The sequence below is a fragment of the Ruegeria sp. CDSC079 genome (genome assembly GCF_059610505.1).
In genome coordinates, this window is the sequence record NZ_JBXWNT010000004.1 from 1 (window position 1) to 56,651 (window position 56,651).

At 57.4% G+C, this 56,651-nt stretch carries 55 protein-coding genes and 1 riboswitch (1 of these 56 running past the window's edge); of the genes, 20 read left to right on the forward strand and 35 right to left on the reverse strand.

Going from position 1 to position 56,651, the window contains the following annotated elements:
* Nucleotides 1-266: 266 nt before the first annotated feature.
* Nucleotides 267-1,028 carry an NAD kinase gene (locus AC2FIC_RS08070; RefSeq protein ID WP_142632779.1) on the forward strand — a complete coding sequence of 254 codons (762 nt, stop codon included), beginning with the start codon at nt 267-269 and terminating at the stop codon, nt 1,026-1,028.
* Nucleotides 1,029-1,290: 262 nt separating this feature from the next.
* On the opposite strand, the gene AC2FIC_RS08075 is transcribed toward AC2FIC_RS08070, so the two are convergent.
* The 3 genes from AC2FIC_RS08075 to AC2FIC_RS08085 all read right to left on the reverse strand — a co-directional run bounded on the left by AC2FIC_RS08075 (nt 1,291) and on the right by AC2FIC_RS08085 (nt 7,232).
* Entirely contained in the window at nt 1,291-2,730 is a 1,440-nt protein-coding gene (locus tag AC2FIC_RS08075) for an amidase family protein (protein WP_496692458.1), read from the reverse strand.
* A gap of 73 nt (nt 2,731-2,803) precedes the next feature.
* Nucleotides 2,804-4,693, reverse strand: a complete 1,890-nt coding sequence (gene prpE / locus AC2FIC_RS08080) for a propionate-CoA ligase PrpE (protein ID WP_496692457.1) — start codon at nt 4,691-4,693, stop codon at nt 2,804-2,806.
* A 265-nt stretch (nt 4,694-4,958) separates the two neighbouring features.
* Nucleotides 4,959-7,232: an NADP-dependent malic enzyme gene (locus AC2FIC_RS08085; protein WP_496692456.1), complete on the reverse strand. Its 2,274-nt coding sequence runs from the start codon at nt 7,230-7,232 to the stop codon at nt 4,959-4,961.
* A gap of 186 nt (nt 7,233-7,418) precedes the next feature.
* Here AC2FIC_RS08085 and AC2FIC_RS08090 point away from each other — a divergent pair, with 186 nt between their 5' ends.
* The 7 genes from AC2FIC_RS08090 to upp all read left to right on the forward strand — a co-directional run bounded on the left by AC2FIC_RS08090 (nt 7,419) and on the right by upp (nt 13,804).
* Nucleotides 7,419-8,111 carry a hypothetical protein gene (locus AC2FIC_RS08090; protein WP_496692455.1) on the forward strand — a complete coding sequence of 231 codons (693 nt, stop codon included), beginning with the start codon at nt 7,419-7,421 and terminating at the stop codon, nt 8,109-8,111.
* Entirely contained in the window at nt 8,086-9,177 is a 1,092-nt protein-coding gene (locus tag AC2FIC_RS08095) for a cupin domain-containing protein (RefSeq protein WP_496692454.1), read from the forward strand. Before AC2FIC_RS08090 ends, AC2FIC_RS08095 begins: the two co-directional genes overlap by 26 nt.
* Before the next feature lie 102 nt (nt 9,178-9,279).
* A complete protein-coding gene (locus AC2FIC_RS08100; protein ID WP_142632791.1) occupies nt 9,280-9,672 on the forward strand; it encodes a cytidine deaminase in 393 nt (130 codons plus the stop codon).
* A gap of 4 nt (nt 9,673-9,676) precedes the next feature.
* The gene (locus AC2FIC_RS08105) at nt 9,677-10,984 is read left to right on the forward strand and encodes a thymidine phosphorylase (protein WP_496692453.1); all 1,308 of its coding nucleotides are present in this window, start codon (nt 9,677-9,679) and stop codon (nt 10,982-10,984) included.
* Nucleotides 10,981-12,192 carry a phosphopentomutase gene (locus AC2FIC_RS08110; protein ID WP_496692452.1) on the forward strand — a complete coding sequence of 404 codons (1,212 nt, stop codon included), beginning with the start codon at nt 10,981-10,983 and terminating at the stop codon, nt 12,190-12,192. The genes AC2FIC_RS08105 and AC2FIC_RS08110 overlap by 4 nt, the downstream gene beginning before the upstream one ends.
* Entirely contained in the window at nt 12,189-13,175 is a 987-nt protein-coding gene (locus AC2FIC_RS08115; protein ID WP_496692451.1) for an adenosine deaminase, read from the forward strand. The genes AC2FIC_RS08110 and AC2FIC_RS08115 overlap by 4 nt, the downstream gene beginning before the upstream one ends.
* Entirely contained in the window at nt 13,172-13,804 is a 633-nt protein-coding gene (gene upp / locus AC2FIC_RS08120; protein WP_496692450.1) for a uracil phosphoribosyltransferase, read from the forward strand. Before AC2FIC_RS08115 ends, upp begins: the two co-directional genes overlap by 4 nt.
* Nucleotides 13,805-13,810: 6 nt before the next feature.
* Here upp and AC2FIC_RS08125 read toward each other — a convergent pair whose 3' ends face one another.
* Nucleotides 13,811-14,824, reverse strand: coding sequence for a hypothetical protein (locus tag AC2FIC_RS08125; RefSeq protein ID WP_496692449.1), 1,014 nt, complete (start codon nt 14,822-14,824; stop codon nt 13,811-13,813).
* Between the two features lie 152 nt (nt 14,825-14,976).
* On the opposite strand from AC2FIC_RS08125, the gene AC2FIC_RS08130 reads away from it, so the two are divergent.
* The 3 genes from AC2FIC_RS08130 to AC2FIC_RS08140 all read left to right on the forward strand — a co-directional run bounded on the left by AC2FIC_RS08130 (nt 14,977) and on the right by AC2FIC_RS08140 (nt 17,471).
* Nucleotides 14,977-15,912, forward strand: a complete 936-nt coding sequence (locus AC2FIC_RS08130) for a DMT family transporter (protein ID WP_496692448.1) — start codon at nt 14,977-14,979, stop codon at nt 15,910-15,912.
* The gene (locus AC2FIC_RS08135) at nt 15,909-16,556 is read left to right on the forward strand and encodes a sulfotransferase family 2 domain-containing protein (protein ID WP_496692447.1); all 648 of its coding nucleotides are present in this window, start codon (nt 15,909-15,911) and stop codon (nt 16,554-16,556) included. Before AC2FIC_RS08130 ends, AC2FIC_RS08135 begins: the two co-directional genes overlap by 4 nt.
* Nucleotides 16,557-16,742: 186 nt before the next feature.
* Complete coding sequence (locus AC2FIC_RS08140; RefSeq protein ID WP_496692446.1) at nt 16,743-17,471, forward strand: Hint domain-containing protein; 729 nt, start codon at nt 16,743-16,745, stop codon at nt 17,469-17,471.
* A gap of 67 nt (nt 17,472-17,538) precedes the next feature.
* Here AC2FIC_RS08140 and AC2FIC_RS08145 read toward each other — a convergent pair whose 3' ends face one another.
* From AC2FIC_RS08145 to AC2FIC_RS08180, 8 genes are all read right to left on the reverse strand, one after another.
* Nucleotides 17,539-19,740, reverse strand: a complete 2,202-nt coding sequence (locus AC2FIC_RS08145) for a 3-hydroxyacyl-CoA dehydrogenase NAD-binding domain-containing protein (RefSeq protein WP_496692445.1) — start codon at nt 19,738-19,740, stop codon at nt 17,539-17,541.
* Nucleotides 19,733-20,221: a cupin domain-containing protein gene (locus AC2FIC_RS08150; protein WP_142632807.1), complete on the reverse strand. Its 489-nt coding sequence runs from the start codon at nt 20,219-20,221 to the stop codon at nt 19,733-19,735. The genes AC2FIC_RS08145 and AC2FIC_RS08150 overlap by 8 nt, the downstream gene beginning before the upstream one ends.
* Nucleotides 20,221-21,432: an acetyl-CoA C-acetyltransferase gene (locus tag AC2FIC_RS08155; protein ID WP_142632809.1), complete on the reverse strand. Its 1,212-nt coding sequence runs from the start codon at nt 21,430-21,432 to the stop codon at nt 20,221-20,223. Before AC2FIC_RS08155 ends, AC2FIC_RS08150 begins: the two co-directional genes overlap by 1 nt.
* A gap of 10 nt (nt 21,433-21,442) precedes the next feature.
* A complete protein-coding gene (locus AC2FIC_RS08160) occupies nt 21,443-22,081 on the reverse strand; it encodes a glutathione S-transferase family protein (RefSeq protein ID WP_142632811.1) in 639 nt (212 codons plus the stop codon).
* 79 nt (nt 22,082-22,160) lie between these two features.
* Nucleotides 22,161-22,373 (reverse strand): hypothetical protein, encoded by a 213-nt coding sequence (locus AC2FIC_RS08165; protein WP_142632813.1) that lies wholly within the window; start codon nt 22,371-22,373, stop codon nt 22,161-22,163.
* Nucleotides 22,374-22,424: 51 nt separating this feature from the next.
* Entirely contained in the window at nt 22,425-24,206 is a 1,782-nt protein-coding gene (locus tag AC2FIC_RS08170; RefSeq protein ID WP_496692444.1) for an acyl-CoA dehydrogenase C-terminal domain-containing protein, read from the reverse strand.
* 48 nt (nt 24,207-24,254) lie between these two features.
* A complete protein-coding gene (locus tag AC2FIC_RS08175) occupies nt 24,255-24,656 on the reverse strand; it encodes a MerR family transcriptional regulator (protein WP_142632817.1) in 402 nt (133 codons plus the stop codon).
* Between the two features lie 298 nt (nt 24,657-24,954).
* A complete protein-coding gene (locus AC2FIC_RS08180; protein ID WP_142632819.1) occupies nt 24,955-25,323 on the reverse strand; it encodes a MerR family transcriptional regulator in 369 nt (122 codons plus the stop codon).
* A 113-nt stretch (nt 25,324-25,436) separates the two neighbouring features.
* On the opposite strand from AC2FIC_RS08180, the gene AC2FIC_RS08185 reads away from it, so the two are divergent.
* The 3 genes from AC2FIC_RS08185 to AC2FIC_RS08195 are packed head-to-tail and all read left to right on the forward strand — an operon-like array spanning nt 25,437 to nt 27,697.
* Nucleotides 25,437-25,856, forward strand: coding sequence for a PaaI family thioesterase (locus tag AC2FIC_RS08185; protein ID WP_142632821.1), 420 nt, complete (start codon nt 25,437-25,439; stop codon nt 25,854-25,856).
* Complete coding sequence (locus AC2FIC_RS08190; RefSeq protein WP_271948008.1) at nt 25,856-26,374, forward strand: PaaI family thioesterase; 519 nt, start codon at nt 25,856-25,858, stop codon at nt 26,372-26,374. The genes AC2FIC_RS08185 and AC2FIC_RS08190 overlap by 1 nt, the downstream gene beginning before the upstream one ends.
* A 6-nt stretch (nt 26,375-26,380) precedes the next feature.
* Complete coding sequence (locus AC2FIC_RS08195) at nt 26,381-27,697, forward strand: MATE family efflux transporter (protein WP_142632825.1); 1,317 nt, start codon at nt 26,381-26,383, stop codon at nt 27,695-27,697.
* Here the strand turns inward: AC2FIC_RS08195 and arsC are convergent.
* Genes arsC through AC2FIC_RS08215 form a run of 4 tightly spaced genes read right to left on the reverse strand, consistent with a single transcriptional unit; the run spans nt 27,694 to nt 29,853 of the window.
* Nucleotides 27,694-28,035, reverse strand: coding sequence for an arsenate reductase (glutaredoxin) (arsC, locus tag AC2FIC_RS08200; protein WP_142632827.1), 342 nt, complete (start codon nt 28,033-28,035; stop codon nt 27,694-27,696). The genes AC2FIC_RS08195 and arsC overlap by 4 nt on opposite strands.
* Nucleotides 28,032-29,090 carry a quinone-dependent dihydroorotate dehydrogenase gene (locus tag AC2FIC_RS08205; RefSeq protein WP_496692443.1) on the reverse strand — a complete coding sequence of 353 codons (1,059 nt, stop codon included), beginning with the start codon at nt 29,088-29,090 and terminating at the stop codon, nt 28,032-28,034. Before AC2FIC_RS08205 ends, arsC begins: the two co-directional genes overlap by 4 nt.
* Nucleotides 29,087-29,518: a DUF1330 domain-containing protein gene (locus tag AC2FIC_RS08210; RefSeq protein WP_496692442.1), complete on the reverse strand. Its 432-nt coding sequence runs from the start codon at nt 29,516-29,518 to the stop codon at nt 29,087-29,089. The genes AC2FIC_RS08205 and AC2FIC_RS08210 overlap by 4 nt, the downstream gene beginning before the upstream one ends.
* Nucleotides 29,515-29,853 (reverse strand): DUF952 domain-containing protein, encoded by a 339-nt coding sequence (locus AC2FIC_RS08215; protein ID WP_496692441.1) that lies wholly within the window; start codon nt 29,851-29,853, stop codon nt 29,515-29,517. The genes AC2FIC_RS08210 and AC2FIC_RS08215 overlap by 4 nt, the downstream gene beginning before the upstream one ends.
* A gap of 107 nt (nt 29,854-29,960) precedes the next feature.
* Between AC2FIC_RS08215 and AC2FIC_RS08220 the strand changes: the two genes are divergently transcribed.
* Nucleotides 29,961-31,538, forward strand: coding sequence for a bifunctional metallophosphatase/5'-nucleotidase (locus tag AC2FIC_RS08220; protein WP_496692440.1), 1,578 nt, complete (start codon nt 29,961-29,963; stop codon nt 31,536-31,538).
* A gap of 65 nt (nt 31,539-31,603) precedes the next feature.
* Here the strand turns inward: AC2FIC_RS08220 and AC2FIC_RS08225 are convergent, their stop codons facing one another.
* Nucleotides 31,604-33,262: a tetratricopeptide repeat-containing sulfotransferase family protein gene (locus AC2FIC_RS08225; RefSeq protein ID WP_496692439.1), complete on the reverse strand. Its 1,659-nt coding sequence runs from the start codon at nt 33,260-33,262 to the stop codon at nt 31,604-31,606.
* Between the two features lie 55 nt (nt 33,263-33,317).
* Here AC2FIC_RS08225 and AC2FIC_RS08230 point away from each other — a divergent pair, with 55 nt between their 5' ends.
* Both AC2FIC_RS08230 and mnmH read left to right on the forward strand, forming a co-directional pair.
* Nucleotides 33,318-33,983 (forward strand): SOS response-associated peptidase, encoded by a 666-nt coding sequence (locus AC2FIC_RS08230; protein WP_496692438.1) that lies wholly within the window; start codon nt 33,318-33,320, stop codon nt 33,981-33,983.
* Between the two features lie 44 nt (nt 33,984-34,027).
* Complete coding sequence (mnmH, locus tag AC2FIC_RS08235; RefSeq protein WP_496692437.1) at nt 34,028-35,080, forward strand: tRNA 2-selenouridine(34) synthase MnmH; 1,053 nt, start codon at nt 34,028-34,030, stop codon at nt 35,078-35,080.
* Here the strand turns inward: mnmH and selD are convergent.
* Genes selD through AC2FIC_RS08270 form a run of 7 tightly spaced genes read right to left on the reverse strand, consistent with a single transcriptional unit; the run spans nt 35,071 to nt 43,166 of the window.
* Nucleotides 35,071-37,230 (reverse strand): selenide, water dikinase SelD, encoded by a 2,160-nt coding sequence (selD, locus tag AC2FIC_RS08240; protein WP_496692436.1) that lies wholly within the window; start codon nt 37,228-37,230, stop codon nt 35,071-35,073. The two genes, mnmH and selD, sit on opposite strands and share 10 nt — an antisense overlap.
* A gap of 5 nt (nt 37,231-37,235) precedes the next feature.
* Nucleotides 37,236-37,622 (reverse strand): Na+/H+ antiporter subunit G, encoded by a 387-nt coding sequence (locus AC2FIC_RS08245; protein ID WP_496692435.1) that lies wholly within the window; start codon nt 37,620-37,622, stop codon nt 37,236-37,238.
* A gap of 7 nt (nt 37,623-37,629) precedes the next feature.
* Nucleotides 37,630-37,899, reverse strand: a complete 270-nt coding sequence (locus AC2FIC_RS08250; protein ID WP_142632846.1) for a K+/H+ antiporter subunit F — start codon at nt 37,897-37,899, stop codon at nt 37,630-37,632.
* Nucleotides 37,896-38,396 carry a Na+/H+ antiporter subunit E gene (locus AC2FIC_RS08255; protein ID WP_496692434.1) on the reverse strand — a complete coding sequence of 167 codons (501 nt, stop codon included), beginning with the start codon at nt 38,394-38,396 and terminating at the stop codon, nt 37,896-37,898. Before AC2FIC_RS08255 ends, AC2FIC_RS08250 begins: the two co-directional genes overlap by 4 nt.
* On the reverse strand, nt 38,393-39,937 hold the full coding sequence (locus AC2FIC_RS08260; protein WP_496692433.1) for a monovalent cation/H+ antiporter subunit D: 1,545 nt from the start codon (nt 39,935-39,937) through the stop codon (nt 38,393-38,395). Before AC2FIC_RS08260 ends, AC2FIC_RS08255 begins: the two co-directional genes overlap by 4 nt.
* A complete protein-coding gene (locus tag AC2FIC_RS08265; RefSeq protein WP_142632852.1) occupies nt 39,934-40,293 on the reverse strand; it encodes a Na+/H+ antiporter subunit C in 360 nt (119 codons plus the stop codon). The genes AC2FIC_RS08260 and AC2FIC_RS08265 overlap by 4 nt, the downstream gene beginning before the upstream one ends.
* A complete protein-coding gene (locus AC2FIC_RS08270) occupies nt 40,293-43,166 on the reverse strand; it encodes a monovalent cation/H+ antiporter subunit A (RefSeq protein ID WP_496692463.1) in 2,874 nt (957 codons plus the stop codon). The genes AC2FIC_RS08265 and AC2FIC_RS08270 overlap by 1 nt, the downstream gene beginning before the upstream one ends.
* Nucleotides 43,167-43,392: 226 nt before the next feature.
* Here AC2FIC_RS08270 and AC2FIC_RS08275 point away from each other — a divergent pair, with 226 nt between their 5' ends.
* Together AC2FIC_RS08275 and AC2FIC_RS08280 are read left to right on the forward strand one after the other, a co-directional pair.
* A complete protein-coding gene (locus tag AC2FIC_RS08275) occupies nt 43,393-43,866 on the forward strand; it encodes a rhodanese-like domain-containing protein (RefSeq protein WP_496692432.1) in 474 nt (157 codons plus the stop codon).
* Complete coding sequence (locus AC2FIC_RS08280) at nt 43,863-44,678, forward strand: CE1 family esterase (protein ID WP_496692431.1); 816 nt, start codon at nt 43,863-43,865, stop codon at nt 44,676-44,678. The genes AC2FIC_RS08275 and AC2FIC_RS08280 overlap by 4 nt, the downstream gene beginning before the upstream one ends.
* A gap of 9 nt (nt 44,679-44,687) precedes the next feature.
* Here AC2FIC_RS08280 and mdoH read toward each other — a convergent pair whose 3' ends face one another.
* From mdoH to AC2FIC_RS08315, 7 genes are all read right to left on the reverse strand, one after another.
* Entirely contained in the window at nt 44,688-46,556 is a 1,869-nt protein-coding gene (gene mdoH, locus AC2FIC_RS08285) for a glucans biosynthesis glucosyltransferase MdoH (protein WP_496692430.1), read from the reverse strand.
* Complete coding sequence (locus AC2FIC_RS08290) at nt 46,553-48,052, reverse strand: OpgD/OpgG family glucan biosynthesis protein (protein WP_496692429.1); 1,500 nt, start codon at nt 48,050-48,052, stop codon at nt 46,553-46,555. The genes mdoH and AC2FIC_RS08290 overlap by 4 nt, the downstream gene beginning before the upstream one ends.
* A complete protein-coding gene (locus AC2FIC_RS08295; protein ID WP_496692428.1) occupies nt 48,049-49,266 on the reverse strand; it encodes an OpgC family protein in 1,218 nt (405 codons plus the stop codon). Before AC2FIC_RS08295 ends, AC2FIC_RS08290 begins: the two co-directional genes overlap by 4 nt.
* Before the next feature lie 34 nt (nt 49,267-49,300).
* Nucleotides 49,301-50,671, reverse strand: a complete 1,371-nt coding sequence (locus AC2FIC_RS08300) for a tetratricopeptide repeat protein (protein WP_496692427.1) — start codon at nt 50,669-50,671, stop codon at nt 49,301-49,303.
* 181 nt (nt 50,672-50,852) lie between these two features.
* Complete coding sequence (locus AC2FIC_RS08305; RefSeq protein ID WP_142632866.1) at nt 50,853-52,037, reverse strand: CaiB/BaiF CoA transferase family protein; 1,185 nt, start codon at nt 52,035-52,037, stop codon at nt 50,853-50,855.
* Entirely contained in the window at nt 52,024-53,643 is a 1,620-nt protein-coding gene (locus AC2FIC_RS08310; RefSeq protein WP_496692426.1) for a thiamine pyrophosphate-binding protein, read from the reverse strand. The genes AC2FIC_RS08305 and AC2FIC_RS08310 overlap by 14 nt, the downstream gene beginning before the upstream one ends.
* Before the next feature lie 77 nt (nt 53,644-53,720).
* Nucleotides 53,721-54,179, reverse strand: coding sequence for a DUF302 domain-containing protein (locus AC2FIC_RS08315; protein WP_271947979.1), 459 nt, complete (start codon nt 54,177-54,179; stop codon nt 53,721-53,723).
* Between the two features lie 68 nt (nt 54,180-54,247).
* Here AC2FIC_RS08315 and AC2FIC_RS08320 point away from each other — a divergent pair, with 68 nt between their 5' ends.
* Nucleotides 54,248-54,661, forward strand: coding sequence for a DUF1636 family protein (locus AC2FIC_RS08320; protein ID WP_496692425.1), 414 nt, complete (start codon nt 54,248-54,250; stop codon nt 54,659-54,661).
* Here AC2FIC_RS08320 and AC2FIC_RS08325 read toward each other — a convergent pair.
* The 4 genes from AC2FIC_RS08325 to cobF form a co-directional block, all read right to left on the reverse strand.
* On the reverse strand, nt 54,658-55,152 hold the full coding sequence (locus AC2FIC_RS08325; protein WP_496692424.1) for a hypothetical protein: 495 nt from the start codon (nt 55,150-55,152) through the stop codon (nt 54,658-54,660). The genes AC2FIC_RS08320 and AC2FIC_RS08325 overlap by 4 nt on opposite strands.
* 66 nt (nt 55,153-55,218) lie before the next feature.
* Complete coding sequence (locus AC2FIC_RS08330; protein WP_496692423.1) at nt 55,219-55,917, reverse strand: CbtA family protein; 699 nt, start codon at nt 55,915-55,917, stop codon at nt 55,219-55,221.
* A gap of 4 nt (nt 55,918-55,921) precedes the next feature.
* Nucleotides 55,922-56,092 (reverse strand): CbtB domain-containing protein, encoded by a 171-nt coding sequence (locus AC2FIC_RS08335; RefSeq protein ID WP_142632876.1) that lies wholly within the window; start codon nt 56,090-56,092, stop codon nt 55,922-55,924.
* Nucleotides 56,093-56,129: 37 nt separating this feature from the next.
* Nucleotides 56,130-56,338: riboswitch (cobalamin riboswitch) on the reverse strand.
* Between the two features lie 43 nt (nt 56,339-56,381).
* Nucleotides 56,382-56,651: the end of a precorrin-6A synthase (deacetylating) gene (gene cobF / locus AC2FIC_RS08340; RefSeq protein WP_281971820.1), read on the reverse strand. The gene runs 474 nt beyond the window's last position; the window shows 270 of its 744 coding nt (coding positions 475-744); its start codon lies beyond the right edge, outside the window; its stop codon occupies nt 56,382-56,384.

Here is a 56,651-nt window from a genome sequence, read left to right on the forward strand (position 1 = left end):
CGCTGACGGCCCAGCTCGGACGTGATCGAGCCGAACAGCTCTGGGTCGCGCGCTGAGAGAGACTGGGTGAAAAAACCGGTATCACGTAGATTGGCGTTCATGGGGGCTCCACAATGCTGGGATTTCTTGCGGATTTCCTATCGGAAACGGGACATCGGCAAAAGGCTTAAAGCGACGATTTGGCCAACGGTGGCGTCAAGTCTGGTCTATAGGGGAAAGGTATGATTGTTTCGGAACCAAATGTGCAGCTCTGGAAACCACAATAGATGATTCAAAGAATCGCTTTTCTTGCCAGCGACGCCAAGGTGGCTCAAACCGCACGCGACAAACTGGTCAGGCGCTATGGCAATGCGGCGCCGCGTGATGCCGGTGTAATTGTCGCGCTGGGTGGGGACGGCTTTATGCTGCACACTTTGCACAACATGCAGCACCTCGATACGCCCGTATATGGCATGAATCGTGGAACAATCGGGTTCCTGATGAACGAGTTCCACGAAGAAGACCTGATGGACCGTCTTTCCGCCGCTGAAGAAGAGGTCATCAACCCGCTGGCAATGCGCGCGATGGATCAGTCCGGCAAGATTCATGAGGCGCTAGCCATCAATGAGGTCTCTTTGCTAAGGGCAGGCCCTCAGGCGGCGCGGCTGAGGATCAGTGTGGACGGTCGCGTGCGCATGGATGAATTGGTTTGCGATGGCGCTTTGCTGTCAACGCCAGCAGGATCGACGGCTTATAACTATTCCGCGCATGGGCCAATCCTGCCGATTGGATCGGATGTTCTAGCTCTGACAGCGATTGCAGCCTTTCGTCCGCGACGCTGGCGGGGGGCGCTGCTGCCCAAAATCGCCCAAGTGCGGTTCGATGTGTTGGATGCGGACAAGCGGCCGGTCATGGCGGATGCGGATTCAAATTCATTTCCGGATATTGATTGGGTCGAAATTCGATCTGAACCGGCGATCCGGCACCGTATCCTGTTCGACCCGGGCCACGGCCTGGAAGAGCGTCTGATTTCGGAGCAGTTCACCTAATTGAAAGGCCAGGTATGAATTAATCGCGCTTGTGTGAACCAGTTCACACGAATCCGATTAACATTAAGGTACTGTGAACTTGCCTGGAGAACACGCCATGGTGGAAGTGAGTGGCCATCAACGGCGGTTTCGAAATGAACGTGCAGTTTATGTGCGGGCGAGGGTAGGTGGTGCTACGCTCGTTATCGGATTTCTAGGCATATTTTAGAAAGCGGACCCCGGGTACAAAACCCCGGGGTCAATTTTTTTGGACAACGTCTATTTAGAAGGACGTCCCCATTTTCTTCCACAATGGCAGGCACATTTGCCCTACCCGGTCTTCTACCGCCGCGGCGGCGTCTACGGCCATATCCTCGCGCCATCTGCGGGCTGCGATCTGGATGTTGATCGGCTGCGGCCCATGCGGCAGCTCGGCCAGCCGCGCCGGAACACATGCCGCGGGCAGGCCGATGAAGTTCATCGCATAGGAATAGACCGCACAGCCCAGAACTTCATGCACGCCCTCGGCGCCCTCGGTATCTCGGTCCGGTTTGAAGAACGGCTGTGGCAGGAATGGTGACAGGACCAGAGGATAGTTTTGCATGAACAGAGACCACTCGCGCGCATAGTGGCTGCGCTTGGCCAGCATTTCGATAAGGTCTGTGCCAACTATGGGTGGGAATTCCTGAAAGTAGACCTCGAATATGTCGCGGATTGTTTTTGATCCCGCAGCCTCGATATCGGCTTTCAACAAGGTCAAAACTTCGCCCATCAGGGCGCGGTACCCGCCACGACCAGCTTCAAAGATATCGGGTGGTGCGACCTCTTCCACTACATAGCCTGCTTCGATCAATGCATCGCATGCAGTATCCAGAGCCTTGTCGACTTCGGGATGCAAATCGTATCCAAAGGTCTGCTTGGTGAAGGCGACCTTGATCGGGCCGGTTTGGTCCTCACCCCGCCACGGCATCGGCACGTGAAACGGATCGCGCGGATCGGGCGCGATCAAGCTGGGCATGGACAGGTGCAGGTCCGCTGCGGAGCGCGTGATCAGACCCTGCACCGACATCGATTGTGCCAATATGCCCCGTTCTGCCGATTGGCTGGGATTCCACGCCGGAACACGACCCAGACCCGGTTTGACGGTGACCGCCCCATTGGCGGCGGCTGGAAATCGCAGACTGCCCCCTATATCGTTGCCATGGGCCAGCGCACCGATCCCAGCCATCACAGCCGCGCCCGCGCCACCAGAAGATCCCCCGGGCGAGATATGACGCCCCCAGGGGTTATACGTGCGGCCATGCAGTTCGTTATCTGTGTCAGCACGGAATGAAAATTCGGGCGTGTTGGTGCGACCGATGACGATGGCGCCCGCCTTTTGCAGGTTGGAAACAACTGGCGCATCATCCGGGGCGATCACGTCTTTCAGGGCAACGACCCCATTCGAGGTCGCATGTCCTTTTTGATCGACGTTGATCTTGATGGTGACCGGCACACCATGCAGGGGGCCGGGCTGCTCTCCGCCACCGACCGCCTTGTCCAGATATCGCGCACGGTCCAGCGCCTGCAGGCTCAGATCTTCAACAACCGCATTCAACGAAGGGTTGACCTGATGCATCCGCTCGATTGCGGCTTTTACGGCCTCTTCCGCGCTGAGTTTACGGTTGCGGGTCAACGCGGTCAGATCGGTGGCGCTCAGACGCCAGATGTCGGTCACTGTCATGGGGCCTCACTGTCTTGGTCAGACAGTAGAGGCCCAGTGTCAGGTTGCAAGAGGCGGCAACTGTGCCGATATTCTACTGGGCGTAGCCTATGGATTTCAGGGCTTCGGTGATTTCGTCCAGAATCGCCGGATCGTCGATGGTGGCGGGCATCTTGTATTCCTTGCCATCCGCAATCGAGACCATGGTCCCGCGCAATATCTTGCCCGACCGCGTTTTGGGTAGGCGATCGACAACCACGGCCAGCTTGAAGGCAGCGACCGGTCCGATCTTTTCGCGAACCAACTTGACGACATCCTGAACGACGTCCCCATGGTCGCGGTCACAGCCCGCATTTAGGCATAAGAAGCCAACCGGCATCTGGCCCTTCAGCTGATCCGACACACCGATCACGGCGCATTCGGCAACGTCAGGGTGCGCGGCCAGAACCTCTTCCATTCCGCCGGTGGACAGACGATGGCCCGCGACGTTGATCACGTCATCGGTGCGCGCCATGATGTAGAGGTACCCGTCCTCATCAACCATGCCCGCATCGCCGGTTTCATAATATCCGGGAAAGTGATTCAGGTACGAGCTTTTGAACCGGTCTTCGGCGTTCCACAGCGTTGGTAGAGTGCCGGGGGGCAGGGGCAGCTTTACCGCAATCGCGCCCAGCTCTCCGGGTTTCATCGGGTGGCCGCCTTCGTCCAGAATCTGCACGTCGTAGCCGGGCATCGGCTTGGCAGGTGAGCCCAGCTTGGTTGGCAGCTCTTCAATCCCCAGCGGATTGCCCGCGATGGTCCAACCGGTTTCGGTTTGCCACCAATGGTCGATGACCGGAACGTTCAGCGCGTCTTTGGCCCATTCGATCGTGTCGGGATCTGCCCGCTCTCCAGCCAGAAACAGGGCTCGCAGGCAGGAGAGGTCGTATTCAGGGATTAATTCCCCCTTGGGATCTTCACGTTTGACCGCGCGGATTGCGGTGGGAGCAGTGAAGAAACTGCGAACATTATGCTCGGATATCACCCGCCAGAAGGTGCCCGCGTCTGGGGTTCCAACCGGCTTGCCCTCGAACACTATCGTGGTGTTGCCGTGGATCAGCGGCGCGTAGCAGATATATGAGTGGCCAACGACCCAGCCGACATCAGAAGCCGCCCAGAACACGTCGCCGGGATCCACGTTATAGATGTTCTTCATCGTCCAGTTCAGGGCGACCAGATGGCCGGCCGTCGGCCGTACGACCCCTTTGGGCGCTCCGGTCGTGCCCGATGTATACAGGATATAAGCTGGATCATTGCCATCGACAGGAACACATTCCGCAGGCTCAACACCGTACTGGAACCCGTGCCAGTTGAAATCACGCCCCTCGATCAAATGCGCAACCTCTTGTTCGCGCTGGAATATCACGCAGAAATCGGGCTTGTGGCTGGCAAGTTCGATGGCACCGTCAAGCAGCGGTTTATAATGCACCACACGGCCCGGCTCCATCCCGCAAGAAGCGGCGATGATTGCTTTTGGTTTGGCGTCATCAATACGGACCGCCAATTCGTTGCTTGCAAAGCCACCAAACACAACCGAGTGCACCGCACCCAGCCGGGCACAGGCCAACATCGCCTCAAGCGCTTCGGGGATCATCGGCATATAGATGATAACCCTGTCGCCCTTTTCGACACCTTTTGCCCGCAATGCCCCGGCCAAAGTAGCGACCCGATTGCGCAGTTCGACATATGAGATCTCGCGCTTGGTGTGGGTGATTGGGCTGTCATAGATGATGGCCGTCTGTTCACCGCGACCATTCTCGACATGGCGATCAACCGCATTCCAGCAGGTGTTGACCCTGGCATCACAGAACCATTCATAAAGAGGAGCATTGTCGTCAAACAAAGCCTTGCTGGGTGGCCGAACCCAATCAATTCCTTTTGCAGCTTCCATCCAGAATGACTCCGGATCGGATTTCCAGCTCTGGTAAACGTCCTGATATGCCACTTTGGTCTCCTCCGAAAAATCCCTGCACCGTGTCTAGGGCGGGGTATAGGGGGCAGACAAGCGGTCGAAGTGACGGGGCGTCACTTTATCGCAAAATATTTGCAGATGTATAAGAATTTCCCTGCAAATTTTTGCAAACCTGTCGGCAATTTATGGATTTTGCGCGCCGAATTCACAGTTTTGCAAAACTGCAAATGTATTGGTGCAAATATGAAGGAATCAGTCCGGGCACCTGTTTCGGTGCCCGGAGGGGATCCGTGACCCTTTACCCGTAATGAGCGACAGGCGTTCCTGCGATCGCCGCCATGTTCAGTAACCCGCGTGCGGTGATCGAGGGGGTCACGATATGTGCCTTGTTGCCCATACCCATCAGGATCGGGCCAACTTCCAGCGCGTTGGCCTTCATCTTCAGGATGTTTCGCACACCGCTGGCGGCATCTGCGTGGGCAAATATCAGGACGTTGGCAACACCTTCTAGACGTGAATGCGGGAAAATGCGCGACCGCAGTTCCGGGTCAAGCGCTACGTCCAGATTCATCTCACCCTCATATGTGAAATCGCGCGGCTCCGAGTCCAGAATCTCCAAAGCGGCCCGCAGGCGCTTGCCCGAGCCTTCGGCCTGATTGCCGAATTGAGATTGCGAACAGAACGCGATTTTTGGCTCCAACCCGAAACGCCGGACATGACGGGCCGCGCCCAGGGTGGTTTCGGCAAGCTCTGCAGGCGTTGGTAATTGCCGCACATGTGTATCGGCAATGAACAAGGGGCCGTCCTCAAGAACCATCAGAGATAAAGCGCCATGCGCGCGCAGGTCGCCATTGGCTAACACCTGTTCGACATAGCTTAGGTGCCAGCGGTATTCGCCAAAGGTTCCGCAGATCAGGCTGTCGGCCTCGCCACGTTGGACCATGATCGCCCCAATGGCTGTGCTGTTGGTGCGCATGATGGCCTTGGCCAGATCAGGGGTGACACCGCGGCGCTGCATGATCTGGTGATATGAGGTCCAGTAATCATAGTAGCGATTGTCATGTTCCGGGTTCACGATCTGAAAATCCTCGCCGGGACGCACGGTCAGGCCCAGGCGCTCGCATCGCGCTTCGATGACTTCGGGACGTCCGATCAGGATCGGTGTTTCCGTGGTTTCTTCCAGAATGGCCTGAGCGGCGCGCAACACACGTTCGTCCTCGCCCTCGGCAAATACAATGCGGCGCGACGCAGCTGCTGCGGCCTCGAAAACCGGGCGCATGATCAGGGCGGATTTGAAAACCGTCTGGTTCAGGCGCTCTTTATAGGCCTCCATATCTGGAATCGGACGCCTGGCAACGCCACTGTCCATAGCCGCCCGGGCCACTGACGAGGACACAACAGCGACGAGGCGCGGGTCAAAAGGTTTTGGGATCAGATAGTCAGGTCCGAATGTCAGTTGCTCGCCCTTATAGGCGGCGGCGGCTTCTGCACTGGTCGTTGCCCGGGCCATATCAGCGATACCGTCTACGCAGGCGATCTGCATAGCGTCGTTAATTTCGGTCGCACCAACATCCAGGGCGCCCCGGAAGATGAAAGGAAAGCACAGAACGTTGTTCACCTGATTGGGAAAATCACTGCGACCCGTTGCGATGATCGCATCGGGGGCCACTTCGCGAGCTGCGTCCGGCAGAATCTCGGGCGTCGGGTTGGCCAGCGCGAAGATGATCGGACGGTTGGCCATTTTCGCGACCATTTCAGGTTTCAGCACATTTGGTCCGCTGAGACCCAGAAACAGATCGGCCCCTCCGATGACGTCATCCAGCGTGCGCAGATCGGTCTTTTGCTCGAACTGGCTTTTGTGCGGGTTCATATCCTCGGCGCGCCCTTCATAGACAAGCCCATGAATGTCACACAGCCAGATGTTTTCGCGTTTCACGCCCAGTTTCACCAGCATGTTCAGGCAGGCGATCCCTGCCGCACCGCCGCCGGTCGAGACGATTTTGATATCCTCGAACTTTTTCCCGGCCACATGCAGCGCGTTCTTGGCAGCGGCGCCCACGACGATTGCGGTGCCGTGCTGGTCATCGTGAAAAACGGGGATGTTCATCCGCTCGCGGCACAGTTTTTCGACAATAAAACAATCGGGGGCTTTGATGTCCTCAAGATTGATCGCCCCGAACGTGGGTTCCAGCGCGCAAACGATATCGGCCAGCTTTTCGGGGTCGGATTGGTCAACCTCGATGTCGAAACAGTCGATCCCTGCGAATTTCTTGAACAGAACCGCTTTGCCTTCCATCACCGGCTTTGAAGCCAGAGCGCCTATATTGCCCAGGCCCAGCACTGCTGTTCCGTTCGAGACCACGCCAACAAGATTGCCCCGCGCAGTGTAAAGCTCGGCGTTGGATGGGTCGGCCTTGATTTCCAGGCTGGCCTCGGCGACGCCAGGCGAGTAGGCGCGCGCCAGATCCCGACCGTTGGCCATGGGTTTCGTAGCCCTGATTTCGAGCTTTCCAGGCTTTGGGTGAGCGTGATAATCAAGCGCGGCCTGTCGCAGGTTGGGAGTGTCAGACATAGGCAATTCATCTCCGTTCCGAATTTGGTTGAAGGGTTAAACTATTTCTGGCGCCTTGGCTACGTGACGTCACTTCATAAATGGATTTTTGCCAAACACGGCCGTAGGTTGAATTTTGTTCCAATATGGTTACGGTCTCGCATCTTCATATTCGGCACCGCTTCCACAGGAGATCGAAGGCCCAAGATGACCCCGGAAAAACAATCTCAGTCGATACCCGTCACAACCGATACCAAGCGGTCCTTTGGGCTGGACCAGCCGCTGTTTCGTGCAGCGATTGGTGTTGCGTTGCTGATCTTGGTGGTCCTCTGTATCTGGCCGGTGCAGGCGATGTCCCTCAGCCATGAAGGCGGCCCGTTCGAATCCATTTCGGCCGCGGCACTTGTTCTGGCCGGGGGCATTGCGCTTTTCCGGTATCGCGGGATTTCCCGTCTCTATATCGGTCTCGTCTGTTTGCTGCTGGCAGAGCGCGAACTTGCTGCGGATATCTATGCCGTAGATAGCCTGCCATATGGGATTCTGAATGGGCTGGACACGCTGCTTGATATGAACGCGGTTCGCGTCATCCTGGCTGTTTTGGTTCTGGGAGGCTTGCTCTGGCACGGGGTGCCAAACGGGTGGCGTGCGTTCAAGCAACGGGTCCCGTTTCTAATGGTGTTCTTTCTGGCCGGTATGTGTGCGGTGGTTGCGCAGGGGTTGGAAGAAGTCAGTGGCGCACTGAAAGACGACCTGTCGGACCAGATGATCATGCGTTTGTTTGTGTTGGAAGAAACGCTTGAGATGTTCTTTTCGATTGGCATTTTGGCTTCTGTTCTGATCGGATGGCCCAAAGCCACGACCGAAGAGAACTTGAATGACCAGCAATCAGACCAAAGCTGAGATTCGTCTGCCGACGCAGGAATTACGTGACGACATCCCGTTTTTTACCAAGGTACTGGGGATGCGGATGGATATGATCTATCCGGCTGATGATCCTCGGGTCGCCGTGTTCTCGGGGCATGGATTGCGATTACGGATCGAACAGGATGCACCCGAGGCGCCCGGAATGTTGCGCATTCTGACCGAAAATCCGGATGAGTTTGCGGCTGGCCAGCGCAGTTTGGTCGCGCCGAACGGGACGCGTGTCGAAATTGATGAGCTGAACCCGCCGATGGTGATGCCGGATACCGTGCATTCCTTTGTCGTGCGCAGACTCAAGGATCAGGCCCCGTGGGTCATCGGGCGCGCCGGAATGCATTATCGCGATCTGGTACCCGATCGCTTGGGCGGGTCGATCATTGCCAGCCATATCCGCATTCCTGATGGCGGTCCGGTTCCAGACATGGTGCATTTCCACAAGGTCGGGTTTCAGTTGATTTTCTGCATCCATGGCTGGGTCGATGTGGTTTACGAGGATCAGGGCGACAAGATGCGCCTGACCGCCGGTGATTGCTTTATCCAGCCGCCCGAAATCCGTCATCGTGTGTTGGAAGCATCGGACAATGTGCAGGTGATCGAAATTGGTGTTCCTGCCGAACATGTCACCGAAATCGACCACGAAATGCAGTTGCCGACCCCGCAATACCGCCCGGATCGCGAATGGCAGGGCCAGCGCTTTGTCTACAACCGGGCCGAGGGGGCAGAATGGGGGCCGTTCCGTTTGCCGGGCTACATCTGTCGCGACACCACGATTGCCCAGAACACGATGGGTGTCGCAGGCGTTCAGGTGGTGCGTCGGGGGCAGGGTGGCACCGCCTGGGCTACACATGATACCGATATTCATTTCACCTTCGTTATGAACGGTGAGTTGACGCTCGAAGGCGAGGGGCGCGACCCGTATCGGCTGGAACAAGGTGATGCCTTTGTCATTCCACCGGGCATGCGGACACGCCTGTCTGATCCGACCGATGATGTTGAACTGCTTGAGGTCGCGCTGCCTGGCGTGTTCAATACGGTTCTGGATTAAGCATTTTGGCTCAGGAATTCTGCGCTCGGGGCTTCAATTCCCCGGGGGCTTTCATTTAGGGTATGACTTTCTGACCAGATGATCAAAAAATGGGGAATCGCCATGAGCTTGAAAGACGCAGCCTTGTCCGTGCGGGAAAACGCCTATGCGCCTTATTCCAATTTCAAGGTCGGCGCGGCGATCCGGTCCCTGTCGGGGCAGATCTACTCCGGTTGCAATGTGGAAAACGTGGCCTATCCCGAAGGCACTTGCGCCGAGGCCGGAGCCATTGCCGCCATGGTCGCTGCTGGCGAGCAGGAACTGACCGAGGTTTACGTGGTCGCGTCGTCTCCTCAGCCAGTACCGCCGTGCGGGGGGTGCCGCCAGAAACTGGCCGAGTTCGGCAAGCGTGACGTCAAGGTGGTATTGGCCAGCTTGGACGGGGCGGAGTTGAAAACCACTATCGGGGATCTGCTGCCAGGCGCATTTGACGCCTCGCATATGGAGGATGTGTGACCCCATGGACGCCCGCTCGATCATCGCAAAGTTGCGCCGCAAGGATATACCCTCCGCCGAGGAACTGCACTGGTTTGCGCAGGGGCTTGCCGATGGTGGGGTCAGTGACGCGCAGGCAGGGGCCTTTGCCATGGCGGTTTGCATGGGCGGGTTGGGCGCGCAGGGCCGCGCCGATCTGACCATTGCGATGCGCGACAGCGGCGATGTCCTGAACTGGGATGTGGAAGGTCCGGTAATCGATAAACACTCGACCGGGGGTGTGGGGGACAGCGTCAGCCTGGTACTCGCCCCCGCACTGGCCGAGCTTGGGGCCTATGTGCCAATGATTTCTGGCCGGGGACTGGGACATACGGGCGGCACGTTGGACAAACTTGAATCCATCCCCGGTGTGACCACCCAGATCAGCCAGGACCGGCTGGTGCAGGTGCTGAACGAAACGGGGGCAGCCATTGTCGGCGCCACCGGGCAAATCGCGCCAGCGGACAAACGGCTTTACGCCATTCGGGATGTCACGGCGACAGTTGAAAGCCTCGACCTGATCACCGCGTCGATCCTGTCGAAAAAGCTTGCAGCCAGCCCGGATGCACTGGTGCTAGACGTTAAGGTTGGCAGTGGGGCCTTTATGAAAACCCCTGATGACGCGCGCAATCTGGCACAGGCGCTGACAGAAACCGCCAACGCTGCAGGGTGTCGGACTTCGGCAGTCATAACCGATATGAACCAGCCGCTTGCCTCTGCGCTGGGCAATGCACTTGAGGTGGATGAGGTCATGAAGGTATTGACCCAAGCGCCTGATGCGCCGTTGGCTGTGATCTCTGCCGAGCTGGGCGGGGTTCTGTTGGCTGACGCCGGTATGTTTGCCACTTCGGAAGAAGGCCGGGACAAAATCGCCAAGGTCATCCGCGATGGCCGTGCCGCAGAACGGTTTGGCCGCATGATGGCCGCAGTTGGGGCACCCATTCACTTTGTCGACGATTGGTCGCGCTATTTGCCCGAAGCCAGCGTGATCCTCGAAGTGTCTGCTCCCGCTGCGGGCTATGTAACCACGATAGACGGAGAGGCTCTGGGCCTTGCGGTTGTCGAATTGGGTGGCGGACGTCAGGTTGAAAGCGATGTGATCGACCCTGCGGTCGGGCTGTCAGATCTGGTGCGACTGGGCGACCGGGTCGAAAAAGGCGCGCCATTGGCTGTCGTCCATGCCGCCCGCGAGGATGCCGCGCGACGTGCGGCTGATGCTGTTCAAAAGGCGATCACGCTTGGAACGGGTAAACCAGTGGTGCCATTCCTTGTCCACGAGAGGATCACGCCATGAGCCGCGCCTTCCTTGTGGTGATGGATTCTGTGGGTATCGGCGGTGCGCCCGATGCTGATCAGTTCTTTAATGGCGACATGCCGGATACTGGGGCAAACACTCTGGCCCATATCGCGCAGGCTTGTGCACAAGGTCAGGCGGAAGAGGGGCGATCCGGGCCTTTGCATCTACCGCATTTGGATGCGCTGGGGTTGGGTGCTGCGGCACGACTGGCCTCGGGTGCGGAAACGCCGGGTTTGCTGGCCCAGCCGACAGGTCTGTGGGGCTGCGCCTGTGAGGATTCACCGGGCAAGGACACGCCATCGGGGCATTGGGAGCTAGCAGGGCTGCCTGTGCCGTGGGACTGGCATTACTTTCCAAATACAACACCATCATTTCCGGCTGATCTGAGCAAGGCCGCAGCCGAGGCCGCCGGAACCGAAGGGGTTTTGGGGGATTGCCACGCCTCGGGCACCACGATCATCGCCGAATTGGGGGCCGAGCATATGCGAACCGGTTGGCCGATCTGCTATACCTCGGCCGACAGTGTCTTTCAGATCGCCGCGCATGAAGAAAGTTTCGGCCTAGACCGTCTGCTTGACCTCTGCCGCGCGCTGGCCCCACGTTTGCACCAGATGAAAGTGGGGCGTGTGATCGCACGGCCCTTTGTCGGCTCGCCCGAACAGGGGTTCACCCGCACGACCAACCGCAAGGATTTTGCCATCGTGCCGCCCGCTCCGGTGCTGACGAACTGGTGTCAGGATGCGGGCGGCCGTGTTCATGCAGTGGGCAAGATCGGCGATATCTTTTCCATGCAGGGAATCGATACACTGCGCAAAGGGTCGGATGCTGACTTGATGGGTCATCTGTCCGATTTGGTCGATGAGGCCGAAGAGGGCAGCCTGACCTTCGCCAATTTTGTCGAGTTTGACAGTCTCTATGGCCATCGGCGCGACATCAGCGGCTATGCCCGCGCGCTAGAATGGTTTGACCAAGAGATAGGTGCAATTCTGACCCGGTTGCGCCCCGATGACCTGATGTTGTTGACCGCTGATCACGGCAACGACCCAAGCTGGATCGGCACCGACCACACGCGTGAGCAAGTACCTGTCCTGATTGCAGGGCAGGGTGCGGGGCAGATCGGTCAGGTCAAATTCGCCGACATTGCCGCCAGTATCGCACATCACCTGAATATCCCGGCACAAGGGCCGGGGCGGAGCTTTCTATGACTGTCGCTGACCTACCCAAGATCGAACTGCACTTGCATCACGAAGGTGCCGCGCCGCCTGCCTTCATCCGTCAGCTGGCGCATGAAAAGCGCATCGACCTGAGCGGGATTTTCAAACATGACGGGTCTTATGATTTCCGGGATTTCGCCCATTTCCTCAGCGTATATGAGGCCGCCTGTGAGGTGCTGAAATCGCCCGAGGATTTCCGCCGTCTGACGTTGGCTATTCTTGAAGAAAGCGCGGCGAACGGGGTGGTGTATTCGGAAAGCTTTCTGAGCCCCGATTTTTGTGGCGGTGGCGATTTGGTGGCCTGGCGCGACTATCTAAGTGCCATTCAGGATGCCGCTGATGAAGCCGAGCGGAAATACGATATCACTCTGCGCGGCGTGGTGACCTGTGTCCGGCATTTCGGACCCGAACAGGCCAAGCTCAGTGCATATTGTGCCGCTGAAACAGCTGGCGACTGGATTACTGGGTTCGGTATGGGGGGCAATGAATCCATGGGGGTTCAGGGCGACTATAAGTGGGCGTTTGACTGCGCGCGCGAGGCTGGACTACGCCTGACCACCCATGCCGGAGAGTTCGGCGGGCCGGATAGTGTCCGCGATGCGATCCGTGATCTGGGAGTTGAACGCATCGGCCATGGCGTGCGTGCGATCGAAGATCCCGACCTTGTGCATGAGATCGTTGATCGTGGTGTGACGCTCGAGGTTTGCCCGGGCTCGAACGTGGTTCTGGGCCTGTTTCCCGACTTTGCCAGCCACCCGATTTCCAAGTTGCGCGAGGCAGGTGTCAAGGTCACCGTGTCCACCGACGATCCGCCGTTTTTCCATACCACAATGCGGCGTGAATATGAGATGTTGGCCAAAGCTTTCGGTTGGGAGGCCGAGGATTTTGCCGCCCTGAATGAAACCGCCCTGAATGCGGCTTTTTGCGATGAAGCGACCCGTGCGCGGGTCAAGAAAAGACTGGAGATATCATGAGCGAACACCTGACCGTCGTCGACCACCCGTTGGTGCAGCATAAATTGACGCTCATGCGGGACAAGGTCACTTCGACCGCCGAATTCCGTCAGTTGCTGCGTGAGATCACCTTGCTTCTGGCCTATGAGATCACGCGCGAAATGCCATTGACTACCCGGCACATTGAAACCCCGATGGAAGAGATGGACGCCCCCATCCTGGCAGGTAAGAAACTGGCGCTGGTTTCTATCCTGCGCGCCGGTAACGGAATGCTGGACGGCGTTTTGGAACTGATCCCCTCGGCCCGTGTTGGCTTTGTTGGCCTGTACCGCGATGAAAAGACTTTGAAGCCCGTCCAATATTACTTCAAAGCCCCTGAGGGGTTGAAGGACCGTCTGGTCATTGCCGTCGACCCGATGCTGGCAACCGGCAACAGCTCGGCCGCTGCGATTGATTTGCTGAAAGAGGCGGGCGCGACGGATATCCGGTTCCTGTGCCTGCTGGCCGCCCCCGAAGGCGTTGCCCGCATGAAAGAGGCACATCCGGATGTTCACATCGTCACCGCCGCACTGGACCGTGAGCTGAACTCAAAAGGCTATATCATGCCGGGTCTGGGCGATGCGGGCGACCGGATGTTCGGGACCAAATAAGCGGGCTTATCCGCCGCATATATTCTGCAGACGGACCCATTCGCGATCTGGCAGTATCTGTTGCAGGGGCTGGCCCGCCATCGGGTCGGCCTCGATCAGGCCCAGCACGGTTTCACCTGTGACGTCCGTCGCATAAGCAAAGGGGACTGAGGGCAAAGCTGCCTCGGCAAAAATTTCCAGCAGGTTCTCGTCGGGTACAGCCGGACGGGGTTCTGATAGAACTTCTTCGGTATAACTGTCGACAATCTGAGGTGTCAGCTCACCGGTTGTCAGCAGGCGGAACGCAGATCTGATGCCAGTACGGTCCAGCAGATCATCCAGTGGGTCCTGTGCCTGCACACGTGCACGTTCCGCAAGGATGTACCCGGCCACGACCGAGGGGTCTTCGTGATCTTCGACCAGAGATCGGTTCAACAGGACAATTCCACCCGGCAGGGTCAGGCTGGTCTGTACTCCGGCGGGTAGGATAACAATTGCGCGCACGCCCGTTCTTGCCGCCAGATGATCCAGTGCTTCCTGAGTGCCCTCGGACACGCAGGCGCGGCCTGACACTCTTTCGATGCGCCTCAGGATTGTGTCGCCGATGTCGATACGTTTGATTTCGGGAACGACGGATACGACATGGTTTTGTAACGCTGACGGTAACCACAACAGCATGAGCGCGGCCACAGCAGCCACAACCCCGGCCACGCTGAACCACCGCAAACGCCCGGGGTGGGGGCGTGACCAGTCGATGGCACGCTGCAGACGGTCAATGGCTTCGATCATCGTGGTTTCGGATTGGGCCAGTTCCAACGTCTCTTGTGGGTCGCCATCCGGGTGGTAAATTGCAGGGAAAACACCGGGGTTCTGGCGCTCTAGCGCAGCCAGCGACCAATGCGTCAGGGCCCGGTCGTTGAAATCCGATATCGTCAGCGTCGCTTCACCAATCGACACAACAACCTCGCGCCGCTGAACATCGGGCGAGGGGCGCCACAGACCGGTGGCTTCGATCCGCTGGAACTGTTTCAGTGCCGTCATCGGGGTGATGTCTGCTCGTTCTTAATTGGAGCCAGCTTAACACGCTAAATTCAACCGGCGCAAACCTGTTGCGCGACGTTCAGGAAATGTGCTGGATACCTAGACGAGCGGAATATTCTGTTACCGCTCTCCATCATGCCGCGGGGAAAATGATGCAGGCGGACACCCAGACTTCACCGGTTTTGGCCTCGGTGCTGATGGTCAGTGCTATGGCAATCATCGGCGTGATTGACAATGTGGTCATCTTGGTGGCCGAAACGATCGGTCTGTGGCAGTTCCATTTCAGCCGGGCACTGCTCATGCTACCGCTGATAATGGGCCTGTCACTGCTTGGGCTGGGCCGCTTGCGCCCGATTAGGTTTGGCCCCGTGATCCTGCGTAGTGTACTCATCACATTGGCCATGTTGTTCTATTTTGCCTCGCTTGCGCTGATGCCGATTGCTCAGGCGTTGGCGGGTTTGTTCACGTCGCCGATCTTTGTGCTGTTGATTACAACCGTCGCCATGAAGCAACGGATAGGCCCATGGCGTATTCTGGCCGTTGCAGTAGGGTTTGCCGGGATTTTGTGCGTGTTGCAGCCGAATCCCGGCGAGTTTGATGCAAAAACGCTGTTGCCGGTCGCCGGAGGGCTGTTCTACGCGTTCAGTTCAGTCATCACCCGAAGCCACTGCGCGCAGGAAAGCACAACGGCATTGCTGGCGGCTATGGTGACAACCTTGGGAGTGGCCGGAGCGTTGGGACTAATCGTGTTTTCTCTTTACCCAGTGGCTCCGGTCGCTGGGCCGGACGGGTTCGTCACCCGAGGTTGGGTCTGGCAGATGGGACCGGCACTTCCATGGATTATCGCGCAGGCTGTTGGTTCAACGATTGCGGTATTCATGCTGATCAAATCCTATCAGATCGGTGAGACCTCTTATGTGGCGGTGTTTGAATACTCGGTGATGATATTTGGACCCTTGTTCGCCTGGAGGGTCTTTGGGCAGAATATCGGTGTTCTGCAGATCCTCGGCATATGCCTGATCGCAACGGCCGGAGTTCTGCTGGCCTGGCGGTCCACGCGTCCCGCCGCTACAGAGGCCGCATCGTGATCATTTCGCGCGGTCGCTCTTATATCTTCGTCCACATTCCCAAAACTGGAGGGACATCTTTGTCGCTGGCTTTGGAACAGCGCGCGATGAAGGATGATGTTTTGCTGGGAGATACGCCCAAGGCAAAGAAACGCAATAGGCGGATCAAACAGCTATCGGCGCGTGGCCGCCTTTGGAAACATTCAACCCTCGCCGATATCGAAGGTGTTCTTTCACCGGATGAGTTGTCGGGGATGACAGTCTTTACCCTGGTCCGAAATCCCTGGGATCGGCTTGTCAGCTATTATCACTGGCTCAAGGTGCAAGGCTTTGATCACCCCGCAATCGCGCTGGCCCGCGCCCATTCGTTTGAAGGATTTGTCTGCCACCCTGCGACGCAACAATCACTCCGCCAGCTTCCGGCGCGGCACTACGTGACGCGAGCCGATGGTATCGAGCAGTGCCAGTATTTCATCAGACTCGAAGCGTTTGATCAGGACGCAGAGCCTCTGTTTGACCACCTGGGGTTCCGGATCACGCTGCCGCATCTGAATCGATCAGAGCGGGCGAAAGATTACCGCAGCTATTATTCAGCCGCATCACAGGAGGCCATCGCCGAGGCTTGCGCTGAAGATATAGACAGATTCGGATACTCTTTTGATTAGATGACAGAAATATAGTTTCCGTGCGGGACTTAATACCGGGCGATTACAGATCGTTGTTCCGTTTTTAGCGTTATCCAACGGGGTTTGGGACCCAAATCAGGCTCAAATGTGTCAAAATTTGGACGCTTGATCGGTTTGGATGCTAATGAATATCTATTGTTTTTGGTGCCAGCAGGGGGGAGGCACGTGTTTGAAGTAGTGAGTGACATGGGTATTTCAGATGTTCCGGAAAGCCGGACACAATTCGAAACCAGAGTAGAACTGAACGCGCGCCGTGGCGGCTTGATCCACGGGACCAGGGTTGCAACTGTCGACGGCTGGACGCCGATTGAAGACATTCAGCCTGGTGATCTGATCCGGACAGTCGAGAACGGCTTTAAGGTAGTAAGGCGCATTTCTGTCGATACGATTTCGGTTCCTACTGAAGAAAGTCGGATCGAGTATTTGCCAGTCCGCGTACCCCCAAGTGCCGTCGACAGCCCAGGTACGATTTGGATCATGCCTGAACAGGGTATAGCATTGGAGCATGGCACCGCAGATCTGACTGTTGTGGCAGCACGAAAGTTGAGCGGTTTGTTCCGCATCAAGTCGGACGTCCCGGCATCATCATTCGATGTCAGCGCACTGTTCTTTGACGAGGATGAAGTGGTCTATATGGAAGGCGGCATGCGCGCCTTCTGCCCGTCAGGGCGTTTCGGCGGCCACAGCGGCACAAGTGCGGGCTATCAAATTGCCGAAAGCGAAACAGCGGCGGATTTGGTCGAAGAAATACGAACCGAGGGCCGCGTGGCAGCCCTTGCCAACCCGTTGGGTGCGCTGCCTGCACCCATCTCGCTGGAACAAGTTGTCCCTTTGAGACCCAGCAGGGGTGCGCGTCGCCCGGGTCGTCCGGGCCGACCTCTCCCAGTGATCTGAACGGCAGACCAACCAAACACGACAAGCAGGGTGCTGGCGTAAGGTCTCTTACGCCAGCACCAACTGTTTAGGCAGCCTTGGCTTCGGGGTTGAACCGCCCGTAGAAGCTTTGGCCTTTATCTGCCATCTCACGCAGCAGCGGCGGGCAGGTAAACCGTTCCCCATATTGTGCGGTCAACTGATCGCAACGCTCGGCCGCATAAGGGGTGCCGATGATGTCCAGCCAGCTCAGTGGGCCACCTGACCAAGGTGCAAAGCCCCAGCCCAAGATTGCGCCGACGTCACCCTCGCGGATGTCTTCCAGAACGCCTTCTTCCAATGCGCGGACGGCCTCCAGAACCTGAGCGAACATCAGGCGTTCCTGCACTTCGATTAGGTCGGGCTGATCCTCTGCGAGCGGATACTTGTCCTGCAGACCCTTCCAATATTCGACGCGCTTGCCTTTTTCGTCATAGTCGAAGAAGCCCGCGTTTGCCTTGCGGCCCAGACGGCCCTGTTCTTCCATCCAGAAGATCAGATTATCGGACGGGCTTTCAGGATATTCGTTACCCATCGCGGCCTTGGTCGCGCGTGCGATCTTGGCACCCAGATCAATCGAGGTCTCATCAGTCAGCTGGATAGGCCCGACAGGGAAGCCCAACTGGCGTGCCGCGTTGTCGATCAGAACCGGGCTGACGCCTTCGGTCACCATCCGGGCACCTTCATTGATGTAGGGAATGATGCAGCGGTTGGCGTAGAAGAAGCGGGCATCGTTGACCACGATAGGCGTCTTGCGAATCTGGCGCACATAGTCCAGCGCCTTGGCCACTGCGCGATCACCGGTTTCCTTGCCTTTGATGATCTCGACCAAGAACATCTTCTCGACGGGCGAGAAGAAGTGGATGCCGATGAACTGATCCGCACGCACCGAAGCTTTGGCCAGGTCGCTGATCGGCAGGGTCGAGGTGTTCGAGGCAAAGATGCAGTCCTCGGGAATGATCGCCTCGACCTTTTTGGTCATCTCGGCCTTGACGCCCATGTCTTCGAAGACGGCTTCGATGATCAGGTCACAGCCCTTCAGATGATCAAGGTCAGGGGTCGCGGTGATGCGGCCCAGCATGGCCTCTTTCTTTTCAGCCGTAACCTTGCCGCGCTTCATACCTTTGTCCAGGTACGTCTCGGTATAGGCTTTGCCTTTGTCTGCTGCTTCCTGATCGCGGTCGACCAGAACAACTTCCATACCGGCTTGCGCCGATACAAGTGCGATACCCGCACCCATCATGCCAGCGCCCAGAACACCGATCTTCTTGACTGACTGATCCGGTACGCCCGCAGGACGCACGGCGCCTTTTTCCAAGGCTTCCTTGTTCAGGAACAGTGATCGGATCATGGCACCCGAAGACGGGTTCATCAAAACGGAGGTGAACCAACGGGCTTCGATCTTCAGCGCGGTGTCGAAATCAACCAGCGCACCTTCGTAAACAGCGCTTAGCAACGCCTTGGCGGCAGGGAACGCACCCTGGGTTTTGCTATTCACCATAGCCGAGGCGCCGACGAAATTCATGAAACCGGCAGGGTGGTAAGGCGCACCACCGGGCATTTTGTAACCCTTGGCATCCCAAGGCTTCACAATGTCCGCATCTTTGGCGTTCAGCACCCAATCTTTTGCCGCGGCAACTGGATCCTCTGCGATCTCATCGATGTAGCCTGCACTTTTCGCCTTTTTGACGTCCAGCATCTTGCCTTCCAGCAACAGCGGAGCGGCTGCAATCGCACCGACCTTGCGGACCATACGGGTGGTGCCACCAGCGCCGGGGAAGATGCCAACCATGATTTCAGGCAGGCCGTATTTCGCCTTTGGATTCTCGGCTGCAAAGATGCGATGCGTCGACAGCGGTAGTTCCATGCCAATGCCTGCGGCTGTACCGGGCAGGGCGGTTGCAATCGGCTTGCCGCCTTTCTTGGTCTTGGGGTCCATGCCCGCCAGCTCGATCTTGCGCAGCACGCCGTGCATATTCATGGTGCCTTCGAACAGGCCCTTGGCGGGGTTGTCGCCCGCCTGTTCTTTCATCACCGCAAGCAGGTTCAGGTCCATGCCACCGGCGAACGAACCTTTTTTCCCGCTGGTGATAACGATGCCTTTGATCTCGTCATCGGCAAGTGCCTGATCGATGCAATCGCTCAACTGTGCGAAGCCGTCAAAAGACATCACGTTCATGGATTTTCCCAGGACGTCCCAGGTGATAATGGCGACGCCGTCCGCGTCTTTGCTCAGAGTGAAATCAGTCATTGTCATCTCCAATCTGGTCAGCCGTTAGCGGGCTGCCATCTTTCCGGGTGAAAGAGAATCCGTTCTCATCATCCTTCACCATCATGTCTAAGTCGCTGTAATAGCCGGTCTCGTTCGGGGTCCGTGTGCCCACCACCAGAAAGGTCGCAGGCGCATCGGTGTTGTTCACAAGGTGATGGCCGTTGGCTTCACCTGCTGGCCATGCGGCGCAATCGCCGGGCTGCATCTCATGCTCGCCATCGTCGTCGATCAGCGTACAGGTGCCGCTTAGCATGATTGCAAACTCGTCCTGCTCCATATGGTAGTGGCGCAGCGAGGACATGCCTTGCGGTTCAAGCCGTACGATGTTGACCCCGTACTGGGTTAGCCCGCCCGCATCACCGAGGCGCTGAACAAAACGGCCTGCGGTCGCCTCGGCCAGCTTGCCGGGATAGGCCGAGCCGCCCTGAAACGGAATCTGAGAGAGATCCAGCTTGGGCATCAGACGCGCTCGATGATCGTTGCTGCACCCATGCCGGATGCGATGCAAAGCGTGGCTAGCCCAGTTTCCTTGTCCTGACGTTCAAGCTCATCCAGCAGGGTGCCGATGATCATCGCGCCGGTCGCGCCCAGCGGGTGGCCCATTGCGATCGAGCCGCCATTGACGTTGACCAAAGCCGGATCGACATCGAATGCCTGCTGGAAGCGCAGAACAACCGAGGCAAAGGCTTCGTTCACTTCGAACAGGTCGAGATCGCTGATTTTCATGCCGTTGTCGGCGAGGATTTTCTCGGTCACCGGAACAGGACCGGTCAGCATAATGGTGGGGTCGGTGCCGATCTTGGCCGTGGCCTTGATGCGTGCGCGCGGCTTCAGGCCGTATTTCTCGCCGAATTCCTTGTTGCCGATCAGAACTGCCGCCGCACCATCCACGATGCCCGAGCTGTTACCCGCGTGGTGGATATGATTGATCTTTTCCAGATGCGGGTATTTCAGCTTTGCGACGTTGTCGAAGCCGGGCATTTGCTCGCCCATCATCTGGAATGCGGGGTTCAAGCCACCTAGGCTTTGCATGTCCGTGCCGGGGCGCATGTATTCATCATGGTCCAGAATGGTCAGGCCGTTCTGATCCTTAACGGTGATGACCGATTTCGAGAACCGGTTGTCGTCCCACGCAGCTTTTGCACGGCGCTGCGATTCCATCGCCAGCGCATCAGCCTGATCGCGTGTGAACCCGTATTCGGTCGCAATGATATCAGCCGAGATACCCTGCGGAACGAAATAGGTGTTCATCGCCAGTGAAGGGTCAGCCGCAATCGCAGCGCCATCGCTGCCCATCGGAACACGGCCCATCATCTCGACCCCGCCTGCGATATAGGCGTCGCCCGCGCCGCCTTTGACCTGGTTGGCAGCTAGGTTCACAGCTTCCATGCCCGAGGCGCAGAACCGGTTGATCGCCAGCCCGGGGATCGATTCATCCAGATCAGAACCCAGCACTGCGGTTCGTGCCAGACAGCCGCCCTGTTCCATAACCTGGGTTACGTTGCCCCAGATGACGTCCTCCACGGCGTGGCCCTCTAGATTGTTCCGCTCTTTTACGGCGTTCAATGTCAGCGAGGACAGGCGCGCCGAAGTCAGCTCGTGAAGGCTGCCATCCTTGCGGCCTTTGCCGCGCGGGGTACGCAGGGCGTCATAGATATATGCGTCGGTCATAGTTTTCTCCTTAAGCTCGATCCGGCACAGAGCCGGGCATCAGGTCGTAGGGGTGTTTCCAGCCAGGCTGCTGGGACAAGCGTGTCAGCCAGGCGTCGATATTTGGCCATTCGGTGCGGTCAAAGCCGAAGGGTTCAGGATAGTAGAGATAGCCACAGCAGCTGAGATCAGCATTGGTTACGCCGTCCCCAACGATCCAGTCGCGACCGTTCAGATGTGCATCCAGGACTTGATACGCAGCCTTCAGACGACCCTGGTTGAATGCGATCACGTCTGGGTTGCGATGTTCTTCCGGCAGAAAGTTGATCAAAAAACGGGTCAGGCCTGCCATCGAGCTGAGTTTGTGATTGTCCCACAGCACCCAGCGCAGTACCTCGTATTTCTCTTCCTGCGTCTTTCCTCCGAACATACCTGTCTTTTCAGTTATATAAGTCTGAATGGCCCCGGACTGACTGGTGCGAAAGTCGCCATCAATCATGACGGGCGCTTCACCCATTTCGTTGACAGTGGCACGAAATTCGGGAGTGCGCGTCACTCCTTTGAAGAAGTCGACTTCGACGGCTTCCCATTCTAACCCTGATAACTCCAGAGCCAGCGCCGCCTTGTACGAGTTTCCGCTGACGCCGAAACAATGCAGTTTGATGGTCATCATTTGCCTCCCTTGGCACATGAGTCAGTGCGATGTGCTGTATCATGTAGCCCGCCCTTTTTTGGGCGGGTCTGTTTTCTTATCGTTTGCGCTCTTCAAGTTCGGAATTGAAGATACGCAAACGGTGCGTCAGGCTCTCTTCGTCGATGACACTGTTGAAGTTCTCGAACAGGAATGACAGTGCCTCACCTTCGTCCAGACCAGCCTCGCGCGCGAACCCTCTGAGTTTGCGATAGCCGTCTTCGGTCATGGCGACCGGGAAACGGCGTGTTAGGCGAAATCGTTTTGGCATATCGAGCCTTTCGAATGGCCGGCCCCAAGATGGTCTGGGGCCGGTCAGAGATCAGAAGCTTGCCGCGTCCAGGCCCATGACAGTATCCGCACCGCTCTGGATGCGTGTCAGATGAAGACCGGTGGCTGGCAAGCGACGCGCCATGTAGAACTGGCCGGTGGTAATCTTTGTCTCGTAGAACTCGGTGTCCGAAGTCCCGGCTTCAAGTGCGGCATAAGAGGCTTTTGCCATCTGTGCCCACATCAGGCCCAGGCAGACATGACCGAACATGTGCATGAAGTCATTCGACCCAGCCAGCGCATGGTTGGGGTTCTTGGTGCCGCTTTGCATAAAGTACATGGCAGCGGCCTGCAGATCCTTGGAGGCCGCTTTCAGCGGTTCGATAAACGCCGTATCATAGGCTTCGTTCTGACCTGCGTTTTCCTTGCAGAAGTTTTTGACCATTTCGAAAAACGCCATGACGTGTTTGCCGCCATCCTGGGCAAGTTTACGGCCCACAAGGTCAAGCGCCTGAACGCCGTTTGCGCCTTCGTAGATCATCGCGATCCGGGCGTCGCGGGTATATTGCGACATGCCCCATTCTTCGATGTAGCCGTGGCCGCCATAGACTTGCTGGGCCTTGACCGTCATGTCATAGCCTTCGTCGGTCAGGAACCCTTTGAGGACCGGCGTCAGCAGTGAGATCAGGCCATCGGCGTCATCGTCACCAGAGCGGTGGGCCTTGTCGATCATGGTCGCTCCCCACAGAACAAAGGCACGGGCACCCTCGGTAAAGCTTTTCTGATCCATCAGGCTGCGGCGGATGTCGGGATGCACGATCAGCGGATCGGCTGGACCGTCCGGGTTTTTCGCACCGGTCACATCGCGGCCTTGCAGGCGGTCTTTGGCGTATTCCACCGCGTTCTGATAGGCCGCGTCGGCCTGGGACAGACCCTGCATGGCTACACCCATACGGGCTTCGTTCATCATGGTGAACATCGCGCGCATGCCTTTATGCTCTTCGCCCAAAAGATAGCCGGTTGCCTCGTCATAGTTCATGACGCAGGTCGAGTTGCCGTGGATGCCCATCTTTTCTTCGATGTTGCCGACCGATACGCCGTTGCGTTCACCCAGGCTGCCATCTTCGTTCACCATGAATTTAGGAACGATGAACAGGGATACACCCTTGATGCCTTCGGGGCCGCCCACGATCTTGGCCAGCACCAGGTGAATGATGTTGTCGGCCATGTCGTGTTCACCAGCCGAGATAAAGATCTTCTGACCGGAAATCTTGTAGGAGCCATCCGCCTGCGGTTCAGCCTTGGTGCGCATCAGACCCAGGTCGGTGCCGCAATGCGGTTCGGTCAGGTTCATGGTGCCGGTCCAATCGCAGCTAACCATGTTCGGCAGATAGGTTTCTTTCTGCTCTTGGGTGCCGTGCGCCAGAATGGCCGAGGCTGCGCCGTGGGTCAGACCTTGATACATGGTGAACGCCTGGTTCGAGGCAGAAAACATCTCGGCCACGGCAGAGCCGATGACATAAGGCATGTTCTGGCCGCCGAATTCTTCGGGCATGTCCAGGCCGGTCCAGCCGCCTTCCTTCATCTGACCGAATGCGTCTTTAAAGCCAGTAGGGGTATATACCACACCGTTTTCCAGACGACATCCTTCGGTATCACCGATTGTATTCAGCGGGTGCAGAACATTTGTCGCCACCTTACCGGCTTCTTCTAGAACAGCGCCGGTAAAATCAGGTTCAAGCTCGCTATAACCCGGGATGTCCGATCCCGATACATTGAGCACTTCGTGCAATACGAACTGCATGTCTTTGGTTGGTGCATTGTATACGGGCATTGGGAACTTCCTTAGTTTCGCTTGTCCGGTGGGTGGGTGCCGCCGGGGTTATTCTGCGGCCTTTTTGTCGCTCTTGATCGAGGCGATCACTTTCTCGCCCCATCTCAACTGTTCTTTTAGATCGTCAATGGCCTGGGTCAGCTCTTCACGCCGGGATTCCATATCGGCAAGCCGCTCGCACGCGATCTCATAGGTGCGGGTCATCTGTGTAACCTGCTGATCACCTACGTGATACAAATCAAGAAGCTGGCGAATTTCTTCCAGGCTGAAGCCAAAGCGTTTGCCTCGCAGGATCAGCTTGAGACGCGCCCGGTCGCTTTTGGTGAACAGTCGTTTCTGCCCTTCGCGGATCGGAAACAAAAGTTCCTTTGCCTCGTAAAAACGTAATGTGCGCGGCGTGACATCATAGGTCTCGCACATTTCACGAATGGTCATCAGATCTTCGGTCATGGTTTCTGCACTCTTGTAACTGGCCTTCGTTAAGCTGATTTGCGCAGTCGATGCGCGTCTTACAGCACGTAGATGCCGTTCACGTAACGCGAACGCTGCGTCACAAATAAGTTGACGTAACTTCCGTTCGCGTCAAGGTTTCTACTGCAGGGAATTTCAGGACGTCACGTCAGATCACCTTCCAGATGCAATTTTCCAAACACGGGAAAGCATGCTGAAAGGGTAAAAGAGCCCAGGAAGGGTCTGTTTTTGGCTTTGGCAAATCCGATAGTAAACGCGATCAACTGGGCAGCAATGCCTAGTCTAACAATTTCGCGGTCTGGTCACGCATTTGTTCCAAGGCATCTATGGCTTCATCCAACTGTTTTTTCTGATTGTTCAGTTCGACAAGCTGATGTTCGGCCATTTCGATGAAGGCCTTCATCTGTGCCTGATTCCCCTGATCTTCGTAGATCAGCAGCCACTGGCGGATATCTTCCAGTGGAAATCCGTATTTCCGTCCCCGCATGATCAGCGTCATCCGAGCGCATTCCCTAGGCCCGTAAAAGCGAGTTCGGCCTTCGCGGTCAGGCTGCAGAAGTTCGATATATTCATAGTAGCGCAGGGTACGTGGAGTCACGTCAAACTCGGCGCACATCTCTTTGAATGACAAACGGTTGTCGGGCATTCCTGGTCTCCTTCGAAACAGCGTAGGACGTGGCGACTTCAAGCGCAACAGGCGGGCTTGCTCTTTTGCTAGCCTGACGCTCATAAAGGGAGAAACAGAGAGGACACAAGTAGATGGTCGACAAAGCTGCTATAGCACGACAGTTTATTGAGGCCATTCCGCATGCCAAAGCTTTGGGTTTGACACTCACCAAAATGGGTAATGGCGAGGCCGAGATTTCGATGCCCTACAAGGCCGAACTGATCGGTGATCCACGCACGGGTGTGATCCATGGCGGGGCGGTTTTTGCCCTGCTTGACACCTGCTGCGGTTCCGCGGTCATGTGCCATCCTTCTTCGCCCGGCGCCACCGCGACAATAGATCTGCGGATAGACTACATGCGCCCGGCGACGCCAGGGCAGAGCATTACGACACATGCTGTCTGTTATCACATCACCAGAAACGTGGCCTTTGTCCGCGCAACTGCGATGGATGAGGACAAGGACCTGCCCGTGGCAACCGCCACCGGTTCATTCACAGTGGAGAGCCGATGATGTCACGACCTCGGCCCGAAGCCATGCAGCTTATCGAACAGCGTCGCGATGCAGCACTGAAGGCAATCGTGGATGGTGTTCCATATATTCAGTTTCTCGGAATCGAATTTGACCGGCGGGGAAATGAGTTGACCGGGGTACTGAACTTTGACCAAAAGCTGATCGGAAACCCGATGCTTCCGGCGCTTCATGGTGGTGTGACGGCTGCCTTTCTGGAAGTAACCGCGGTTATCACCCTGAGTTGGGAGTATTTCTTTCCCCGGATCGAAAACGGCGAATTGGATGCCAGCACGGTCTTTCAAGATGAAACCATCATGTTTCCAAAAACAGTCGATTTCACCGTTGATTACCTGCGATCGGGCTTGCCTCGGGATGCCTATGCGCGTGCCTTTGTTCGCCGATTAGGGCGCCGGTATGCGTCGGTTCGTGTCGAAGCGTGGCAGGACAATCATCAGCGTCCTTTCGCACAGGCCAGCGGGCATTTTCTGATGCCGCAGTCCAAATCGAAAGCTGAGTAGATTTCCATGCAAGACGCCTCGGCACCCATCACGCACAGGCGCGTGCTTAAAATTGCAGCGCCCATCGTCCTGTCGAATGCCACGGTTCCGATCCTTGGGGCCGTGGATACTGGCGTAGTCGGGCAGATGGGTCTGGCTGCGCCGATTGGGGCTGTTGGGATGGGGGCCGTGATTCTGGCCTCGATCTACTGGATATTCGGCTTTCTGAGGATGGGGACCACCGGCCTGGCGGCGCAGGCGCGCGGGGCAGGTGACACTGCAGAAACCGGTGCGCTGCTGATGCGGGGCATATTGCTGGGCAGTGCGGCAGGTATGGTTTTCATATTGGCCCAGGTCCTTTTGTTCAAAGGGGCTTTTGCCCTTTCCCCCGCCAGCCCCGAGGTTGAGGCGCTGACCCGCGACTATTTGCGGATACGCATCTGGGGTGCGCCGGCAACGATTGCGCTGTTCGCCATCACTGGCTGGTTGATTGCGATTGAACGTACGCGTGGGGTCTTTGTCCTGCAGGTCTGGATGAACGGGCTGAATATTCTGCTGGATCTGTGGTTTGTGCTTGGTCTGGGTTGGGGCGTCGAGGGGGTGGCCATCGCGACGCTCATCGCCGAGTGGAGCGGGCTGGCACTGGGTCTCTGGCTGTGCCGCAGTGCTTTTACCGGGAATCAATGGCGTGACTGGCCGCGAATTTTTGATCCCACGCGTCTGCGTCGGATGATGCAGGTGAATGGTGACATCATGGTCCGTTCGGTATTGCTGACCGGCGCCTTTACCACATTCCTCTTCGTCGGGTCGGATCTGGGGGATGTTAATCTGGCAGCCAATCAGGTCTTGCTGCAGTTTCTCGAAATTACCGCCTTTGCACTGGATGGGTTCGCCTTTTCCGCCGAAGCACTGGTCGGCGGCGCCATTGGCGCGCGGGATCGGCATCAGGTGCGCCGAGCCGCGGCCATGGCTTCGCAATGGGGGGTAGGGGGTGCATTTGTACTTGGTGCGGTTTTCTATCTGGCCGGGCCAGCGTTGATCGACCTGATGTCAACTGCACCTGAGGTGCGACTAGCCGCACGCGAGTATCTGGTATGGGCGGCGCTGGCGCCGGTGATTGGTGTGGCAAGCTGGATGTTTGACGGCATCTACATAGGCGCGACCTGGACGCGCGCAATGCGCAATGCGATGATCCATTCGGTTGCGATTTATGTTTTGGCCCTGTTCATATTGGTGCCTGCGCTCGGCAATCACGGCCTTTGGGCCGCGCTGATGATCTTGAACATCGCGCGTGCCTGCACGCTGGGATGGCGATACCCCAAGCTTGAGGCTTTGGTCGCCTAAAGAAGGTCCAGAAGGGATTCCGTAGGGCGACCAATGGCTGCGTTGTCCCCTTTGATTGCAAGCGGACGCTCGATCAAAATCGGATGGGCCGCCATTGCTGTGATCAGGTCATCCTGAGCGGTATTCTTGGTTAGGCCCAGTTCCTTGAACAGCTTTTCGCTAGTCCGCATCAGGTCGATGGCGGGGATATCAAGGCGTGTAAGTACGGCCCGGATTTCGTCTGCCGAGGGCGTATCCTCAAGGTATTTGCGAATTTCGACCTGCGCTCCGTTTTCCTCAAGCAAAGCGAGCCCTGCGCGAGACTTAGAGCATCTGGGATTGTGCCAGTATTCGATCATATCCAGTCCTGTCTTTTGCTTCCAACGGCCTGCGCAACGGTTTCAAACCCGTCGCGCGCCAGCAAGTCATCCAAACCTCGCGCGATTTCCGCCGCAAGTGAGATACCACCGAAAACCATCGCGGTGTAGAATTGCACGGCCGAAGCACCGGCGCATATCTTGGCATAGGCCTGTTCTGCTGTGCTGATGCCACCAACACCGATCAACGGAATCTGACCGTCGGTCAAATGGCTAAACCGGGCAAGAACGCGGGTGGATTTTTCGAACAAAGGTGCGCCGGACAGGCCACCTGCTTCGTCTCTGTGTGCGCTGCGCAACCCATCGCGCGACAAAGTGGTGTTCGAGGCGATGACCGCATCAACGCCCGATGCATGGGCCACTTCGGCGATATCCCGCAGCTCATCCTCGGTCAGATCGGGGGCGATCTTGAGGAATACTGGTAGAGGGCGCATTAGGGTGTTTCGGGTTTCGATTACGCCGCTCAACAGAGCGCTCAGCGCCGCTTTGCCTTGCAAATCCCGCAGCTTTTCAGTGTTCGGAGATGAAACGTTGACCGTAGCGAAATCCAGATGCGCCCCACAATGGGCCAGTACCTTGGCAAAGTCGCCGGGTCGATCATCGCTGTCTTTGTTCGCACCAAGGTTCAGTCCGATCACCGCATCCCTGGGGCGCGCCGCCAGACGACGGGCCATGGCCTCCATCCCTTCGTTGTTAAAGCCAAAGCGGTTGATGGCAGCCTGGTCTTCGGTCAGGCGGAATAGGCGCGGCCTGGGATTGCCGGGCTGCGGGCGTGGGGTAACGGCACCGACTTCGATGAACCCAAACCCGGCGCGAGACAGGGGGCCAAGAACCTCTCCGTTCTTGTCGAACCCTGCGGCCAGACCAACCGGATTGGGCAGATCCAGCCCGGCGATTTTGGTCCGCAAACGCGGCGAGGTGACCGGCCCCGGCGCAGGCATAAGCCCCGCTTTCAGGGCCTTGATCGACAGGGTATGTGCGGTTTCCGGATCCAGCCGGTGCAGGGCAGCCAGCCCCAGCTTTTCAGTCAGTTTCATCCAAACATTTCTCCGCCTTCGGTCGGCGCGCACCGGATCAGGCGAGAGGTCTTCACCGCAGCCTGACGATGCACGACCGCCTGTTTGTAATCAGGGTCGGATATCATTTCCAGAAAGGCATGGGCCGATGGGTAACGCGCGATAAATACCGCGTCCCATAGCTCATCCTTTGGGCCAATCAACGTAGTCTGAAACGCGCCGCGCCAAATGATCTTTGCCCCAAGGCGGGCAATGATCGGCCCGGTTTCGATCCCATAATTTCGATAAGCCTGAGCGCCCGACAGACCGCTTTTGGCCAGTTCGTGCCCCGATGGATATTCGGCCCGGCTGCGGAACCTCACCAGGTTCAGCATCTCGATCGGGTGGTCACGATCCAGCACCTTGAAGGCTTCGAACTGGGCGCGATCCGGGTCGATATATTCCGTCATTTCATGTCGTCCGGGAAGCGATGCGCGTTGCCGTCAAAGGGCAGGGGGCAGGACCAAGCTATGTCGGTCATGCGGATCTGACGGTAGAGATGCGGAAACAGAGCGCCCCCGCGCGAAACCTCCCACTTCAGTTCCTCGCCCATCGCGTCAGCATCGCAGGCCAACAGCGTCAAACCTTCGGCGCCGGCAAAATGCTTGGCAGCGGTTTCCGCAGCTTGTTCAGCTGTCGAAAAGTGGACAAAACCGTCCGAAACATCAATCGGAGCACCATCCGTGGCGCCATCGGTCTGCAGCGCCGTCCATTCGTTGGCGCGGAAAATCTTGTAAATCAGCATAGAACGGTCATGCCCCGCGCTGCGGCTAGATTCAAGCCGGATTTCCCCCTTTGACTCTTTGCTGAAGGCGGCGCAACATCTTGGCAATTAACAAAGGGAGTTAAAATATGTTCACCCGTTTCCTAGCCTCGGCTGCTGTGCTGGGTTTGACTGCAGGAATGGCCGCCGCCGAATATAAACTGACCATTCTGCACACCAACGACTTTCATTCGCGTATCGAGCCGATCAACAAATATGACAGCGGCTGTAGTTCAGATGACAACGCCGAAGGTAAGTGTTTTGGCGGATCTGCCCGTCTCGTTACAGCAGTGGAAGAAGCCCGCGGACGTGCCGAAAACTCGATCCTGGTAGATGGCGGCGATCAGTTTCAGGGCTCGTTGTTCTATACCTATTACAAGGGCAAGGTCGCGGCCGAGTTCATGAACAAACTGGGCTATAACGCTATGACCGTGGGCAACCACGAATTCGATGATGGCCCGGAAGTCCTGCGCGGCTTTATCGACACGGTTGATTTCCCGGTGCTGATGTCGAACGCGGATTTTTCAGGCGAAGAATTGCTGAGTGGCAAGATCAAAAAGTCTTCAGTGATTGAAGTCGGCGGAGAAAAAGTCGGCCTTGTTGGCCTGACGCCGGAAGACACGCACGAACTGGCCTCTCCTGGCCCGAACATCACATTCTCGGACCCGGTTCCCGCGGTTCAGGCCGAAGTGGACAAGCTAACCGCGGAAGGCGTGAACAAGATCATCGTTCTCAGCCATTCGGGATATTCTGTCGACCAGCGTGTTGCGCAGGAAACGACCGGCGTTGACGTAATCGTAGGTGGGCATTCCAATACATATTTGTCCAACGTTTCTGACAAGGCTGTTGGCCCCTATCCGACGGTGGTCAATGGCGTGCAGATCATTCAGGCCTATGCCTATGGCAAATTCCTGGGCGAGCTGAATGTCACTTTTGATGACGACGGAAATGTTGTCGCGGCGGCTGGTGAGCCGCTAATCATGGACAACAACGTGGCCGAAGATCAGGCCTCGCTGGACCGTATCGCGGAACTGGCCGCTCCTTTGGACGAAATCCGCAATAAGGTCGTGGCCAGCACGTCTGAGGCGATTGAGGGTGACCGTTCGATCTGTCGTGTTCAGGAATGTCAGATGGGCAATTTGGTCGCTGATGCCATGCTTGCGCGGGTTGCTGATCAGGGCGTTCATATCGCGATTGCGAACTCTGGCGGCTTGCGTGCTTCGATTGACCCTGGCGATGTGACCATGGGTGAAGTTCTGACCGTGCTGCCGTTCCAGAATACGCTTTCAACCTTTGAGATCAGCGGACAAGGCATCGTTGACGCGCTTGAAAACGGCGTGAGCCAGGTAGAAGAGGTCAAGGGCCGCTTTCCGCAGGTTGCCGGTCTGACCTTTGTTTGGGACGCATCGGTGGCACCAAACGAAGGGCGCGTATCAGAGGTCATGGTATCCAACGGCGATGGGCTTACCCCGATTGATCCGGCGGCGACTTATCTTGTCGTTACCAATAACTACGTCAGAAATGGCGGTGACGGGTACAGTATGTTCGAAGGCGACGATAAAAATGCCTATGACTTTGGCCCGGATCTGGCGGATGTCACGGCGGAATACCTAGCCGAAAACGCGCCTTACCAGCCTTATCTGGACGGTCGCATCAAACAAAAGTAAGGCGACCAGAGCGAAACGAAAAGGGCCGCACCTTGGGATGCGGCCCTACTTCATTCAGCTAACCTTCAGCCTTGATCAATGTCGTATTCCGGCCAAAGCCCTGTATCAAAACCCGCAAGCATGGGCTGGATATGTTCCGACACAGATCGCCATCCCCCAATGGATTTGGTTGAGATTTTGTTGCGAACCTGGTCGATACTGGCAGTCCGGACCTGTTTGGTATTCTCTTCCGGACGCATCATCGTCTCGGTCCATTCGAGGTCGCAGAAAGCGGCGACCTGCTTGCTATAGGTTTCGGGGTCCGCGACCAGCTTTTCATATGGAACGGTCAGGATCTTGTCGCCAAAAACAGCATCCCAATGCGCCATATAGCGACGATACAGGTTGGCAGAATGGGCAATGGTCTCAAGATTCGAGGCATAGTTCATGCCCCCCGCAGGGAACCGGCGGATCCATTTCGAAAGACCGACATCGCGCGGATCACGCAGCATGTTTATTATCTTGGCGTTTGGGAATGCCGACAACAGGAAGCCGACCCGCTGAAAATTGTGGGGCATCTTGTCAACAAAAGCGGTCGAGCCATCGGGGATCGGCGGCATCAACTCTCGGAACTCTTTGGCATATTTCGCTGCGGCAGTGGAATCGAAGGTCTTGCGATGTTGTGCGTAGTCGCGCGAAAGATCGGCCCCAACCGTCAGTTCGCCGCAGCCAGCAATGTCTGGCGCGGAGCTCAGCATCATTTCCATGAGCGTTGTGCCAGAGCGCGGCTGGCCCAGAACGAAGATCGGAACCGGCTGATCGGTTTGTTCGGACCAAGGAACTCTTCCCCCTACAGGGAACAGGCCAGTGATACGTTCGAACTTCTGTTCTTCCGCCTCTAAATCATAGGGTTTGACATTGTGTTGGATGGCATTGGCACGTGCAAATTGCGGTAGTGCTGCGCCAAGGCTATCGGCTTTTTGGATCAGGTGGGCCTTGGCAAATTCCAGTTCCGACAGCTCGTGTACGCTTTCGGATATCGCTGCTTCTACCGCCTCCATCAGTTTCGGGGCGTCCTCTTTGCTGGACATTGTCGAAAGCTGAAGAAGGGTGGCAACATGGAAAGGTTCTTTGGCGTAGATGCCCTGCAGAATATTGGCGCATCCCTTTTTGTCGCCACTCTGGTGCAGATTTACGGCTTTTTGAAAGGCTATCTTTTCGTTGTCCGGTGCCAATTCATACGCCTTGGTTATATCGCGTGAGTTGTGCTCGATATAACCGATGCGGCCATAGGCGCGGGCACGAGTCGACAACAGGCTGACATTTTCAGGGTCGCTTTGAAGTTTTTTGGTCACGTGATCAATGATCAGGCGCCAATTCTGTCCTTTCAGCGTAATCTCATCAATGACCCGGTTCAGTTCCTTGCTGGCTGGGAATTTTTCGGCCTTGAGTTCGGCATATTCCAAGGCTTTGGCCATCTGGCCGGTTTGCATAAGAGCATTGGCGAGGTTTTCGACGAATTGCGGATCGTCAGGTTTCATCCGCGCGGCTTCGACAAAATGCGGGATCGACCTTTTATACTGTTTCATCTCGGTCAGAACAAAACCGGAAATGGCATGAAAATCCGAGTCGGTCGGAAACTTTTTTACGCCAAGTTGAGCCTTTTTCAGCGCAGCCTGGAATTTGCCTTCTTCCAGCGCTGCGACAGCTTTGACTTTTAAGGTTTTCGCCGTTTGATTTTGCATATGACCCCGTGAGAACCTGTGCCTGTAGAAAACGATTGTTGAAAGTTCATTACCTATGTGCGGACGGTTTGCAATAACCCTTCCAAATGATGCCATGGCCCAGTTGTTTTCTGCGCGCCCGGCCAATGCTCTGCCTGTTGTCCCGAATTTCAACGTTTGTCCGACATGTCAGGTGCATGTGGTCAGGGCAGGCGAAACCGGGCGTCAGTTGGATGCCTTGCGTTGGGGGTTTTTACCACACTGGTACAAGTCCAAAACCGCTGGGCCATTGTTGATCAATGCCCGCGCCGAAACGCTAGCTGAAAAACCGGCTTTCAGGGCGGCCTGCAGGGAACGGAGATGTTTGATTATCGCCAGCGGGTTCTATGAATGGACAAAAACCGAGACCGGCGACCGGCTGCCCTGGTACATATACAGAAATGACGCGGCCCCGATTGCCTTTGGTGGCGTCTGGCAGGAGTGGGGCCCTGAGGGCGACCGGATGGGAACATGCGCGATAGTTACGACACAGGCGAACCGCAACCTGGGACGCATTCACCACCGCATGCCCTTGATTGTCGAACCCGAAAACTGGCCTCTATGGCTGGGTGAAGCGGGTAAGGGGGCTGCGCGGCTGGTGTCTCCGGGACATGAAGATATTCTTGGCTTTCACCGCGTCGATCGGGGCGTCAATTCCAATCGGGCCAGCGGGCCGGCGCTTGTCGATCCCATCGCCGGTTGACGCCGTGGCTTTCCATCCGTTCCCACGCGCGTTAGATCGTTGACATGGTTCTGAAATTTACCAGCCTTCAGCAGTTATACGCGCATGAGTTCGACACAACCATAGACGTGCGCAGCCCGGCTGAATTTGCCGAGGATCATTTGCCCGGGTCTATCAACCTGCCAGTTCTGGATAACGACGAACGGGCGCGCGTCGGGACGATTTATGTCCAGGAAAGCCCGTTTCTGGCCCGCAAGCTGGGGGCGGCTCTGGTTTTCAGGAATGCGGCCAACCACATTGAACACAGCCTGTCCCATCACGAGGGGGGGTGGAAACCCCTTGTATATTGCTGGCGCGGTGGGCAGAGATCTGGTTCGTTTACCTGGATGCTACAACAGATTGGCTGGCGGGCCGAAGTTGTCGAGGGTGGCTATCGGGCTTATCGCCGCTTGGTGAGCCGGTATCTGTATGACGATCCGTTGCTGTTTCAATTCGTCCTTCTGGATGGGTATACGGGCACAGCAAAGACCGAACTGCTTACACACCTTCAGGAACGTGGTGTCCAGGTTCTGGATCTCGAAGGGCTTGCCAATCACCGGGGGTCGTTGCTGGGGGCAATGCCGGGCGGACAACCCAGTCAAAAGGCATTCGAATCCGCGCTGGCCGCAGAACTTTGTGGTTTTGATCCCACCCGTCCCGTCGTAGTCGAAGCGGAATCGTCCAAAATCGGCTCTTTGATCCTGCCGCCGAGGCTTTGGTCCGCCATGTGTGCGGCCGTGCGCATTCAGATTGATGCCCCGATAGAAGCGCGCGCGGAATATCTGGTCTCGGCATATGACGATGTCCTCAGCGATGCCGAGCGGTTGAAAGATCTCCTGTCGCCGCTGAGGTCTCACCGTGGGCATGAGGTGGTGGATGGGTGGTTTGCGCTGATTGACGGGGATAACAAGTTGGCTCTTACACGGTCACTTATGGAACAGCATTACGACCCGGCTTATGCCAAGTCCGCGCGCGTACACAGCACCGAGATTGTGGCCTCGATCCAGGTTCCCTCGCTGGCAAGTACCGGTCTGAAAGAGGTCGCTGTGCGGGTCGAACAGGTCCTGGATCAGCTCTGAAGTTTTAAACCCGGCGTATCGTCGATCATGCCGATGATTGCTGCCGGATATCCAGCCGCACGTAGGTCTGCACACAGGCCTGGCGCGTCATCGGCTTGGACGGCGGCCAATAGCCCTCCGGCGGTTTGAGGGTCGAAAAGAAGATCAGCCTTAGGTCCGTTGGCGAGTTCAGGCGCAATGGCGCGGTTGTCTTCGAAGATCGTGGACCGAACACCGCTTGCGCTAAGCTCCACAGCCCCGGCCATCACGGGAACCGCATCCAGAGCAATTACCGCACCGCAGTCCGAGGCACCGCAAATACCCTGCAGATGCCCTACCAGACCAAACCCGGTCACATCGGTCATCGCATGGGCACTGAACAGAATGCGCGCAGCTTCGCCTTGCGGCTGAACCATGTGGCGGAACGCCTCTGCGACCCAGATGCCATTGGCCAAACCGGCCATTTCGGCGGCCATGATCACGCCGCTGCCAATCGGCTTGGTCAGGATCAAAGCGTCGCCCTTGCGGGCTCCGGACAAGATGATCGGGTCGTTTTCGCACAGGCCGGTCAGAGTGAACCCGATGGTCATCTCATCCCCCATCGAACTGTGGCCTCCGACGATTTCGGCCCCGGTTGCGCGGATGACGTCACTAGCGGTGGCCATGATTTCTGACATGGTACGTTGTTGCAGTGCGGGTGACATCCGAGGCAGAATAATCGTCGCGGTGGCGGCCTGCGGTGCCGCACCCATCGCCCAGATATCACCTAATGCGTGAATGGCCGTGATCCGTGTCATCAAAACCGGATCATTGGTAAAGCTGCGCAAATGGTCCGAGGTCATCACCTGCCGCGCGCCGCCGGTGAGAAGCAAAGCCGCATCGTCACCTGAAAGCGGTATTACGTCTTGCCGATCGGGGGGCGGTAAATCAGACAGAACACTGCGCAAAGCGCGACGCCCAATCTTTGCGCCGCACCCACCGCACATGGGCTTTTCCCCCAGGACTTCGGGCACGCCCAAAGCGTGGTCGCGGGGCAACTCTGCTGCTTTCATCTGCGGTAGGTTCCGGAACTTATTCATGAAATTCTGGTCGATATGGTTCTTCCATTTCCACATCAACGGACCACTGAGCGAGGTTCCCAATCGCTCGGCCAATGCGGATTTCCCACCCAGCGATATCAGCTTGAGGTAATCTTTTTGCGGATGATAGGGGCGCATCTTTCCGACACCCAGTGAGGCCCGAAGATTGTCATAAAGAATCGGGGCTTCTCGGACGGCATAAACACCTGCTTTTGGTCTGGGGTTTTCTGACAGATGGGCACAATCGCCGGCTGCGAACACAAAAGGATTGCTGGACTGCAGCCTGCTATTCACCGTGATATATCCATCGTGAAGATCCAGCCCGGACTGCGCCATCCAACCATAGGGTTTGGCCCCCGCCGCCCCCGTCACGAATTCAGCCGCAATCTGGCGCCCGTCCTCCAACCGGATGTGATCCGCATGAATTTCAACGATGGCGGCCTGTTCGATCACGTCGATGCCAAGGTCAGCCATCGCATTGCGAATGACCGAGGCCGCCTTTGCGCCAATCGCGGTCAGGGCCCGAGTATTGTCGATCAGGGTCAACCGGGCGCTGCGGTTTGCGGAACGCAGAGCGTGGGCCATCGCCATGATCAACTCGACCCCGGCAACACCACCACCGATCACGGCAACCGAGGCGGCGCCTGCGCCAGATTGGTACTCGGCCCATTTGGTGGCAAAAGACCCTAACGGTTTTGCGGGGACCGCATGGTCGGAAAATCCAGGCAGGGCCGGCATGTCGGATGTAATGCCAACATTAACCGAGGTTACATCATAGGCGACGGGCGGTCGGCCGGGCACATGTACCTCTTGCCGGTCAGGGTCTAACCCTTCGACGGCACCCAATATCACCCGTGCCCCGGCAAAGCGAGCCAGGCGCACCAGATCAATATCCAGATCACCCCGGCGATAATGACCGGCAACGAAACCGGGCAGCATCCCTGAATAGGGGGCTGAAGGCGCGGGGTTGATGACCGTCAGGCGCGCGCCAGGCAGAGGGTTCATCCCCCATTTTCGCAACACCAGCGCGTGCGTATGACCGCCGCCGATAAGAACCAGATCGCGGGTCAGGGGCAGCGGAGGTCTATACATAGGTATCAGGTGTTTCTGTGATCAGGAACGTCTTCGACCTGTTCGACCGCATGTGTGGCCCAGATTCTGTCCTCACCCGCGTCCGGCAGATCCTGGGGCTTTTCATGGCGGTGAATATGCCATTTGGCAATAAACAGGGCCGTGATCGGAGCAGTCAGGAACAGAAACAGCGTGATCAGCAGCTCGTGCAGAGACAGATGATGTTCGATCAATACGGAATGGATGATTGAGGCGATCAGAACGCCACCCACCCCAAGCGTTGTCGCTTTGGTGGGAGCGTGAAGCCTGGACATCGGGTCCTTTAGCTTGATCATCCCGTACGATCCGACAAAACCAAATATGCCTGAAACAACCAGGAAGAAGGCGACCAGGAATTCAAAGATTACCGACATGTCGCCCTCACTCGATGATATTGCCGCGCAGCATAAAGCGCGCGTAGGCAACGGTTGAGACAAAGCCGAGCATTGCGATGATCATGGCGGCCTCGAAGAAAATCTCGGTCCCCAGAAACAGCCCGTAAAGCACCATAAGGGCGATGGTGTTGATCACCATCGTGTCCAGCGCCAGAACGCGTGTGCCCACACCATCGGCGGTAATGATCCGCCACAGACACATCATGATGGCGGCGCCGAAACAGGCGAAAGCGAAGTAGATTGCCAGCTCGATCATTCGAAAATCTCCTTTAGCCTGCGCTCGTATCGTTGCTTGATCTGATCCCGTACTTCGTCCGGGTTTGGCGCATCGAGGCAGTGTACCAGTAAGTTGTGACCCTGCGCTGACAGATCGCAACTGACGGTGCCGGGGGTCATGGTGATTGTCCCGGCCAGAACCGTAATCGCTTCGGGTGTGCGCAGTTCCAGCGGAATGCAGACCCAGTTCGGTTCACGGTCGGAATCCCGTTTGAACAGGATGATCCTGGCAACTGTCATATTGGCGACAACAATGTCCCATAGAACCACCAATATGTATTCGGTGATCATCGGCCAATTCCGAAGAACGGGCCGGTCTGGCCAATACGGCTGTGTGACGAAGGGGATGATAATCCCCAGCACAAGGCCAAACACCAGTGAATTCAGCGATGGTGTGTTTGCCAGCAAAATCCACACGACCGTCAGCAGGAAAGTCAGATGCGGGTGCGGGAATATCCGGTGAAGCAGTTTTTTCATTCTTCCACTCCCAACACGGCCGAGATGTAGTTCTCGGGTGCAAACAACTGTTCCGCTGTGCTGGTAGCGTAGTTCATTGCAGGCCCGGCAAACAATGTCAGCATGACCAGACCGATGATCAAAGCAAACACCGACGTAAAGGCCAACCCGGGCGAAGGTTCCGGGGCTGCCTGAAAGGCGGTCTCGCCGTCAGTTGTATCGGCTTGGTCGGTGGTCAAGCTGGCGTCATGGCTTTTCCAAAAGATCAAAGTTCCGGCGCGGGCCAACCCTACTATGGTTACGAATGAGCCGATCAATACCACAGCCCAGACCGTATTTGCGTCTGGTGCATCTCGCGCGGCGTCCAGGACCAGCAGTTTGCCGATGAACCCAGACAGGGGCGGCATCCCGGCCAAAGCAATCGCACCAATAAAGAACAGTGCGGAAATCAGTCCGGTCTGTGCCATAGGGTGCTTTGGGGCAATTGCGCCTCCGCGCCGCTCGATCACCAGATCAGCAATCAGGAACAACAGCGCCGTCGCCAGTGTCGAATGATAAATATAGAACAAAGCGGCAGCAGTGGCCGTTTCGGTGAACAGGGAAATTGCGATCAGCAGGGTACCCATTGACGCGATGGCGCAAAAAGCCACAAGGCGCGCGATGTGCCGTGAGCCCAATATGCCGATTGTACCAACCGCCAAAGTTACCAAAGCGGCAGGTTGCAGCCAGTTGATCACAAGATCATGCGCAACCAAAACCTCGGGGCCAAAGCCAAGCGTGTACATGCGCAAGATCGAGTACGCCCCGACCTTTGTCATGATCGCAAACAGCGCGGCAACTGGCATAGGAGCATTCGCATAGCTGGCCGGTAGCCAGAAATGCAGCGGCAGAACTGCAGCCTTAATGCAGAATACCAGCAGCAACAGGGCAGCACCCACTCTTATCAGAGCGGTGTCTTCGAGCGGAAGCTCGGCAATCCGTACAGCCATATCCGCCATGTTCAGCGTGCCGGTCACTGAATAGAGCGTGCCAAGGGCAAACAAAAACAGCGTTGAGCCCAAAAGGTTGTAGGCGACATATTGCACGCCTGCCTTGAGCCGAACGGCTCCACCGCCGTGCGTCATCAAACCGTAGGACGCGATCAGCAATACCTCGAAGAACACGAACAGGTTAAAGGCGTCACCTGTCAGAAAGGCACCGCATACGCCCATAAGCTGAAAGTGGAATAAGGGATGAAAGTGCTTGCCGCGTGCATCCCATCCGGAGGCAATCGAATAAAGCACTATCGGAAGGGCTAAAAGCGCGGTCAGCAAGACCATCATGGCAGATAACCGATCCAGCACCAGCACGATTCCAAAGGGCGCTGGCCAGTTGCCCAACTCATAGACCAGAATGTCTCCACCTGCGGCCTGTGCGGTGATTGTCAGGGCGATGCCAAGCAGTGCCACGACACCGGCGACCGAGAATATGCGCTGCAAATCAAGGTGGTATCGTAGGACCATGATGATGAACGGAGCCAGAATCGCGGGCAGGACGACTGGCGCAACGATCCAATGGTTCATGCGTCTTCTCCCGGCGCGTCCGTATTGTCATGAGCGGCCATGTCGATGTGGTCATCCTTGGCCGACAGGTAAGCCGAAAGCGAGATCATCACGATCACCGCAGTCATCCCGAATGAAATCACGATGGCGGTCAGCACCAGGGCCTGCGGCAAGGGATCGGTATAGGCGACCTCTTCATATTTGTTCAGAACCGGCGGCGCGTCCAAAGCCAGCCGCCCGGTGGCAAACAAAAAGACGTTCACCGCATAGGTCAGTAGAGACAGTCCCAGAATGACCGGAAAAGTCCGGCGACGCAGGATCAGGAAAATCCCGGCGGCGGTCATCACGCCAACCGCAGAGGCTACGAGCGCTTCCATCAGACCTGCTCCTTTTCTTCTTGTTCTTCTTCAGGCGGATCGTCCCGCAGCGGGTTGATATCCATCGGGAATTCCTGCGCCATGCCGGGCTGCCAGGCCAAGCGGGACAGGCTATCCAGTGCCAGCATCACCGCGCCCAAAACCGCAAGGAACACGCCGGTATCGAACAGCATGGCGGTTGCCCATTCGAACTCTTCCAGCGGCGGCCAGTTCAGATATCCGAAATCGCTGGTCAGGAAGGGACGTTCATTGAACCATGCGCCAATTCCAGTTGCTGCGGCGATCAGAACGCCCCAGCCGATTGTGCCGTGATAATAGAACCGTTGCCGTTCGATGGCCCAGGTATAGCCGCTGGCCATATATTGCATCAGATAGGCGATGGCGACGACCAGACCGGCGATGAACCCTCCGCCTGGCTGGTTATGGCCGCGGAAAAAGATATAGGCCCCGACCATCAGCGCGATCGGCATCATCACTCTTGTCGCCACGACCATCATCAACGGATGAGAGTCACCCGATTGCGGCCAGTGCGGTTTACGGTTCAGCAAATACCCCCGGACATTGGTTTCCAGAACCGCCTCGGTCAGGGCAAAGATGATCAGGGCGGCAATGCCCAGAACGATGATTTCGCCGAAGGTATCAAAGCCACGGAAATCCACCAGGATCACGTTGACCACATTGGTGCCTCCGCCGCCCTTATACGAGTTGGCCAGATGGAATTCGGAAATGCTCGGGAAACCGAAATCCCGCAGCATCAACGCGTAGATCAACGCACCTGATCCTATGCCTGCCACGACCGAAATTGCCGCATCCCGCCAACGCCGCGCCGCGCTGCTGTCCCAGGGTGTGTCCGTGGGCAGGAAGTTAAGTGACAACAACAGCAGGATCATCGTCACTACCTCGACAGAAATCTGTGTCAGGGCAAGGTCGGGTGCGGACAGATAGTTGAAGGCCATCGAGACGATCAGGCCCACGACCCCGATCAGCACCAAGGATAACAGCCGGTTGCGGTGAAACCACATGATGGCCAGTGTCGCGGCGATCAGGCAGATCCAGCCAATGAACGGAATGATCTGAACGGGTAGGGGCGCGCGTGTTTCAACGCCAATAGATCCGGTGGCGAATGCATAATATCCCAGCCCAACCGTAAAGACGATCAGGATGGCCGCATACCGGCTGAGAACCCCGTTATGCAGAGTATCTGTGACCCAGCGGCTGGTCGCCGTAAGCGCAGCGATTACTGCGTCAAAAATGGTTTTCGCCTCGGGTCTGGGCAGGGCATTCCAGATGAACTCACCACGCCGATGCTGTGCCAGCAAGGCCAGGCCACCCAGTGTGGCGAACGCGGACATATACAAGGCAGGCGTAAACCCGTGCCAGAGTTTCAGCGAATAATAGGGCAGTTTCTCGCCCCCGATTACCGCACTTGAAACAACCGCCACCAGCGGACCTACGATGGCGTTGGAATAAAGACCGATCAGGACGACAAGCACGACCAGGAAAGCGGGTGCAAGCCAAAGCCCGGCCGGCGGGTCATGTGGATGGGTTGGGTAATCGTCGCGTACTGGACCAAGGAACACGTGACCAACAAAGCGGAACGAATAGGCTGCAGAGAACAAGGCCGCCAGCAGCGCCAGTCCGGGCACAAGATAATGCGAATGCAGCCAGGTTGTGTGGACCGTTTCCTCCAGCATCATCTCCTTGGACAGAAACCCGTTCAGCGGAGGTAGACCGGCCATGGAAAGTGCGGCAATCGTCCCGATGGTGAAGGTGATGGGCATCAAATGGCGCAATCCGCCCAGTCGCTTGATGTCGCGGGTCCCGGCCTCGTGATCCACGATCCCGGCGGTCATGAACAGGGCTGCTTTGAACGTCGCATGGTTGATGATGTGGAAGATGGCAGCAACGGCGGCGATCTTGGTTCCAAACCCCAGCAGCATGGTTATCAGTCCCAGATGCGACACGGTCGAAAACGCCAGCAGCGCCTTGAGATCGTCTTTGAACAGGGCGATGCAGGCCCCGATCAGCATGGTTACCAGGCCGGTTGTGGCCACAATGTAGAACCACGCATCAGTCCCCGCCAGAACGGGCCACATGCGGGCCATCAGGAACAACCCTGCCTTCACCATCGTGGCCGAGTGCAGATAGGCTGATACTGGCGTAGGGGCGGCCATCGCGTGTGGCAGCCAGAAATGGAAGGGAAACTGTGCCGATTTGGTGAAACACCCCAGCAAAATCAGGATCAGCGCTGGCATGTAATAGGGTGAAGACTGGATCAGCTCTTTGTTCTGGAGAATGACGCTTAGGTCATAAGAGCCAACGATATTGCCCAGGATTAGCATCCCCGCAATCATCGCCAAGCCGCCAGAGCCGGTCACAGCCAGCGCCATACGTGCGCCCTGTCGCCCCTCGGGGAGGTGTTTCCAATATCCGATCAAAAGGAATGAACTAAGCGAGGTAAGTTCCCAGAATATCAGCAAAAGCAGGATATTGTCCGACAGAACAATTCCCACCATCGCGCCCTGAAACAGCAGCAAATAGGTGTAAAACTGCCCCATCGGGTCTTCGCGCGAGAGATAGAACCGGGCGTAGAGGATGATCAGCAAACCGATGCCAAGGATCAGCAGCGCGAACAGAAACCCAAGGCCGTCCAACATGAAATTGGCGTTTAGGCCCAGTGCCGGAATCCAGTCGAACCGGGCGGTAACGACCTCGCCGCGCATCACGGTTGGGATGTGAATCAACAGCCCCATCAGCGCCAGAAAAGTGGTCAACCCAGCGGCCGAGGCTGCTGCGTTTCGTCCAGCCCGGATCAAAAGGGCTGGGAATACAGCTCCGAGGAAGGGAAGGGCCGCGATGAGGAATAGGGACAACTGCGATACTCCGGTCTGGGCGGTCAAAAGTGCTATTGATTTTGTAAGGATAATTCGCGGAGTGTCCAGCGATTGCAAGCCATTCTGCCTGTTCAGGGGCCCCAAGGCAGAGGATGGCACAGGTAAAGCGGCGATGACACGAACTTGAACAGGCAGGTTAATTTCGACACGGAACTGGATAAGCTGCTGTGATACATAGGACCGCATCGGATCAGGAGGGATTACAGTGGCTGCTGGGGCAAACCGGACACGGCGAAAGGTTCTGCTGTTTGGTGCGGCTGCTGTTCTGGGCGGTTTTGCAATCCGTGAATACCGCCTGATCCCACAGAGCTATGCGGGCGGTCGGATCAGTGTCAGGGATGCGCATCAGCAAGCTAGGCTTGGAGATATATTTTTGGTGGACATCCGTACCCCACGCGAATGGGATGCCTCAGGCGTGGGCGAAGGCGCGCATCCCCTAGACATGCGTCGCGATGATTTTGATGAGGCGCTGCTGCAGATTGTCGGCGGAGACCACGATGCCCCGATCGCCCTGATCTGCGCGCGCGGTGTGCGCTCGGCCCGGCTGAGCAACCGGCTGTCCGAGGCGGGGTTCGCAAATATCATCGACGTGCCCGAGGGTATGTTAGGCTCAGCAGCAGGGCCAGGCTGGATCCGGGCAGGCCTGCCGGTTCAACACTATGATGGGAAAGCAGAATGATCCGAAGCTTGTTTCTGTCGGTCGGGATGGCCGTGATCTGTAAGGCAGGAATGGCCGCCTGTGTCGATCAGGAAGACATGTGCGAAACGCCGTCGGGTGGGTACCATATCGAACTTCCTGAAACCAAAAACCCACCGCTGGTGGTGTTTCTGCACGGTTATGGCGGGACTGCGACCGGAACGCTGAAGAACCGCAGCTTGGTCGATCCTCTGCTTGCGCGTGGATATGCGGTTATGGCACCGGAGGGGTCCGAGCGTAACGGCCGCCAAAGCTGGAATTTCTTCCCGGGTTGGGAGGGGCGTGACGAAACGGCTTTTCTGCGCGAGGTGGTTCAGGATGCGTCGGACCGGTTCGGGGTCGATGATGACCGCGTCGTGTTGGGCGGGTTTTCTGCGGGGGCCTTCATGGTCTACTACCTCGCCTGCGCGGCGCCGGATGCGTTTTCGGCCTATGCTCCGGTTTCAGGTGGGTTTTGGCGACCGCATCCCGAGGCCTGCGATGGCCCGGTGCGTATGTTTCACACCCATGGCTGGTCCGACAATGTAGTCCCGCTGGAAGGGCGCCTTTTGGGCGGTGGTCGATTCCATCAGGGCGATATCTTTGCCGGTCTGGAAATTTGGCGGGTCGCAAATGAATGCGTCGATACCAAACCCAGCGGATTTTCCGCGACCGGGCAGTTTATGCGCCGCAGATGGACTGGATGTGCCGATGGCGCGATGTTGGAATTCGCGCTTTTCCCCGGTGGCCACAACGTGCCGCAGGGATGGTCGGATATGATGGTGGATTGGTACGAAGGCCTGCCGGGCGGCTGATCACAGCGTTTACTCGGCAGGAGTCATTACGGTTTTGCCTTCAACCAGACGCTTTAGCTCATCCCTGTGGCGACGGGCCGACCGGGTGATTGCAGGTTCCTGAACATCCTCTTTCATCCCGACCATGCGCCGCGCGGGTGAGGTTGAGACACCGCTGAGCGCCGAAAGCGGGATTGCAAAGGCCAGGCTGATTGCAATCGGTGCCAGCCAGATCGACACCAGACCCGACAGGATACCAGCGCCCAGGGCGATACCGCTGACAGTTTCCAGCGTGTGACACATGATCAGCGTCCGCAGGCCATAGCTGCCACCATCGCGCGCCTGAGGGGACCAGCCCTTTTGAACTCCAAAAACAGTCCTGAACACGGCGATCATCTGCTGCACCATCAGGATCGGGGCATAGAGGATCGACAGGATAACCTCTGAGATGAATGAGGTCATGAATTTGCCCGCGCCACCGAAATCGGCATAGCGCACACCGCTGAGAGGCAGGGCCAGCACGCCCAACACTTTGGGGGCCAGCAACATGGCATACATGACCAGAATGATCAGCACGTGGCGGGTTTCCGACATCTCGGGCCATTGCGGGAACAGCGGATTGTCGGGGCTGAAATAATGCAGGACCGAGGCATCCTCGCCCTGACCAATCAGCGCCCACATCACCAGCAAGGCAAACCACAGCGGCGACATCAGATACCCGACTGCGCCGTGGAACATATGGAACCGCGATACAGCGCGGAATCCGGTTGAGCCCAGCAACTTCAGGTGTTGCAAATTGCCCTGACACCAGCGCCGGTCACGCAACGCGTGGTCGATCAGCGTGGGCGGGGTTTCCTCGTAAGAGCCCCGGATACGCGGCAGGAACCGCACGCCCCATCCGGCGCGCCGCATGAGGCCGGCCTCGACGAAATCATGGCTCATGATCAGCTTTTCCTGACCATTCATCGCGCGCAGTTTCGGCAGCCCGGCGCAGTTGGCAAACGCTTTGGTGCGGATAATCGCGTTATGGCCCCAATAGTTGCCTTCCTGACCACACCAGCGGGCTAGACCTTCGGCGAAGGCGATACCATAAACACCATTGGCAAATTGCTGCATCCGAGCAAAAACCGACTGAGCGCCAATTAACTGAGGGTAGCTCTGAATCAGGCCTGCGCCCGGGTCACGTGCCAAGGAATCCGTCAGGCGCAGGATGGCGCGGCCGGTCATCAGGCTGTCGGCATCCAGCACCAGCATCGCATCCCAATCCGCGCCCCAGCGGCTGACCCAATCGGCGATATTGCCGACCTTGCGGTCTGTGTTCTGTTCGCGGCGGCGGTAGTACAGCTCAAGCCCAGGGGCGAGGGTGGTGCGCAACGCCTCGACACTTGCCTGCTCTTGCGCCGCGATCTCGGGGTCGCGCGTGTCCGAGAGGATGAACATCGCATAGTGGTGCTGGCCATCCCGCGCACGCAAGTCTTCCAGCATAGTGCGGGCGTTGCCCAGCACGTTCCAGGGTACTTCATTATAGACCGGCATAAGAAGCGCGACGCGCAGCGCCTGTGGGCGGCCCTGACGTTTGGGCTGTTCCTGCCGCGACAGGGAAATCATACCCAACAAAACGGTGCAGACCGTGAAAGAGATCCAGAAAAAGTTGAATGAGATCAGCGTCAGCAGAATGGCTTCGATCAGGTTGATCCCTTCGGCACCGAACCAGTCGGCCATGACCCACAGCAGGCCCAGCGTAGCCGCCATCGCGGGCGAGAACGCCAGTGCGCGCCAGAACCCCGCAGATGCACGCCTGCGCCCGGGCGCCTGCGCGTCACGGAACCCGGCGCTAAAGTTCTGCTCTGGCATCGCCAGAGGTGCCTCAGGCGGCATGATATGCAGATCGCTGCTCATGAGGTCCAACGATACAGCCAGACTTCGGAGGCAGGCTGCTTGTCCTTCAGCAGTTGCGCCCGCAGTTCCACATGGTTCCGGTCGCCCGGCTCGAAGGAAAAGGCCAACCGCAGACCGCCCGTATCGGGGTTGCGCTGCAGAACGCCTTCGGAAGTTTCCGCATGGGGCGAGTTGACAAAGATCGTCATAGCCTCTGGGTCGTCGAACAGCTCGCTGGCCTCAAAGTCGATCACGGCCAGACGGCCTTCACCAAATGTGTTGTCACCCATCGCGGTGCTGATCACGCGCGGCATCGGGGTGCTCTGTGGTTCCTCACCCCAGATCAGGCGATAGGACAGGTCCACCTGGCTACCAGCCGCGTAGGGCTCCATCGGGCGCCAGTAGGAAACGATATTGTCATAGATCTCTTGATCAGCCGGGATTTCGACCAGAGTGACCGCACCTTTGCCCCAATCGCCAGTTGGTTCGACCCAGAGGCCGGGGCGTTTGTGGTAACTCGCTTCAAGATCGGCATAATCCGAGAACGCGCGTTTCCGCTGCATCAGGCCAAACCCGCGCGGGTTCATGTCAACAAAGGACGAGAACTGCAGGCGGGTCGGGTTTGCCAAAGGCCGCCACAGGACCTCGCCAGCGCCGTTGCGGATCAACAGCCCGTCGCTGTCATGCACCGCAGGGCGGAAATCGTCGAAACGGCTGTGATTGGTCTGATCGAACAGGAACATCGACGTGCCGGGTGCAATGCCGACATGGGTCAGTTCCATACGCGGGAACAGAGTGGCCTCGACCTCCATCACGCAATCCGCGCCTGCCGTGACATTGAACCGATAGGCCCCTGTCACGCTCGGGCTGTCCATCAGGGCGTGAACGACCATGTTGCGCTGACCGGGCTTGGGACGTTCCAGCCAGAAACGAATGAATTCGGGAAATTCTTCACCATCCGGATCGCCGGTTTTCAGCGCCAGCCCCCGGGCCGACAGGCCGTAGACCTCGTGCAAGCCGATGGCGCGGAAATAGCTGGCGCCTTGGAAGACGCAGAACTCATCCGTTTTGCCAGGGCGGTGCATTTCAGTCCGCAGGCGCAGGCCCGAAAAACCCAGCGTGTCGTCGACGGGCAACTGAGGAACCTCGGTCGACTTGTCAAACATTGACAGATCGAAGGCTACGGGTTTTGCCATGCCGTTTTCGACGGTCGATACCTGAACCGTACGCGGAAAATAAAGCCCGGGCGTAAAGAAATCTACGTTGAAAGGCGTCTCAGATTCGAACCAAAGCGCACGATCCAGGCGGAACCGAATCGAGCGGTATTGTTCATAGGTCAGGTCCTGCCATTCCTGCGGGACCATCTCGCGCTCGGCAAAGGGCTTTGCGGCCAACTCGCGGGCCAGCGCGATCACGTCACTGCGGTCAAACGGGACCTCTCCGCCCACGGCAAAGGTGGCCGGGGCGAAGGCAAGCGCTGAAGTCGTGGCCAGAAATGCGCGACGTGTGAATTTCATTTCTTTGATTTCCAGGGTTGTGACTTAAACCACGCGGCCAAATAGGCCACGCTGATGATCATGGCAAAGCCAATCATATTAGCGACAAAGACACTGGCAAAATCCCGCCCAAACAAATCGAGCCCAACGCCGATAAGTCGTGCTGCTGCCATGGAAAATACGAATACGGCAAGTGATTGCTGACCCACTTTGGTGACCAGGGTCAGTACGAATTGCCAGGCTTTGGCACCTGCGCTCTGACCGGTTGCGATCAGGCGGTGTCCATGCTCGCCAGCAGCGACCCAGCCCAGATAGGCCAGCGACAGGAAATGCATGTAGCGAAACAGACCGAAATCGGTCTTGTCGCGGAATTCCTTCGTGATGGGCCAGACTTTGCGGATTTCATCGGCCAAGTCCGGGGCTGCGGCATTCACCCATGTGAACACTTTCCACGACCCGAAGGGCATTGAAAAGATCAGGAACAGCGCCGCTGCCCAGATCAGCGTTTTTGACACCGGAGGGGCTGGGATCCAGCCGCGCATGAATGCAAAGCCAGTAAAGAACAGCAACTGCCAGCCAAAAGGGTTAAAGAACCACTGACGATCCGACCAGGGCTCGGCAGGCAGGTCCAGAATGTCGGTCTGCGCCACGAGCCAGATAGCAACGGATGTGGCTGCAACTGCCCAGAATCCGATGCGGGACAGGCCCATGAACAGCGGCATCATTGCAAGAACCACCAGATACATGGGTAGAATGTCGAAATAATTCGGCACGTAGGTCAGGGTGAACAGGCCGACGATCTGCGGCGCAGGATCATTGAAGAAATGCTGCAGGTTCAGGGACGAGATGTAGTTCTTCTCAAACAGGCCTGTTTGATTCAGCGCAGCCATCGTCATCGCGACAAAGAAGAACAGGCCGATATGCGCCCAGTAAACCTGCCAGATCCGGTATGATACCCGCGCAGTGCCCATCCACCAGCCCTTGCGCAGGAACGCGCCGCCAAAGGCGATGGCCGAGGCCATGCCCGAACAAAAAACAAAAATCTCGGTTGCATCCGAAAAACCAAACCGGGCAGGGATCCACTTGGCCCAGGGGTCGTTGGGAATATGCGCAATCAGGATGATGAACATCGCAATTCCGCGATAGAAATCCAGACGCGGGTCGCGCGTACTAACAGGGGCGGCCGAGGTGGCTGCCACAGGTGCAAAATCAGAAGCGGGCGATAGAGTCGCCATACGAGTTCTGTCCTTCTTCAGTCTTTTTGTTTTGTTATTCTGCCGGAACGCTTTGTGCGTCTTGGTTTTCGCGGGCCGCATCGATCAATGCGCGGCGCGCCATAGCATAATTGTCCTCACCCCCGGCCCGCTTGGCACGGCGGTCGTCTAGAATGCGCTCGACAGCATCCAAACGGCCGGCACGCAGGCCGGAATCAATAGTGATGCGCTCGAATACATCACGTTGGGCATGGCTACCACCGGCCAGTTGCATTCCGCCCCGTGCATTCGACAGGAAATCAAATGCTTCGCCGTAAAGGCCGTCGCCAAAAGCTTCAAGCCCTTTGGCTGCGGCAATACCGGGATCCGACATCCGGATCGGAGTGTCGCCCTGATTGCGCTGGGCATCTTTCTGGATGCGCTGCAGCATTTTGCCGGTCGCTTCGGTCCGGTTGTCGCCGGTCAGGGCCAGCAGATAGTGAAGATCGGCGAAGATCAGGCAGCCATCTTCGGTCCGGGCGGCGCTGAGGTCGGCCAGTTCCTCCCAGCGGTTTCCAACTTTGACGCCCTCAAGCTCGAGCCGGGACAAAAGCGACGTGGCATTCGATATGTCACGGTAATCGTCGGTTTTGTCCTGCCGGACATACTGGTCATACAGTTCCATAACCTGTTCGACCTGGCCCAGGTCCAGATGCATCAGCGCCTTGTGCCACCAGACATGATAGCGAAAGTTGTTGCAATGCGCCCAGGCATCCTCGCGTCCGGCCAGCCAATCAAGACCTTGCTGCGCATTGCCGGTCATCTCGTGCACATGGGCCACTGCGTGCAGACCCCAGGCATCATCCGACACCATCCACAGTGCCTGACGTCCGGCGATTTCGGCTTTTTCATAGGCCCCGGTTTCCTCAAGCGCGAAGGAATGGCACCCCAGAAGATATCCGCGGCCGGCGTGGTCGGGTTCATAAGCAGGCAGGACACGTTCGATCGACCGTCGCATACCAGCGGCATCTCCCAAGACAAACCGTGTTGCGTGGCTGAGTTTCATCGCCAGCGAGTCCTGTGGGTGGAGGCGCAGAATTTCTTCAAACTTCTGGATTGCATGTGAGGGCAGGTCGGACAGGTAAAGGGCCAACGCGTCGACATAAAGCCGCTCGCGCTCAGTTACCGGTTGGCGATCCATAGCGGTGTTGGCAGCATTCAACGCTTCCGCTGCAACTGGCATCATCTCGCGCCGACCCAGCAGGACCAGGAACAGACCTTTGATGGCGTGACCAAGCGCGAAATCGGGCTCAAGCTCTAGCACTTTGCCCAGATGCTGGGGTGTGACAGCTGAATGCGCCATGAAACCAAGCAGAACACCATTCCACGCCTCGACACTGGCCGAATGGCAAAGAGTGTTCATCTGTCCGAAAACATCTTGTTTCATGCGCGGGATCCAATCCATTTGCGATTTATTACTTTATTCGATTTAGCAGAGAGTCAGGCGGGGTCGTATCAGTATCGGCCCTGCTCTCGAATTGGTGAAAAGCTGTGTGTGGAAAACGTGAAAAAATCCGCCGATTCAACGGCATGTTTCAGCAATATGCCGCCTAGTAAGGCATTGTGTTTCAATCTTCAAATGGGTTCTTAGCGTTCAGGACTGCTGCAGTGTCCGCTCCGAACTGTGGCGGAGCCGTCCGGTAGGTAACCGGTGTCCGCGACAATTTCAGCGGGTTTCCGATCAGTTTTACCTCGGCCGGGGCAGCCTGCATCGCGATCTGCATTTGCCGCGCCGCGACCTGCTCGGTGTCAAAAACCTGATCCAGGGTCTGGACCGGCCCAACTGGTACTTTGCGTGCCTCAAGTTCTGCGATGACGGTTGTTGTGTCATATGACTGAACCGCAGGGCGCAATAGGGCGTTCAACGCATCCCGGTTTTCCAGCCGCGCTGGATTCGTCGCAAAGCGGACGTCATCCGCCAGATCAGGTTGGTCGATGAATTCGCAGAACCGGCGGAACTGACTGTCATTACCTACAGCAAGGATCACATGGCCATCGGCGGTTTCATAAACGTCATATGGAACAATATTTGGATGACCATTCCCACGGCGTTGTGGCACATTGCCGGATGTCAGATAATTCACGCCTTCATTGATCAGCCACGCAATCTGGGAATCGACCAGAGCCAGATCAATTTGCTGTCCCTCTCCGGTCTGGTCCCGGTGGCGCAATGCTGCCAGAATGCCAACGCAGGCATACATACCGCACATGACATCAGCGATACCAACTCCAACTTTCATCGGCGCCCCTTGGGGATCGCCGGTCAGAGACATGACACCGCCATAGCCCTGCGCCATCAGATCATATCCGGGCTTTGATGCGTTAGGCCCATCCTGCCCGTAGCCTGAGATCGAACAATAGACGAGGCTAGGGAATTCCTGCGAGAGCGATTTGTAATCCAGCCCGTATTTCGCAAGCCCGCCGGGTTTGAAATTCTCGATCAGGATGTCCGCAAACGAGGCCAGCCGCCGAATTTCCGCCTGACCTTCGGGTGTGGTGATGTCGATGGCGACCGATTTCTTGTTGCGGTTGGCTGACATGAAATAGGCACTAAGATCCGATGGAACCCCGTCGGCATCTGCGACATAGGGTGGGCCCCACTGGCGCGTGTCGTCCCCTTTAGTGGCAGGGTTTTCGATCTTGATAACGCTGGCACCCAAATCGCCCAGCAACTGTGTGCAGGTCGGTCCGGCCAGAATGCGGGACAGGTCCAGAACCTTGACGCCCTTCAGCGGCCCTTCAGATCCGGCCATCATATCCTCCGCGGTCAATCTCAGCAGCGATTACGGTGAACCTATCAGACTTGGTTGCCGCTTCCAGAGCATCCCTCAGTTCGGCGCGGGTGCGCACCGTGTGACCATTCCCACCGAAGGCCCGGCCCAAAGCTGCAAAGTCGTGGCGGTCGAAATCGACGCCTACGTTCCCCATTTGCCGCTGACGCTGTTTCAATTCTATCAGGGCAAGGCTGGCGTCAACGAACACCAGGAAAATCGGGTTACCACCCATCTCGGCAACGGTCGACAGTTCTCCGGCGACCATCAGGAACCCGGCATCACCGGAAAAGCTGATGACCGGGCGCGTGGGTTCGGCCAGCTTCAGCCCGATGGCCATTGGCAGAGCGCAGCCCATGGTGCAGAGCGCCGAAGACTGGATCAGCCCGCGTTCTTCGGAACATCCCCACATCTGGCTGAGAAGGATGCGATGTGCGCCGCTGTCAGCGGTGGCCAATGTCTCGGCAGGAAGAGCCGCGCGGGTTTCCGCAATTACCGCGGCGGGACCCCATACGTCATCAGTAGGGAAGGCTCGCGCCAGGGCGGCCCGAACCTGTTCGGGCTCACCGCCGGGCCAGGTGGCGCGGGCAGGGTTGCCCTTTGCAACGGCCTCGAGGGTCGCGCCGGTATCAGCCACCAGGTTCAACCCGGCCTGATGCATGTAGTGATCGTTCGGAACCGCCGAAATGTCGATGACGCGCTTTTCTTCGGGGTCCCATATCTCGCGCCAGCCAGGGCGCATTTCGATCGGGTCATAGCCCAGACACAACACTAGATCGGCCTGTTCAACCAGCGGCACTAGATGGGTGTCGGCCAGCGGCGACAGGCCCGCGCCGCCAAGGCACAGTGGATGATCCTCGGGAATCACGCCCTTGGCCTTGTAGGTTGTCACAAAAGGAATGCCAAAATGTTCAAGGAACGCCTGCACCACATTGCGCGAGTCGTCATATAGAACATCCAGGCCGATAATCGCGATGGGCCGTTCGGCCTGTGCCACCCAGCGGCGGGCTTTTTCAACGCAATCCCCCTCGGGCGCGACGGCGGCAGGTTTGACAAGACGGCGGCGTTTGACATCGGTCACAGGCGCATCCGCAACCGAAATCGGCACGTCGATATGCACCGGTCCTGGGCGCGGTTGATTGGCCAGCGACACCGCTTTGTCTGCGATAATATCCGCGCCTTTGGCGGTCAGCATGAACGTCCCTTTGGTGATCGAGCGATAGACCCGTGCGTGATCCATGACCTGATGGGTGTATGTCAGCGCCTCATCTGCGTCGACACAGCCGGTCAGCACGATCATTGGCACCCGGTCCTGCAACGCATTGGCGACCACATTGATCCCGTTCATCGCGCCTGGGCCGAGTGTGGCCACCAGAATGGCCGGGGCGCCGTCGCGGTGATGCACCGCCTCGGCCATAAAGCCGGCCGCGTTCTCGTGTTTGGTCAGGTGAAAGGTTATCCCCGCCTTTTCCAACGCATCCACTAGGGTCAGCACCTCGCCACCTGGCATGCCAAAAGCGTGGCGGCAGCCAGCCTCATAAAGCCGTTGGGCCAGAATGTCCGCAGCGCGGGGCGACGAGTCCTGCATCAGTAAAGCTCCGAAAACTGTTTCAACGCAGATTGCGGAGGACAGACCCGGACGCAAGGCGCATCACGCCAGTGTGACTATTTGACAGCGGCTTCGGCCACGATCTGAAAGGTGTCATCCAATTCCTGGGCAATGTCCCTCAGGGGGTCTCCGCCCTCATAGATATAGGGCGCGAATACAAAGCTGGGCGTTTTATAGGATAGGGTGGCGGTGCCGTCCTCGTTTTCGGTCACGTAAAACCGGATCGGTGCTTCGATCATTGCGCGCACCGAGGTTTCCAGCACGCGCACCGCATAGTCATTGTTGAAGGCGCCGATCACCAGATTGCCTGGGATTGTAATTCCCCGCGCGGCGGCGGCTTTGGTGGGGCCGGCCTGCGTGACCACGATCAGACCGTTTGCCTTAACCGCCGATTTGGTGTCCGAGACTAATTCATCATAGCTTTTGCCCGTTGGATACACGGCCCATCCCGAGAGCGGTTCGTCGGCCCAGGCGGGCAGGGCCAGCAGGGCGAAGACGGTCCAAAGCAGTTTCATCCAGAGGCTTCCTTTTAAGGTGTCTGCAGGAATCCTGCCAGAAATGTGAGAACGTCGCACTCACAATCTTGTGTGCATTCGGGATTGCGCCGCGCCGCTTAAAGCCGCAGAAACGGGCGCAGGACGAAGGGAAAGGTCTGGATCGGATGCGCCTGATGATCTGCAAAACCTGTGGCACCGCACGCGATCGGGCGGCCGAGGTGCAGGCTGTGAAGGACGCACTGAAAAGGGCTGGATTGACGGATCAGGTCGAATTGAGCGAACACGCCTGTTTCAGCAGCTGCGCGGAACCCACGGCGCTGGCTATACAGGCGCTGGGGCGCGCATCTTATGTGTTTTCGGGTGTCGATGTGGTGGCGGATGCTGCGGATATCGCTGAAACTTGCCGTACTTACCTGAACAGCCCGCTGGGCTGGATCGAAGACGCCCGACCCTGCGGGCGGCTTCGGATGTGTTTGCGTGCGCGTATTCCGGCGCTTTAGTCAACCTGAACCGTAACCGCAGCACGAACCGGCACGTTATCGACCGAAAGCGGGCTATGGCTGTTGGAATTCAGCGAAACCGAAACCTCGACCTCACCTTTGGGCAACTGATCAATGTGCATCCAACTGCCGTAAAGCCGGGCGAGCTTTTCTCCGTTGATGTAAACATGCGCGTGCCCTTCGCCTGCCATGTCTGCGGTCGATGCGTTCTGCGGTGCGAAGGTAAAGTTTTTTGGCATAACATGCAGGTTCCAGCCAGACATAGGATCCTGTGTCAGAGCGATGTCCAGTGTAGGTGCATCTGTGCCTGCCGGTAGGTTCAAGGCCGTGGAATGATCGTGGGCCATGGTCTCAGTGGGTGAGGCTCCGTGAAGAGACGGATCAGAATGGTCGTGGCCATCAAATGTGACGCCGTTTGCAGCAGCAATTACAAATCCTGTACCGCCGCCAAAGACCAGACCGATCACGAATAGAGCAAGTGAACGGGTCATTGTATTTCCTTGAAAACATAGGGAAACGCGCCAAGTTTACACCCGGCGCGTTCAATCGAAGTGCGATCAGGCCGTTGCTTCGGAAGGTTGCGCTTCTTTCTGCCAGAAATAGCCAGCGAACGCGCCAACCAGAACCCATGCAACCAGACCGATTCCAAAAGCTCGTGCCGCGAACAATGCGCCAATTTCAGTCGGCACAGGGCCGGTGAAAACATCGGGCTCGGGTGCACCGATAAGATGTGGCACCAACAGAAGTACCGCGGCGATCACATAGCTGATCAGGTTACCTCCAAAGGCGATCAACCACATGGCGACAAGGGCTGCTGCAACCGTTGCGAACCACCAGACCTGACGTGCATAGACATCGGCTGCTGCGACACCCGGCACTTCGGGCGCCAGGGTGAAACCTGGTGCAAGGTGGAAGGCGATAAATCCGGCCAACCCCCAAAGAACGCCGGTCCGGCCATCAATCTGATGCCCTTGACCTTCGGCTACCGACATCAGCGCAACCATCACCAGCGCATAGCCGGTATAGGTCAGCATGGTAAAGATGACACTCAGCGCATCACGCGTCAGTTCAGAGAACATGCGCGGCAGTTCGGGATGAGCCGATACGGTCTCGGCCCCGAAATGCACCAGCTCTCCGGATTCATAAAGCTCGGCATGCAACAATACTGGTTGCACAAATACCAACTGCAGCAAGGCGGCAATCAGCCCCGCTGCAGCACCAGCGAACAACGCGCTGGTCAATATACGACTGAACACGGTCTTAGTGGCAGGGGAAGCCGGTCGCGTGACGCACGTCATGCGCTGCATCATGCAGGGCCGCTGCCTGAACGTGACCGGTCAGCGTAATGAGGCCCAGACCCAGAACCACTGCAAACATGACCGGAACAAAGCCTGTACGCGCGGCGGATGCTGTTTTCGTTTGTGTTGCCATTTTGTATTCTCCTCTGCCGCCGCACCCGACGGCCGGTGTTTCGTTTTTGCGCCTGGCAGGTCTCCTGGCTTGCGGGTCGATGCCTCTGTTCGCCTTCCCCCCGGAGAACCGGGAGTGGCTGGTTGAACAGGGGCTCTCCGCTTACAGTCGCGGGGGCGGCTTTGGAGTTGACCACCGAGGCAGTCGCACCAAATTCCCTCTTAGCATCCGGATTTCTCCGGCAGGACCAGACACCCCCATTTAGCCGCTATAGCTGTGGCGGTGCAATCATCATTTGCGACGTATTGTGTCAGATTATGCGCTTTTTCAGCAAATAAATATCCATGATCCAACCATGGTCGGCACGGGCATGGGCGCGGCGGTCCAGAATCTGCTGCGCAACCTCGGCCAAAGGGCCTTTGATCAGGATTTCCTCTTTCATGCCGACATATGCGCCCCACCAAATGTCCAAGTCTTCCATGTCCAGGTTTTGGAATGAACATTCACCATCCAGCATCACCGCCACGTTTTCTGCGGTTTCCGGCCATCCTTCGTCCCGGATGCGACGACCAGTTGTGAC

Bases quoted from the DNA above. Each gene is read 5' to 3' on its own strand.
- AC2FIC_RS08290 (WP_496692429.1), bottom strand. From the start codon at position 48,052: ATGAAATTCACACGTCGCGCATTTCTGGCCACGACTTCAGCGCTTGCC.
- mdoH (WP_496692430.1), bottom strand. From the start codon at position 46,556: ATGAGCAGCGATCTGCATATCATGCCGCCTGAGGCACCTCTGGCGATG.
- AC2FIC_RS08145 (WP_496692445.1), bottom strand. From the start codon at position 19,740: ATGACTGATTTCACTCTGAGCAAAGACGCGGACGGCGTCGCCATTATC.
- AC2FIC_RS08205 (WP_496692443.1), bottom strand. From the start codon at position 29,090: ATGAAACTGACTGAAAAGCTGGGGCTGGCTGCCCTGCACCGGCTGGAT.
- AC2FIC_RS08210 (WP_496692442.1), bottom strand. From the start codon at position 29,518: ATGACGGAATATATCGACCCGGATCGCGCCCAGTTCGAAGCCTTCAAG.
- AC2FIC_RS08155 (WP_142632809.1), bottom strand. From the start codon at position 21,432: ATGACCGACGCATATATCTATGACGCCCTGCGTACCCCGCGCGGCAAA.
- arsC (WP_142632827.1), bottom strand. From the start codon at position 28,035: ATGATCGAATACTGGCACAATCCCAGATGCTCTAAGTCTCGCGCAGGG.
- AC2FIC_RS08180 (WP_142632819.1), bottom strand. From the start codon at position 25,323: ATGCCCGACAACCGTTTGTCATTCAAAGAGATGTGCGCCGAGTTTGAC.
- AC2FIC_RS08265 (WP_142632852.1), bottom strand. From the start codon at position 40,293: ATGGAAGCGCTCGTAGCCTCTGCGGTTGGCGTGATGACCGCCGCCGGG.
- AC2FIC_RS08070 (WP_142632779.1), top strand. From the start codon at position 267: ATGATTCAAAGAATCGCTTTTCTTGCCAGCGACGCCAAGGTGGCTCAA.
- AC2FIC_RS08190 (WP_271948008.1), top strand. From the start codon at position 25,856: ATGTCACGACCTCGGCCCGAAGCCATGCAGCTTATCGAACAGCGTCGC.
- AC2FIC_RS08295 (WP_496692428.1), bottom strand. From the start codon at position 49,266: ATGGCGACTCTATCGCCCGCTTCTGATTTTGCACCTGTGGCAGCCACC.
- AC2FIC_RS08280 (WP_496692431.1), top strand. From the start codon at position 43,863: ATGATCCGAAGCTTGTTTCTGTCGGTCGGGATGGCCGTGATCTGTAAG.
- AC2FIC_RS08230 (WP_496692438.1), top strand. From the start codon at position 33,318: ATGTGCGGACGGTTTGCAATAACCCTTCCAAATGATGCCATGGCCCAG.
- AC2FIC_RS08165 (WP_142632813.1), bottom strand. From the start codon at position 22,373: ATGCCAAAACGATTTCGCCTAACACGCCGTTTCCCGGTCGCCATGACC.
- AC2FIC_RS08325 (WP_496692424.1), bottom strand. From the start codon at position 55,152: ATGACCCGTTCACTTGCTCTATTCGTGATCGGTCTGGTCTTTGGCGGC.
- AC2FIC_RS08100 (WP_142632791.1), top strand. From the start codon at position 9,280: ATGAGCTTGAAAGACGCAGCCTTGTCCGTGCGGGAAAACGCCTATGCG.
- AC2FIC_RS08105 (WP_496692453.1), top strand. From the start codon at position 9,677: ATGGACGCCCGCTCGATCATCGCAAAGTTGCGCCGCAAGGATATACCC.
- upp (WP_496692450.1), top strand. From the start codon at position 13,172: ATGAGCGAACACCTGACCGTCGTCGACCACCCGTTGGTGCAGCATAAA.
- AC2FIC_RS08175 (WP_142632817.1), bottom strand. From the start codon at position 24,656: ATGACCGAAGATCTGATGACCATTCGTGAAATGTGCGAGACCTATGAT.
- mnmH (WP_496692437.1), top strand. From the start codon at position 34,028: ATGGTTCTGAAATTTACCAGCCTTCAGCAGTTATACGCGCATGAGTTC.
- AC2FIC_RS08085 (WP_496692456.1), bottom strand. From the start codon at position 7,232: ATGTCTGACACTCCCAACCTGCGACAGGCCGCGCTTGATTATCACGCT.
- AC2FIC_RS08260 (WP_496692433.1), bottom strand. From the start codon at position 39,937: ATGAACCATTGGATCGTTGCGCCAGTCGTCCTGCCCGCGATTCTGGCT.
- AC2FIC_RS08225 (WP_496692439.1), bottom strand. From the start codon at position 33,262: ATGCAAAATCAAACGGCGAAAACCTTAAAAGTCAAAGCTGTCGCAGCG.
- AC2FIC_RS08220 (WP_496692440.1), top strand. From the start codon at position 29,961: ATGTTCACCCGTTTCCTAGCCTCGGCTGCTGTGCTGGGTTTGACTGCA.
- AC2FIC_RS08255 (WP_496692434.1), bottom strand. From the start codon at position 38,396: ATGAAAAAACTGCTTCACCGGATATTCCCGCACCCGCATCTGACTTTC.
- AC2FIC_RS08315 (WP_271947979.1), bottom strand. From the start codon at position 54,179: ATGAAACTGCTTTGGACCGTCTTCGCCCTGCTGGCCCTGCCCGCCTGG.
- AC2FIC_RS08305 (WP_142632866.1), bottom strand. From the start codon at position 52,037: ATGGCCGGATCTGAAGGGCCGCTGAAGGGCGTCAAGGTTCTGGACCTG.
- AC2FIC_RS08310 (WP_496692426.1), bottom strand. From the start codon at position 53,643: ATGCAGGACTCGTCGCCCCGCGCTGCGGACATTCTGGCCCAACGGCTT.
- AC2FIC_RS08185 (WP_142632821.1), top strand. From the start codon at position 25,437: ATGGTCGACAAAGCTGCTATAGCACGACAGTTTATTGAGGCCATTCCG.
- AC2FIC_RS08130 (WP_496692448.1), top strand. From the start codon at position 14,977: ATGCAGGCGGACACCCAGACTTCACCGGTTTTGGCCTCGGTGCTGATG.
- AC2FIC_RS08250 (WP_142632846.1), bottom strand. From the start codon at position 37,899: ATGATCGAGCTGGCAATCTACTTCGCTTTCGCCTGTTTCGGCGCCGCC.
- AC2FIC_RS08160 (WP_142632811.1), bottom strand. From the start codon at position 22,081: ATGACCATCAAACTGCATTGTTTCGGCGTCAGCGGAAACTCGTACAAG.
- AC2FIC_RS08215 (WP_496692441.1), bottom strand. From the start codon at position 29,853: ATGCTGATTTACAAGATTTTCCGCGCCAACGAATGGACGGCGCTGCAG.
- AC2FIC_RS08125 (WP_496692449.1), bottom strand. From the start codon at position 14,824: ATGACGGCACTGAAACAGTTCCAGCGGATCGAAGCCACCGGTCTGTGG.
- AC2FIC_RS08110 (WP_496692452.1), top strand. From the start codon at position 10,981: ATGAGCCGCGCCTTCCTTGTGGTGATGGATTCTGTGGGTATCGGCGGT.
- AC2FIC_RS08090 (WP_496692455.1), top strand. From the start codon at position 7,419: ATGACCCCGGAAAAACAATCTCAGTCGATACCCGTCACAACCGATACC.
- AC2FIC_RS08245 (WP_496692435.1), bottom strand. From the start codon at position 37,622: ATGTCGGTAATCTTTGAATTCCTGGTCGCCTTCTTCCTGGTTGTTTCA.
- AC2FIC_RS08075 (WP_496692458.1), bottom strand. From the start codon at position 2,730: ATGACAGTGACCGACATCTGGCGTCTGAGCGCCACCGATCTGACCGCG.
- selD (WP_496692436.1), bottom strand. From the start codon at position 37,230: ATGTATAGACCTCCGCTGCCCCTGACCCGCGATCTGGTTCTTATCGGC.
- AC2FIC_RS08095 (WP_496692454.1), top strand. From the start codon at position 8,086: ATGACCAGCAATCAGACCAAAGCTGAGATTCGTCTGCCGACGCAGGAA.
- AC2FIC_RS08150 (WP_142632807.1), bottom strand. From the start codon at position 20,221: ATGCCCAAGCTGGATCTCTCTCAGATTCCGTTTCAGGGCGGCTCGGCC.
- AC2FIC_RS08115 (WP_496692451.1), top strand. From the start codon at position 12,189: ATGACTGTCGCTGACCTACCCAAGATCGAACTGCACTTGCATCACGAA.
- AC2FIC_RS08300 (WP_496692427.1), bottom strand. From the start codon at position 50,671: ATGAAACAAGATGTTTTCGGACAGATGAACACTCTTTGCCATTCGGCC.
- AC2FIC_RS08195 (WP_142632825.1), top strand. From the start codon at position 26,381: ATGCAAGACGCCTCGGCACCCATCACGCACAGGCGCGTGCTTAAAATT.
- AC2FIC_RS08170 (WP_496692444.1), bottom strand. From the start codon at position 24,206: ATGCCCGTATACAATGCACCAACCAAAGACATGCAGTTCGTATTGCAC.
- AC2FIC_RS08335 (WP_142632876.1), bottom strand. From the start codon at position 56,092: ATGGCAACACAAACGAAAACAGCATCCGCCGCGCGTACAGGCTTTGTT.